The organism is Roseococcus pinisoli, from assembly GCF_018413645.1.
GTDB lineage: Bacteria > Pseudomonadota > Alphaproteobacteria > Acetobacterales > Acetobacteraceae > Roseococcus > Roseococcus pinisoli.
Genome location: NZ_JAHCDA010000002.1, coordinates 1 through 57,671 on the forward strand (window position 1 = coordinate 1; position 57,671 = coordinate 57,671).

The following is a 57,671-nucleotide window of genomic DNA, read 5'->3' on the forward strand; positions in this document are numbered from 1 at the left end:
TTCTTCCACTTGGCCACGGTCTTTTGGTTGATGCCGTAGCGCTTCGCCAGCGCCCTCAGGCTCGCTTGACTATGTTGTATCGCTCGACGGACTGCCTCAGTCGTCGTGGCGCTCCCGTGAAGAACCTGGCCCATAGCGCGTCCCTCGATTCCTGCAGCGAGAGTGCACCATCAAAGCCCGGGATCAAACATCTAGTGCCTCTGAGAAACGGTTTCCTGGATCTGAGCGATGAAATTGCGAACCGCGTTAGCCTTTTCGTCGGCACGAAACACGGCAGCAACCTCGGATTCTATCGGCTTCCCTGCGATGCGCCGGAACACGACGTTCGGGATGCGGACGATGTCGCGCACTAGGCTCGGTACGACGGCTACTCCCGCACCCAGCGAGACCTGGGTGAGCACGGAAAGCAGGCTGCCTGGTCTTGAAACCACGTTCATCTGGAAACGGCCGCGCCGTGCCACTTCGTGGCTCCCGGCTTCCTGCTCTGGAACGATGAAGCTCTCGGCGGCGAGGCTCCTCGACAGAACCATCTCAGGACCCATCGCCGCCGGGTGACGGGCTTCGAGCGCGAGGCAGAAATGATCCCGGAAAAGGATGTGCGCCTGCAGCGAGCGCGGATACGCCATCGGCAGGCGCACAAATCCTATGTCGATTTGTCCCCCCTCGATGAGGGACGGAAGCCCCTCCATCGGAAGCTCGCGAGCCAGGATGTCGACGCGGGGCCAACGGGTTGAGAACCGGTCGATCTGATCCTGGAGCACGCCAGCATAGGCCGCCGAACCGACATATCCGATTTCGATCCTCCCGATCTCACCGCGTCCCGCACGGCGGCCGACGCTTTCGGCGCGGGCATATTGCGCAAGAACGAGCCGGGCCTCCTCCAGGAACAATTTGCCGGCGGAGGTCAGCGAAACGGAACGTTTGGTCCGTTTGAAGAGCTGGACGGAAAGCGCTCGCTCGATCTCCTGGATCTGAACGGTGAGCGTCGGGGGGGAAATGTTCAACAGCTCCGCCGCGCGCGCGAAATGCAGATGCTCCGCCAGCGTCACGAAGTACCGGAAATGCCGGAGCTCCATTCTCTGGTCCTTCGATAATTAGGCACAGCCTAACTGATACCGAAAACATGGCAAATGAAACGAATTATCCCTTGCGGGTATGCCGCTTTGCAGATTCGATGTCAGGGCCTGAAAATTGTCGTTCCCCACTCCTTCTGGACACACCGTCTCGTTGCTTGGCCGTGGCTCATCCGCTGACCGCCGGCAATCCGCCCGCATCATAAGAGTATCGCCAGAGGCGTGGGTCCGCGGGCATCGGACGGGCAGGGGCGGTATCGCCGTATGGGCGCAATGAGCGTGAACATCGCCGCGGCGCCCGCGCGCATCAATCCCACCTTGACCCTGCTTACGGCCTCCATGGGCTGTGCCATGACGGTTCTGGACACCAATGTCGTGGCCGTCGTGTTGCCGACCATTGCCCGGGACTTCGGAGCGACGTTCGCCGACGTCGAATGGGTGATCAGCGCCTACGTGCTGTGCTTCGCCTCGCTGCTCTTGTCGGCAGGGGCCATCGCGGACCGCTTCGGCCGCCGCCGCGTATTCCTGATCGGAATTCTGGCCTTCGCCATTTCGTCCTGGCTGTGCGGCGCTGCCCCTTCTGCCAGGACGCTTTCCCTCGCCCGAGCTTTGCAGGGCGCGAGCGCCGCGTTTCTCCTGGCGCCGGCGCTTGCGATCATCGGCCACACCTTTCATGGCAATGAGGAGCGTAACCGCGCCTGGTCCATCTGGGGCGGAATCATGGGCCTCACGATGGTCTTGTCGCCGATCATCGGAGGGGTGATCGGCCACGAGTGGGGCTGGCGATGGGCTTTCCATGTGAACGTGCCGATCTGCTCCGGCCTGGCATTCGCGGTCCTCCGCTTCGTCGAGGAATCGAAGGACGAGAAGGCACGCCGCCTTGACCCGATCGGCATTGTTTCGTTCGCCTCGTTCATGTTCGGAACGACCTGGGGACTGATCAACGGGCAGGCGCACGGGTGGATGTCTTTGGCCGCCTGGGTGGGCTTCGCGGGCGGGGCCGTCGGCCTGGTGATCTTCATCGTGGCGGAGAACACCCAGCAAAGGCCCATGCTTGACCTCGGCCTGTTCCGCAGCCCTCGCTTCGTCGGTGGCATATGGGCCATGTTCTCCTACGCGGCCTGCGCCCAGGTCATGGCGTCAATGCTGCCGCTCTTCCTCCAGAATGGATTTGGTAAGACGGCGCTGGAGGCAGGGTTCGCCATGCTTCCCTTCGCCTTGGCCATGCTGGCATTTCCCGTTGTCGGAAGGCTGTTAGGAAAACGACTGTCGTCGCGCGAAATTCTCTCGATCGGGCTGCTGGTTGTGGGGCTCGGGAGCCTTGTGACGGCCTGGGGCGCCAACACCGCGAATGGGTTGGTGGTGATGATCGGCATGCTGATCCTGGGGAGCGGCGGTGGATTGCTCAACGGGGAAACCCAGAAAGCCATCATGAGCATCGTTCCTCGGGAGCGGGCCGGCATGGCGTCCGGCATCAGCACGACGGCGCGGTTCTCAGGGATTCTGTTCGGCTTTGCGGTGCTGAGCGGCGTCATGGCCAGCACCGTCAGATCCATACTGATGCGACCGGATTGTGCCGAGGCCATCTGCACCCCTTCCTTCGTGGAAGCGGTTGTTGCCGGCGATATGCCGGGGGCGGTCGCCGGTATCGCGGCGTCCGCCCGCGAAGCCGCCATCGCCGCGGCCCTGGCAGGCTATGCGCATGGTTTTGCCGCGGCGCTGCTGACCTCGGGATGCGTTGCCATCTGCTCGGCGATCCTCGTGCATCGGCTTATGCGGCGCGCGGCGTAGCAAAGTCCGGGCGGCAATCGGCATCTGCGCTTGGGGGCGCAGAGCTTGTCGAACGCAAAGGCAAGGCTCGTGAAAAGAAGGCTACGCCCGTGCAATGCTACCGGTTTCGTACTGGTCTCGCTCGTCAACTTAGTAGCCATCGACATCTCGCCGTATCTCGGTTCCGAAGCACTATCGTCGTCACTAAGCTATCCACTCTCCTGAACGGGCATTCATGCCGTGCGGCGTCGACGACGTGCTGCTGTAGCTCTGGCCCCAGTGCGTTGAGTACGCCCCTATCGGGTGCCGTTTCCTGGCGGCATCAGGGTTCGACTGTATGGCGAGCGCGTCGCGCTGCTGCCGATACTCCAGCTGCCTCGTGGTGCGGAGGGCTCCCATGGGCTGAGACAGTGAAGCAGGGGGGCGGAGAATCTCATTACCTGGAGCAGGTTCAACACGGAGGCCCGGCACAGGACCACTTCCCGTTAAAAGGCGTAAGCGTTGTACAAGCTATCGCTGGCAGCGAGCCTGGATGGGCGTACCGTTGATCATGAATTTGATATCGGGCTCCTGATGTTCTGCCTTCCGATCCTCACCGCCTGGATCGAGCCCTATCTGGGCACCCTCCGGCCGGGCTTGCGACCGAACTTCTGACGGGCCCAGCTCCTCGGCGATCTGATGTTCGTCGCCAGCTTCTTCGTTCTTGGCGGCAATTTCCGGGGCAAGATCCGTGCGCTCTTCGTCCGCACTGCCGTCGTCGTCGATAAGGCTGAGGCCGCTGCTCGTTAATGACCGACCGGAGAGGGAGATCGCCGCATTCTGACGGAAATCAGGTGGCGTTTTCCCGGACCACTTTCACGATCCAGCGTTGAAAGGGGAGAGCCATGAACGAAGCGTACTCGCGCCGTGCCGCGCTCATCTTGGGGGGCGGCAGTCTTTCGGCCTGCGCCTTTCCGGTCCGGGAACCTGCCGTCCCTCGGGCCCTGACCTCCCGCGCCACGGTCCTGAACCTCCCCAATGAGCGCTTCCTCATCGGCAGGGGATATGGGGCGATCACCCGCGAATATTTTGCAGCGGCGGAGCGCCGACGCGTCTTTCTCGGTCTCGCGCCGGGCGCCGTGCTGCCAGCTATCGACCTGCTGGCCGTTTCAGGAGGCGGAGAGGATGGTGCCTTCGGCGCTGGGCTGCTCAACGGCTGGACGCTGGAGGGATCGCGCCCGATCTTCAGCCTCGTCACCGGTGTCAGCACGGGCGCGCTGACCGCGCCCTTCGCGTTCATTGGCCCTTCGGCGGATGCGCCGCTCAAGAACGTCTACACCGGAGTGACGCTCGCCGATATCGCGACCCACCGCGGCATGGCAGCAGCGCTCTTCGACGATGCCATGTCCGATACGAGGCCGCTCTTCGGCACCATCTCGCGCGAGCTGGGCGACAACCTGCTGCTGGCCATCGCCCAGGGATACCGGGAGGGCCGCCTGCTTCTGATCGGCACCACGAACCTGGATACCCAGCTTCCCGTCGTCTGGAACATCGGCGCCATCGCCAATAGCGGCGATCCGCGTGCGCCCAACCTTATCCGTCGCATCCTGCTGGCTTCGGCCGCCATCCCCGGGGTCTTCCCGCCCGTGCTCTTCGACGTGGAGGCCGACGGGCAGAAGTATCAGGAGCTGCATGTGGATGGCGGGGCTGTGGCTCAGGCCTTCCTCTATCCGGCCGCTGTCGCGGAGCAACGCCGCGCCAACATCCGGGCGCGGCGCCCTGTCCCGCCCATCCGTGCCTGGCTTATCCGCAACGCGAGGATGGACGCCGGTTGGGCCTCCACGAACCGACGGACGCTGAGCATCGCCCAACGCGCGATCGCCACGATGACGGCCATGAGCGGCTACAATGATGCGGTGCGGATCTGGTTGAATGCGGAACGTGACGGGGTCGAATTCCGGATGGCCTATATCGGTTCCGATTTCGCCATCGAATACGACAAGCCCTTCGATCAAACCTACATGACGCCGCTGTTCAACTATGGGTTTGAGAGGGCGCGCGCGGGCTATCCTTGGTCGCGTCAGCCGCCTTTCACGTCGTGACCGTGCATAAGTTTCTTCGTGTTCGTCTCGGCTTTATATAAAATATATAAAACGATCTTATTGTAGATATTTCGGCAAGTTTAGTCGACATCAGAACGTCTATACTTTAGATGTAAGCAAGCTGCGGTCGCACGGTGAGCGAGAATGGCGTGGTATTTGTGCCACAGTATAAGGACGTAACCGCCCACGCGCCCAGGTTTTTGCGCCTGCCTTCTTCCAAAAGCCCAGTGAAGTCCCTTTCATCCCGCCGCAAGGACCTGGTGGTTGGGGAGAGCACCTTGGCGGCAAAGTTTGGCTTGGGCGGGGCGCTTCGCGCCTCGACGGCGCTGATTGCAGCGCATCGTCTTTTGCGTGCCGCCCCGATCCTGGTGCCCGCTTCTTTGCTGGCTTTCGGCGCTGGTGGTGCGCCGGCCCTGGCCCAGCCCGTCTGGTCGGGTCCTGGGACGGATTTCAACACGGGCACGAACTGGAGCACGGGAACCGTGCCCACGAGTGCGCAAACACCCATCTTCCAGAACACCGGACCGACGTCGCTGTCCACGAGCGTCGACACCCAGCTCGCCGGCATCACCTTCAATGCGGGCGCGGCGAGCCACAACCTCACCCTCGGTAATAACATGACGCTGTTCGGCAGCGTGGTGAACAATTCCGCCAACGAGCAGACGATCAACGTGGCGAGCGGGTGGACCCTGTTCTTCCTGGGTGCCGCAGCGTCGGGGCAGGGCGTGAACTACATCGGCGACGGCGCCCTGGTGTTCGACGGCGACTCGACGGGCGGCAATTCCGCCTTCACCGTCGGTTCGCAGATGGGCATCCGCGGCAATGCGCGCACCGTCGTCCTGGGCTCGCTGACCGGCGCCTCCGGCACCCTGGTCCGGAACATCACCGCAAACGACATCACGATTCAGGTCGGAAGCCTCGGCACCAGCACGACCTTCGGCGGTGTCTTCGAAAGCGTCGAAGGCGCCGAGGCGCTCACCCTCGACAAGGTCGGCACGGGCACGCTGACGCTGACCGGCGACAATACGCTGGCGGGCACCACGATCACGGCGGGCACGCTCGCGATCGGCAATGGCGGCACGCTGGGCGTCGGTGCCGTGACGAACAACGCGGCGCTGGTATTCGACCGCACCGACGTCTCCACCTTCGCGAATGATATCTCGGGCTCGGGCACGGTGACCCAGGCGGGCTCCGGTACCACGATCCTGACGGGCAACAATACCTACACCGGCGTCACCACGATCAGTGCAGGCACGCTGCAGATCGGCAATGGCAGCACCACCGGCACGCTGGGCACCGGCGCCGTGGTGAACAACGCGTCGCTGGTCTTCAACCGGGACAGCCTGAATGTGACCAACGCGATCAGCGGCAGCGGCTCCGTGACGATCGCGGGAAGCACGTCTCTCTCCGGGGGCAATTCCTATCTCGGCGGCACCATCATCAACAGCTTTCTCTTCGTCGCCGCGGATTCGGCGCTGGGCGCGAGCTCGGGCGGCCTGACGTTCAACAACGGCTTCCTGGATACCACTGCCAGCTTCACCTCCAGCCGCGCGATCACCCTCAATGCCGGCGGCGGGACCTTCGAGCCGAGCGCCGGGACGACACTGACTTTGACCGGACTCATCTCGGGCGCGGGCGGTCTCGGCATGAATGGCCCTGGCACGCTGGTGCTGAGCAGCGGCAACACCTATTTGGGCGACACCGTACTCAACGGCGGCACGGTCGTGATTTCCGCCGACAGCGCCTTCGGCAACGCGGCCGGCCAGCTCTACGTCAATGGCGGCACGCTGCAGACGACGACAAGCTTCACCATGGCACGAAACATCGAGCTGCAAGCCGGTGGCAGCACCTTCGCGCCCGATGCAGACACGGTCCTGACGCTGAGCGGCGTGGTCACAGGTTCGAACCTGACCATGAACGGTGCCGGCACATTGGTCCTGGCCGGCGCCAACACCTATTCCGGCACGACGACGATCAGCGCGGGCACGCTGAGGGTGGGCGATGGCGGCCTGACGGGCTCGCTGGGCACCGGCGCCGTGGTGAACAACGCGGCCCTGGTCTTCGACCGCTCCGGCGCGCTGGTGGTCAGCGGCGGGATCTCGGGCACGGGCACGCTGGGGCAGACGGGCGCGGGCACCACGATCCTGACCGGTGCCAACACCTATTCCGGCACGACGACGATCGACGCCAACGGCACGCTGCAGATCGGCAGCGGCAGCACGGCGGGTTCGCTCGGGACGGGGGGCGTGACGAATAACGGCACGCTCGCCTTCAACCGGTCTGACGACATCACCGTCGGCAACGCCATCACCGGCGCGGGCCGGTTGGTGAAGGGCGGCGCCGGCGTCCTCACGCTCAATGGCACCAATACCTATGCCGACGGCACCGTGATCGGCAACGGCACGGTGGCGATGGGCAATATCGGCGCGATCGGCACCGGCACCGTGACGCTGAGCGACGGCGCGCTGCGCTCCAACGTGACCGGGAGCCTGGCCAACGCCATCGGGGTCGCGGCGAACACGACGGGGACAGTGAGCGCGGCAGCCGCCCAGACCCTGACGCTGACGGGCGCCCTCACCGTGGCCGCCGGCGGCGCGCTCGTCTTCGGTTCCGCGGCCGAAACCGGGATCGTCGCGGCCGGCTTCAACAGCGCAGCGCTGACCTCCACCGGCAGCCTGCGCGTCGCGGGCGGCACACTCCGGGTGGACAGTAATGCCTTTGGCGCTCTGCTGAGCGACTTCTCCAGCACGACGATCGATTCCGGCGCCACGCTGAACCTCAATGGGCGGAGCGGCGGCTCCGGCACGATCGCCAACCTCCAGGGCAGCGGGACCCTGACCAACACGGCGGAAATCACGGTCCTGGCCGGCAGCTTCGCCGGCGCCATCACCGGCAGCGCCGACCTGTTCAAGACATCGGGCGGCACGCTGGTGCTGTCCGGCACCAACACCTATTCCGGCCTGACGACGATCGGCAACGGCACGCTGCGGGTCGGCGCCGGCGGCACCACCGGCACGCTGGGCAGCGGCAACGTCGTGGTCGGCAACACCCTGGCCTTCAATCGCAGCGACGCCGCGCTGGTGGCGGCCAACGCCATCTCCGGGGCGGGGCGCGTCCGCCAGATCGGCTCCGGCACGACCACGCTGACGGGCGCGCTGAGCTACACCGGCGGCACCTTCGTGGATGCGGGCACGCTGATCCTCGGGGACACGACGCACAGCGTCACCCTGCCGGGCAACGCCACCATCGCAGCCGGGGGAATGCTGAGCCTGCAGAATGGTTCGCTGGGCAGCGGCACGATCACCAATGGCGGCAGCCTCGCCATCGGCCTCAATGCCACGGCGGGCAGTGCGACAATCAACAGCGACGCCGCCCCGCTCACCAGCGTCGTCTTCTCCGGAAATGCCACGGCCGGCACGGCCCAGATCAACAATCGCGCCAACCTGGAATTCACCGGCAGCGCCACGGCGGCCAACTCCACCATCACCAATGACTGCTGCCTGCGCTTCAGCGGCTCGGCGACGGCGGGCAGCGCGACCATCGTCAATGCCGCCGCGGGCAATATCGACTTCGACGACACCGCGACGGCTGGCAGTGCCAGCATCAGCAATGCCGGCTTCGTGCGGTTCCTGACCAGCGCCACGGGCGGTACGGCCGCCTATACCGGCCAGGCCGGCAGCACCATGGACTTCTCCTTCAGGACCGGGGCCGGCACGACGCTCGGCTCGCTCGCCGGGACGGGGGCGGTGGACCTGGGCAGCATCACCCTGGCGGTGGGCGGCAACAACACCTCCACCACCTTCGCCGGCGTGATCGCCGATGGCGGCCTCCTCGGCGGATCCGGCGCCGGGCTGACCAAGGTCGGCACCGGCACGCTGACCCTGACCGGCACCAACACCTATACGGGCCTTACCACCGTCTCCGCCGGCACGCTGCGGGTCGGCAATGGCGGCACGACGGGCACGCTGGGCACCGGCGGCGTCGTGAACAACGCAGCGCTGGCATTTGACCGGTCGGATGTGGTGACGCTGTCTCATGCCGTCAGCGGCACGGGCTCGCTGATCCAGGCCGGCACGGGCAACCTGATTGTGGACAATACCCAGGCCTATACGGGCGCGACCTTCGTGAATGCGGGGCGGCTCTCGGTGAACGGCTCGATCGCGAGCTCCTCCGGCGTAACGGTCGCTTCTGGCGGGACGTTGGGCGGCAACGGTCACCTGCCGGGCGTCGTCGTCCAGGCGGGCGGCACGATCGCGCCGGGCAATTCTATCGGTACGCTGAACATCGACGGTAATCTGACGCTGGCCTCCGGCTCGACCACGCAGATCGAGGTGCAGGGCCCGCTGATCGACCGCCTCAACGTCACTGGGGCGGCGACGCTGGGTGGCACGCTGCATCTGCTGGCGCAGGCCGGACCCTACATTTTCAACGCCCCTTACACGATCATCCAGGCCGGCGCCGTCGCAGGCAACTTCGCGGCGGTGAATGCTACGGGCAGCTTCGGCGCGGGCGTGACCAGCAACGTGAGCACCACGGCGACGCAGGCGCAGCTGACCCTGACGCCGGCGCCGCTCGTGCCGATCATCACGCCGCCGGTGGAACCGCCGACGGTGGTGCCGGTCGTGACGCCACCCATCGTCCCACCGCCTGTGGTGAAGAGCGCGCCTGTCCTCGGCCCGCAGGGCACGTCGAACCAGGTCTCCGTGGCGGCTGCCTTCGACCGCGCTGTGGCTGGTGGCGCGGATGTCGCGGCCTTCTTCCCGCTCTACAACCTGTCGGCGGCGGCGCTGCCGCGTGGGCTGGACCAGGTCTCGGGCCAGATCCATGCGGTGGCCTCGGGGATGCACGCGCAGGCCGCGTACCAGTTCCTTGGCGCGATCCTGGATCCGGGGCGAGGCGGCAAGGGCCTGGGCGATACGACGGATGGCATCCCGCGACGCTACGCGGTCTGGGCGAGTGGCTTCGGCGGCGGTGGGCGGATGGGTGCCTCGGGGAACTCCGGGACCTATGCCGCGACCTCCGGCGGCGGGGGCGTGGCCGTGGGCACGGATGTGCGGCTCACCGCTCAGGTGGTCGCGGGCGTGGCCCTGGCGGGATCGGGCGGCATGGTGCGGCTGTCGGACAGTATGGGCCGCGCCGAGGCCAGCCAGATCCAGGGTGCGGTCTATGGCACGGGCACCTTCGGCGCGCTGCGGCTGTCGGCGGCCGTCGCCTATGGCGGCATGGACGTGACGACGCGTCGCACGGTGCCTTTCCTCGGCGTGGGCGATATCCGCGGCCGCTACACGAGCTTGGGCGTGTCGACACGGCTGGAAGCGGGGTGGCGCCTGGAGGGGATCGTGCCGCGCGTGGCGCTGACGCCCTCGGTCGCCTTCCAGGGCAGCTGGTACGAGACGCCGGGCTTCAAGGAGACTGGCGTGGGCGGGCAGGCCGCGGCGGCGCTTGCGGTATCGGGGCGCAACCAGGGCCAGTCGCGAATGGAACTGTCGGTGCGGGCGGATATGGCGCTGACACCTGGGCTGTCGGGCTTCGGGCGACTGGGCTGGGCGGCCTATCTGCAGCGCGATGCGGGGATGAGCGCGGGCTTCATTGGGCTGGCGAATTCCGGTTTCTCACTGAGCGGTGCGCGGCCGGATGCGCATGCGGCGCTGATCTCGGGCGGCGTGGACTGGCAGCTGAATCCGGGCATGACAGTGACGGCGCGGGTGGATGCGGAGCTGGCCTCGAACAGCTATGCGGCCAACGGCACGGTACGGATCCGCTACGAGTTCTGACCGGCTTTCGATCATTCGTGCAGGGATCGCGGCATCTCCTGCACGGTGGTCTGTGGTCGGACAAAACGGCGGCAAGGCGCGAATGTGGACGGCCGGCTGTTCCAAGCAGCATGGAAATTCCAGCACCCGGGCCGGCGGGCTCGCCACATGCCCTGGTCTAACTCGCGAGGGCCGATGCCCTCCGCCGTCCCCATTGGACCTATGAGTGAAAGTCTTTCTGGGACGACGCCAAAGGCGTTGCCAGACGGGATGCCCAGACCTGCGCATGGACATCACCTCTATTAAAGCAAGCGACGTGCTGTTCGCGCTCAAGGCGGCCGCAAAGGGCCTGACAGAGGCCACCCACTGGTGATCATCGAAAGCGTCGGGCGTTAAGTCGTATTTGCGCTCGTCCCGGTCACCCGCGATGAGCACCCGGGTCGAGACGCGGGCGTGCCCACGATCAGCGCTGTCTCCGGGGTTCGAAGGCTTCCTTACCCGTCATTGTGTTGAGATGGGCCGTGTTGTCACAGCCCATTCTCGAGCGGTCTATGGCGCGCCGCACCGCGAGGGCGGATGTGTTGATGCAGGCGCTGTGGCGCCCTTTCCATGAACCGCAAATCGACGACCTCACTTTGTCGATCCAGCTCTACGGCCTCCTCAACCACTTCTTGGCGCTCCGGCAGATCAAGGTGGAGAGCGAGGCTGTGCCCAGCCGTGTGGAAATTCCAACATGAAGAAAAGTGTATTGATATAAAAACCATTTTATGTAGTAATTTGAATGTGCCCACGTTTCAGGCACGGAGCAAGATCACCTGAGATGACGTCATTCCTGCGGCTTTTCGCCTCGGCCCACCGCATCGGTCGTACCGACCGATGTTTCGCGTGCTGAGCCCGACGCCTCTCACTCTTCTCCCATTGTCCCGTCGTTAGAGGTAGTGAGCCCCCAGGCTCAACGGCGAAATCACCTCATGTCGGGACAAATTATTTATATTATTCAAGGAATTATGAGATGACCGATTTAACGGCCATTGGTCGCCGCACCTTGCTGGGTGGCTTGGTGGCAGCCGCTGCGATTCCTGCCCGGGCCGCGAATGGACCACGCCACCTGACGCTGGCCGCCATCGCTGCACCCACGGCTCTCGATCCGCATTTCTACAACTCACCGACGAACAACCAGGCGCTGCGCCAGATCTACGACACCCTCACGGTCGAGGACGTGCACGGCCAGCTGCAGCCCGGCCTCGCGACCTCCTGGCGCAACGTCTCGCCGCTGGTCTGGGAATTCGACCTGCGTTCCGGCGTGCGCTTCCATGACGGGACGCCGCTGGTGCCCGACGATGTCGCCTTCAGCGTCGCGCGTGTGCCGCAGGTGCCGAACAGCGCCGGGCCCTTCCTGTCCTTCATCAACAGCATCGAGCGGGTGGAGGCGACGGGCGACACCAGCCTTCGCGTCGTCACCAACCGCCCCAACCCATTCCTGCTCCGCGACCTGGGATCGATCTTCATCCTCTCACGCCGGCTGCATGAGAACGGGGCGACGGCCGATTTCAACACGGGCCGGCTCGCGGTCGGTACCGGCCCCTATCGCTACACGGGCTTTACGCTGGGCGAGCGGCTGGAGCTGGCTGGGAACGACGCCTATTGGGGCGGCCGGCCGGATTGGGACACGGTCTCCATCCGTTATGTCAGCAACGGTGGCGCGCGCATCGCGGGCCTGCTGGCCGGGGATTTTGATCTGGTGGACGGTATCCCCGCGCAGGACGTCGCCAGGCTGTCGGCGCAGCCAAATCTGTCGGTCGCAGGGCTGAACAGCGCGCACAGCGCCTATCTTTTCCCCGATACCGATCGCGACGAGGCGCCCTTCGTGACTGATCGCGCCGGCCGTCCGCTGGGCCGCAATCCGTTGAAGGATGTGCGCGTTCGGCAGGCGCTTTCCCTGGCCATCCATCGGGCCGGCCTCGTGGATCGGCTGCTGCAGGGGCAGGGCCAGGTGGCCGATCAGTTCGCCCCGCTCGCCGCTCCCGACCGACTGCCGGGACTGCCGCCGCTGCCGACCGATCTTGCCCGGGCCCGCGCGCTGCTATCCGAGGCCGGCTATCCCAACGGCTTCAATCTGACGATCCATGGCCCGAGCGGCTATTTCAACGGCGATGCCGCGGTGCTGGCCGGAATCGCGCAGGGCTTCACCCGCATCGGCGTGCAGACCACCGCCGAAACGCTGCCGCTGTCCGTCTTCTTCACCCGGGCCACCCGACGGGAATTCGCGCTGTTCCTGAGCACCTACGGTTCGACCTCGGGGGTGGACCTGCTGCGGCAGATCGTCGCCACGCGACGGACGGAGGAGCGGACCGGCGCGTTCAACCGCCAGCACTACGCCAACCCCGATGTGGATGTGCCGCTGACCGGGGCGCTGCGCGAAATGGACGACGACCGGCGCCTCGCGCTGTCACGCCAAGCGCAGCAGGCGCTGCTGAACGATCTCGGCGTCCTGCCCCTCTTCTACGTCCGCTACAACTGGGCGGGCCGACGCGACAAGGTGCGCTACGAGCCGGGCAACGCCTACGGCCATACCAATGTGAACTATGCGAGGTCCGCGGCATGACCGGCACTGCCATCGTGGACAGCTATGACAGCTACGATGCGGTCGGGCTGGCGGAGCTGGTGCGACGGCGGGAGGTGAGTCCGGCCGAACTGGTCGACGCGGCCATCGGCCGCATCGAGCGGCTCGATGGTCCCATCAATTCCGTCATTCACCGCCTCTTCGATGAGGCGCGCCGGCAGGCGGCGGAGCCCGCCGGGGAGGGAGCGCTGGCTGGCGTGCCCTTCCTGCTGAAGGACCTTAACATCCAGTATCGCGGCCAGCGCACGGGGAACGGCAGCCGCGCCTGGTCGAGCCATGTCGCGGCACATGATTCGACCATCACGGAGCGCTACCGCGCGGCAGGCCTGATTGTGCTCGGCTTCACCAACACGGCCGAACTGGGCCTCGCCTGCGAGACGGCGCCGGCGGCGCATGGGCCGACCCGAAATCCATGGGACCTGACGCGCAGTGTCGGCGGCTCCACCGGCGGGGCCGCTGCGGCCGTCGCTACACGCCTCGTGCCCGCGGCCCATGGCACCGATGGCGGCGGTTCGATCCGTATCCCCTCGGCCCATTGCGGCGTCTTCGGCCTGAAGCCAACCCGCGGCCGCAATCCATTCGGCCCGGATCTCGGGGAGGGCTGGAATGGCCTGTCCGCGCATCACGCCATCACCCGCACGGTGCGGGACAGCGCGGTGCTGCTGGACGTCAGCCACGGGCCGTCCCCTGGCGATCCCTATGCGGCGCCGGCTTTCACCGGACGTTACGCGGAGGTGATCGAGCGCGACCCCGCGCGGCTGCGCGTCGCCTTCCAGACGGTGCGCCACGATGGCAGCCCCATCGACCCCGCCAATGCCGAAGCCGTGCGGCGTACCGCGGCGCTGCTGGAGCGTCTCGGCCATGAGGTCGAGGAGGCGCGCCCAGAGATCGACGAGGCGCTGCTGAAGCGCAGCACCCGGGTGATCGTCGCCTCCAACCTGGCCCACGCGCTGCACGTCCGTGGCGTGGCGCTCGGCCGGCCGGTGCGGGAGGACGAGGTCGAGCCCATCACCTGGCTCTGGGCGCAGGAGGGCGCGCGCCAGGAGGCGCGGGCGCTGGCCGCTGCCGTCGCTGCCGTCCATGGCTTGGGCCGGAAGCTCGGCGCCTTCTTCCAGAAGCACGACATCCTGCTGACCAGCACGACGGCCCAGCCGCCGCTGCCGCTCGGCACGGTGGACATGCAGTCCCGCGATCTCGATGCCTTCTACGAGGCTTTGCGGGACCACAGCGCCTTCACCTCGATCTACAACAGCACGGGCGTCCCCGCCGCCTCGGTGCCCCTGTGGTGGGGCGAGCAGGGCCTGCCGCTGGGCGTTCAGATCGCAGCTCCCTTGGGCGAGGATGCACGGGTACTGCAGCTTGCGGCGCAGCTCGAGCGTGCGGAGCCGTGGCAGGACCGCAGGCCACCGGGAGTCTAAATAACCGGGTATATGTCCGACCGGTTCGGCTGGAAGGGCCGGGTGCCCGTCCCGAGAACCACGCTTAAGGGGCAGATGGTCGGCACCCTCCTTGTGGCATAACAGCGCGGTAAGAGGGGCCTTCGCGGCCGCTCGTCATTACGTGCCCGGGCGCTTCGCAGCGCCGCCCTGATCGTCGGTCATCGTGGATTATTCTTCGAAGTGTCGACCAGTGATAAGGCTTGCCGCCATTAGCAGGGGTTAGGCTTTATGGGCGGACGCTAGCGATCATTAGTTGTGCGTCTCTTGCCTTCCTCAAGCAGTGCGAGGGCCTCGGTGGCGATGATCCGCTCTTCGTCGGTAGGAATGACCAGGGCCGCCACGCGGCTCACCGGCGTACTGATGGTCTCGGCATTCCCCGCATTGGCGGCGTCGTCGAGGTCCATGCCGAGCCAGGCGAGCCTCTTGCAGATGGCCGCGCGCACGCGCGGCTGATGCTCCCCGATCCCGGCCGTGAAGACCAGGGCATCCAGCCCGCCGAGCGTCGTCGCCAGGCGGGCGACCTCGCCCGCCGTCCGGAACGTGAAGAGCTCGATGGCCTCACGGGCCTCCGGACAGTCGCTTTCCAGCAGTTCTCGGCTGTCGGCGCTAAGGCCGGACACGCCGAGCAGGCCGCTCCGATGGTAGAGCATGTCCTCGACCTCCTCGAGCGGCCGTTTCGCCGTGCCCAGCAGGTGCAGCAGGACGCCCGGATCCAGCGCGCCGCAGCGCGTGGCCATGGGAATGCCGTCCAGAGTCGAAAAGCCCATGCTGCTGTCCTGGCTCAGGCCGTCCCGCAGGCCGCAGAGGCTGGCGCCGCTGCCGAGATGGGCAATGACGACGCGGCCACCTGCGAGCTCCGGCGCTCGCCGCGCCAGTTCGCCCGAGACGAACTTGTAGGACAGTCCGTGAAAGCCGTAGCGCTTCACGCCTTCCTCGTAGAGCCCCCGCGGGAGCGCGAAGCGGCGGACGAGCTCCGGGTTGGTCCGGTGGAAGGCCGTGTCGAAGGAGGCGATTTGCGTCAGCTCGGGCCTCAGCTCCCGGATGGCGCGCACGAGGCGCAGGCTCTGCGGCTGATGGAGCGGCGCCAGCGCCGTCAGCTTCTCCATGGCCTGCATGGCGGCCTCGTCGATGAGCACGGGTCCGGCAAAGTCGTCACCCCCATGCACCACCCGGTGGCCGATCGCCGCGAGGCGCGCGGGGTCTAGCTTGCCCGCCAGGTGGCCGATGGTCTCCCTCAGGGCCGCCTGCATGTCCTTCGCGGCCTCTGGCCCCAGATCTTCCTCGAAGATGCCGGCGCCATCCTGCAGCCGCAGGCGCGGCAGCTTCTTCCGGAAGTCGATCACCCCGCCGGCGATCCGGCGCGGCTCGCCCGAGGCGATCTCGAAGACGCCGATCTTCACGGTGGAGGAACCGGCGTTCAGCGTGAGCAGCAGGTCGGGCTTCATGCCGCCGCCTTCCGCTCGGCGACGAGCTTGGCGAGCGCCGCGGAGGCGATACGCGCCGAGAGCGGGTCCGCGCGGCTGGTCAGCACGATGGGGACGCGCGCGCCCAGCACCAGGCCGGCGGCCTTCGCCGCGCCGAAATAGATCAGCTGCTTCGCCAGCATGTTCCCGGCCTCGAGGTCCGGGACAAGCAGAATATCCGCCCGCCCGGCGACCTTCGAGACGATGCCCTTGGTCTGCGCCGCATTGACGTCGATCGCATTGTCGAAGGCGAGGGGGCCATCGACGATCGCCCCCGTGATCTGGCCGCGGCAGGACATCGCCGTCAGCGCGGCCGCGTCGAGCGTCGAGGGCATCTTGGAATTGACGGTCTCGACCGCGGCAAGGATCGCGACGAGCACCTCCTCCTTGCCGAGCAGGCGCAGCAGGTCGATCGCGTTCTGGCAGATGTCCCGCTTGTGATCGAGCGTCGGCTGGATGTTGATCGCGGCGTCGGTGACGACGAGCGGCTTCGGATAGGCCGGAATGTCCATGACATAGACATGGCTGAGCCGCCGCTCGGTCCGCAGGCCGGAGCCCTGGGCCAGCACGGCCGAGAGCAGCTCGTCGGTGTGCAGGCTGCCCTTCACCAGCGTCGCGACCTCGCCCTTCGCCGCAAGCTCGACGGCGCGCGCGGCCGCGGCGTGGCTGTGCGGCGTGTTCTCGATGATGAGGCTCTCCAGCGAGACCTGCGCGGCTTCCGCTGCCGCCCGGATCCTGGCCTCCGGCCCGATCAGGATGGGTTCCAGAAGCCCTTCGTCCCGCACCTCGATCGCGCCGAGGATGGCGGCGGTCGAGCAGGGATGCACGATGGCGGCGCGGATCGGCGGGCGGCTCCGTGCCTCCTTCACGAAGGCTTCGTAGCGATCGTGTCGCCGCAGCGAGACCTCGGGCAGGGCCGTCGTCGGGCATTCGATGAGGCTGTCCGGCGCCGTCACCGTGGCCGTGCCGGAGAGGACCGTCTCGCCGCGCTGGTTGGTGCAGCGCGTGTCCAGCAGGACGGTGTTCCCGGCCCGCTTCTCCTTCACGGTGACCGTGGCGGTGATGGTGTCGCCCAGGGAGACCGGCTTCAGGAAGCTCAGCTCCTGCCCCAGATAGACGGTGCCGGGGCCGGGCAGCTTGGTGCCCAGCACGCCCGAGATCAGCGTGGCCGGCCACATCCCATGCGCCACGATATGGCCGAAGCAGTGGCTGGCCGCGAAGGTCACGTCCAGATGGGAGGGATTCACGTCGCCGGAGACAGCGGCAAAGAGATCGATGTCGTCCTGGCCGACGCTGCGCACGAGCGACGCACTGTCACCCAATGACAGCTCCGCGAAGGGACGGTTGCGGAGGAAATGATCGTTCATCGGGCGCCTCAACGGTGGAAGATGTAGGTGCCGGGCGCATCGTCGAGCGGCGCGTAGCCCTTTTCGGGGGCGCCCATCGGCGGCGGGGCCACGGGCCCGGGCGAGGAGTGGGCGGCGAGCCAGGGCGTCCATTCCTCCCACCAGGAGCCTTCCTTCCGGGTTGCCGTCGTTGCCCATTCCCCGGCGTCGAGGACCTTGTCGCCCCTCTTGCGGCTGGCCGCGCGGAAGGACCGCCTGGGCCGGCCGGGCTCGCTGACGATGCCGGCATTGTGGCCGCCGCTGGTGAGCACGAAGGTGACCTCTGTGTCGGTCAGGAGGTGGATCTTATAGACAGACCGCCAGGGCGCGATGTGGTCGCGCTCCGTGCCCACGACGAAGAGCGGCACGCGCAGGTTCTGCAGCGCGGCGGGCCGGCCGTCGACGAGGAAGCGCCCGGCCGCGAGCTCGTTGTCGAGGTACAGGCGCTGGAGGTACTCCGCATGCATCCGGTAGGGCATCCGGGTGGAATCGGCGTTCCAGGCCATTAGGTCGATCATCGGTGTGCGCTCGCCCATCAGGTAATCGTGGACGAGGCGCGACCAGACGAGGTCGTTGGTGCGCAGCAGCTGGAAGGCGCCAGCCATCTGTTCAGCCGAGAGATAGCCCTTGTTCCACATGATACTCTCGAGCAGGTGCATCTGGCTGTGGTCCATGAACAGCGCCAGCTCGCCCGGCTCGGTGAAGTCCGTCTGCGCGGCGAGCAGGGTGACGGAGGCGAGGCGGTCGTCATCCGCGCGCGCCATCGCGGCCGCGGCGATGGCCAGGAGCGTGCCGCCCAGGCAGTAGCCGGTGGCGTGGATCTTCCGGTCGGGCAGGATGGCCCGCGCCACGTCGAGCGCGGCCATCACGCCCAATCGCCGATAGTCGTCCATCCTTAGGTCGCGGTCCTGCGCCGTGGGGTTGCGCCAGGAGATGCAGAAGACGGTATGGCCCTTCGAGACGAGGTGCCGCACCAGCGAGTTCTGCGGCGACAGGTCGAGGATGTAGTACTTCATGATCCAGGCCGGCACGATCAGCACCGGCTCCGCCGTCACCTCCTGCGTGGTGGGGCCGTACTGGATTAACTCGATCAGGTGGTTCCGGTAGACCACCTTGCCGGGCGTCACCGCCACGTCGCGGCCGGGCACGAAAGCCTCCGTGCCCAGGGGCGGCTGGCCGGTGGCGGCGCGACCGGCATCCTCGATCCAGTTCCTGGCGCCGAGCATCAGGTTCCCGCCGCCTGTCTGGAAGGTGCGCTCGATGACCTCGGGATTGGCGAAGGGGATGTTGGATGGCGAGAACACATCCAGCCACTGCCGCGCCGCGAAGGAGACGACATCCTCGTGATGCGGCGCGACGCCGGGCACCTCGCGGGTGGCGTTGTGCCACCATTGCTGATTGAGCAGGAAGGCCTGTGCCCAGAAGGCGAAGGGCTGCTTGCGCCAGGTCTCGCCGCGGAAGCGATTGTCGCCGGGCAGGGGCTCGATACAGGCCGGAGGCTCCTGCTGGAGGGCGGAGGTCGCCAGCCAGGCGAGCAGCCGCGCCGCCTTCCTGCCCGCCTTGTCGGCCAGCTCCATCCGCTTGCCCGGCGCCCAGGCGAGGTGAAGGGACCAGTCAAGGAGCGCCAGGGTGAGCGAGGCTGGGGAGATGCCGCCGGTCGTGCGGCCGGTGAGGGCCTCGCGCATCCGGTCGATGGCCCGGAATGCCTCGCTGTTCACGCTGCGGTCGTCCCAGAGGGAAGGCACCGACGCAGACCCGGGTGGGGAAGAAGCCGGGAGACTCATGGGGCCATCCTTCTCTTGGCTGGCGGTATAGGGCGGTTCTCGCGCGATGCGGAACGATCCGTCGAGCGGTTCCGGGCCGCCCCGGCTCCGCTGCCTCATCAGGCCGAACTCATGACCATGGCGGGCTTTGGGGTGCGTTGACCCAGATCAACGCCGATGGTGGCCGGAGCGATCATGAAGCGCGGATACCCGGATCGGCATGACATTCAGAGGAGATTCGAAATGTCCGACGCGAAGATCGAAGGCAAGGCCAAGGCCCTGACAGACGCGGCCCTTCCGGGGAGCGCCTGGCTGAAGACCGTTTCGGAATCCCCTTCGGCGCTCTATTCGAATTTCAACAACATTTACCACGAGGGCTTCGGCATGGTCGCCCGCACTCTCCAGATGCAGGCGGATTTCGCGATGAAACTTGCCGCGTGTAAGGGGCCGGCCGAAGCGCTTGCCTGCCAGATCGATTTCCTGCGGTCTGCCTCGGCCACCTATGCCGAGGAGGCGCGGCGCGGCTTCCAGTCGCTGCGCTCCGCACTGCCGTCCGCCTAGGATCGCCCATGGCCCAGCCGGTCGAACTGAAAGGTGGCCCTGGGCAATCTACCGTCAGCGTCGAGGGGATTTCGTGGCAGTGACAAATTTGCGCAGGCGCCTCCTCCTGTCCGGGGGCCTCGTGGCGTTGGCCGGCGGCGGATATCTTGCCTGGACGAAGTTCGGAGAGGGTGGGCTGCCGGCTGGCATCGCCAGCGGCAATGGCCGCATCGAGGCGGTGGAGATCGACATCTCGACGAAGATCCCGGGCCGGATCCGCGAGATCCTGGTCAACGAGGGGGATTTCGTGGAGGCGGGCCAGGTCCTCGCGCGGATGGATGCGGCTCTCCTCATGGCGCAGCATCGCGAGGCCCAGGCGAAGCTCCAGCGCGCGCAGATCGCGATCGGCACGGCCGGGAGCCTGGTCGCCCAGCGCGAGGCCGAGCATTCGGCCGCCGCCGCGACCGTCGCGCAGCGCGAGGCCGAGCGCGACGCCGCGAATGCGCGCCGCCAGCGCACCGAGCAGCTGGCCCGGACCAACAACGCCTCCCTCCAGCTTCTGGACGATGACCGCGCGCGGGCCCTGGGGGCGGAGGCCGCCCTGGGCGCGTCGCGGGCGCAGCTCGCCGCGACCGAGGCCGCGATCAATGCCGCGCGCTCGCAGGTCGTGGATGCGCGTTCGGCCGTGGAGGCCGCGCGCGCCACCATCGAGCGCATCGAGGTGGATATCGCGGATGGCGAGCTGAAGGCGCCGCGCGACGGCCGCGTGCAGTATCGGGTGGCGCAGCCGGGCGAGGTCCTGGCGGCCGGCGGCCGCGTTCTGAACCTCGTCGATCTGGGCGACGTCTACATGAACTTCTTCCTGCCGGCCGAGCAGGCGGGGCTGCTGGCCTATGGGGCCGAGGTGCGCCTCGTGCTCGATGCGGCGCCGCAATACATCATCCCCGCCACCATCTCCTTCGTGGCGGATGTGGCGCAGTTCACGCCGCGAAGCGTGGAGACGGCGCAGGAGCGGCAGAAGCTCATGTTCCGGGTCAAGGCGCGCATCGCGCCCGAGCTGCTGCGCCGCTACATCCGCCAGGTGAAGGCCGGTATTCCCGGCGTCGCCTATGTCCGCCTCGTGCCCGACGCCCCGTGGCCCGCCAGCCTGACAGGGACGCTGGTGCAGTGAGCGGCCAGCCGGGCGGGGCCTCCCCGGAGCCGCCCTCCATCGTGCGGCTGCGGGAGGTGAGCCTCTCCTACGGCAAGGCGCGCGCCCTCGATGCCGTTACGCTGGAGATCCCGCCGGGGCGCATGGTTGGGCTGCTCGGCCCGGATGGCGTGGGCAAGTCCAGCCTGCTGGCGCTGGTCTCCGGCGCCCAGGCGATCCAGACGGGACGCGTCGAGGTGCTGGGTGGCGACATGGCCAGCGCCGCCCATCGCGCGGCGAGCTGCCCGAGGATCGCCTATATGCCGCAGGGCCTCGGCAAGAACCTGTATCCGACACTCTCCGTCTCGGAGAATGTGGACTTCTTTGGCCGCCTCTTCGGCCAGGGCCGGGAGGAGCGCGAGCGTCGCATCGCCGAGCTGCTGCGCAGCACCGGCCTCGCGCCCTTTGCCGACCGCCCGGCGGGCAAGCTCTCGGGCGGCATGAAGCAGAAGCTCGGCCTCTGCTGCGCGCTGATCCACGACCCGGACCTGTTGATCCTGGACGAGCCGACGACGGGCGTGGATCCGCTCTCCCGCCGCCAGTTCTGGGAGCTGATCGACCGCATCCGCATGAGCCGGACCGGCATGAGCGTCATCGTCGCCACCGCCTATATGGAGGAAGCCGCCCGCTTCGACTGGCTGGTGGCCATGGATTCTGGTCATGTGCTCGCTACCGGCACGCCGGCCGAGCTGCTGGCGCGCACCGGCACGACGACGCTGGACGCCTCCTTCATCGCCCTGCTGCCCGAGGAACGACGGCGTGGGCACGAGCCGCTGGTGATGCCGCCCCGGCCAGCGGGCGCCGAGGGCGAGGTCGCCATCGAGGCCGAGCATCTCTCCATGCGGTTCGGCAGCTTCACCGCGGTGGACGACGTCAGCTTCCGGATCGGCAAGGGCGAGATCTTCGGCTTCCTCGGCTCCAACGGCTGCGGCAAGACGACGACGATGAAGATGCTCACCGGCCTCCTCGCCGCGAGTGAAGGGACGGCCCGGCTCTTCGGACGCGAGGTCGACCCCTCCGACATGGAGGTGCGGCGGCGCGTCGGCTACATGTCCCAGGCCTTCTCGCTCTATTCGGAGCTGACGGTCCGGCAGAACCTGGACCTGCACGCCCGCCTCTTCAGCCTGCCGGCGGAGCGCATCCCCGCCCGCATCGAGGAAATGGCGCGCCGGTTCGATCTCGGCGGGGTGATGGACAGCCTGCCGGAATCGCTGCCGCTCGGCCTGCGCCAGCGCCTCTCCCTCGCGGTGGCGATGATCCATGCGCCCGAGCTGCTGATCCTGGACGAGCCGACTTCGGGCGTGGACCCCATGGCGCGCGATGCCTTCTGGAGGATCCTGGCCGATCTTTCACGCAAGGACGGGGTGACGATCTTCGTCTCCACCCACTTCATGAACGAGGCGGAGCTCTGCGACCGCATCTCGCTGATGCATGCGGGCAAGGTGCTGGTCAGCGACACGCCCGCCGGCATCGTCGCCGGCCGAGGGGCGGCGACGCTGGAGGAGGCCTTCATCGACTACCTCGAGGAGGCGGCGGGCCGGCAGGAGCCGGAAGCGCCGGCCGCGGCCGCCCCCGAGGACGGGAAGGAGAGGGCGGCCAATGCCCGCTTCTTCAGCCCGCGGCGCATGCTCGCCTATGCGACGCGCGAGCAGCTGGAATTGCGGCGCGATCCTATTCGCGCGGCGCTGGCCATGCTGGGCAGCCTGCTGCTGATGTTCGTCATTGGCTATGGCATCAACATGGACGTCGAGAACCTGTCCTTCGCCGTGCTGGACCGGGACGACACGACGGTGAGCCGCGACTACGTGCTGCAGATCTCCGGTTCGCGCTACTTCACCCAGAAGCCGCCCATCACCGATTATGCCGATCTCGATCGCCGCATGCGCAGTGGCGAGCTGAGCCTCGCCATCGAGATCCCCCCCGGCTTCGGCCGGGATGTCGCGCGGGGCCGCCATGTCGAGGTCGGCGCCTGGATCGACGGTGCGATGCCGTCCCGCGCCGAGACGGTGCGCGGCTACGTGCAGGGCATGCACAGCACCTGGCTGGCCCAGAAGGCGCGGGAGCTTTATGGCGATGGCGCAGCGGCCGGCGCGTTCCGGATCGAGATCCGCTACCGCTACAACCCCGACATCCAGAGCCTCGTCGCCATGGTGCCGGCGGTCATGCCGCTGCTGCTCCTGATGATCCCGGCGATGCTCGCGGCCCTCAGCGTGGTGCGCGAGAAGGAGCTCGGCTCCATCATCAACTTCTACGCGACGCCGGTGACGCGGCTGGAATTCCTGCTGGGCAAGCAGCTTCCCTACATCCTGCTCGCGATGATGAACTTCCTGATGCTGACGGCCTTCGCGGTCCTGATCTTCGGCGTGCCGCTCAAGGGCAGCTTCCTCACACTCAGCGTGGCCGCGCTGCTCTACGTCATCTGCACGACGGGCATGGGCCTGCTGATCTCAACCTTCATGGGCAGCCAGATCGCCGCCATCTTCGGAACGGCGCTGCTGACCCTCGTCCCGGCCGTCCAGTATTCCGGCATGACCGACCCGGTCTCGTCGCTGGAGGGGGCGGGCGCGATCTTCGGCCAAATCTACCCGACGACGCATTTCATCACGATCTCGCGCGGGGTCTTCTCGAAGGCGCTCGGCTTCTCCGACCTGACGGGCGCCTTCCTGCCGCTCCTGGTCGCCGTTCCGGTGCTGCTGGGCCTGGCGGCGGTCCTGCTGCGCAAGCAGGCGCGCTGACATGCGGCTGAAGAACATCCTGCAGCTCGGCATCAAGGAGCTCCGCGGCCTGCTGCGGGACCCGATCCTACTGCTGCTGATCGCCTATTCCTTTTCGCTCTCCATCTATACCGGCGCCAGCGCAATGCCGGAGGCGCTGAGCCGCGCGGCCATCGCCATCGTGGACGAGGACCGCTCGCCCGTTTCGGGGCGCATCGCCCTGGCCTTCTACCCGCCCTACTTCGTCGTGCCGCGCCTGATCTCCGCCGCGGAAATGGACAGCCGGATGGATGCCGGGCTCGATACCTTCGCGCTGGACATCCCGCCGAACTTCCAGCGCGACCTGCTGGCCGGGCGCTCTCCCGCGATCCAGCTCAATGTGGATGCCACGCGCATGACGCAGGCCTTCACCGGCGCGGGGCACATTCAGTCGATCGTCACCAGCGAGGTGAACGAGTTTCTGAGCCGCTACCGCTCGGGCGGAACGCTGCCGGTGGACCTCGCCCTGCGCGCGCGCTTCAACCAGCAGCTGAACAAGAGCTGGTTCGGTGCGATCAGCAACGTCATCTCCTCCATCACCATGCTGTCCATCGTGCTCACCGGCGCGGCGCTGATCCGTGAGCGTGAGCACGGCACGATCGAGCATCTGCTGGTCATGCCCGTCGGGCCGGTCGAAATCATGCTGAGTAAGATCTGGTCCATGGCGCTCGTCGTGCTGCTGGCTTCCAGCTTCGCGATCCTGGTGGTGGTGAAGGGGCTGCTGGAGATCCCAATCGAGGGCTCGATCGCGCTCTTCCTCCTGGGGACGGCGCTGCAGCTCTTCGCGACAACCTGCATGGGCATCTTCCTGGCGACGGTCGCGGGCTCGATGCCACAATTCGGCATGCTGCTCATGCTGGTGCTGCTGCCGCTGCAGGTTCTCTCCGGCGGCGTCACGCCGCGCGAGAGCATGCCGGAAATCATCCAGATTATCATGCTGGCGGCGCCCAACACGCATTTCGTGATCCTGGCGCAGGCGGTGCTCTTCCGCGGCGCCGGCCTGTCCATCGTCTGGCCGCAACTTGTGGCACTGCTCGGGATCGGGGCGGTGCTCTTCTATTTCTCGCTTCGGCGCTTCAGGCAATTCCTGAGATGAGACGGGCGCGCGGCTGAGACGGTCAGTAGAGCGCGTCCAACGCGGCATGGGCCCCATCCCAAATGGGCAGTCTCGTTGACGACCGGCGACGATCCGCCTGGCCCGGTTGAATGGCCAAACACCAGCGCTCCTTGCGCGAACGCATCGTAATTGCATGGGCAGCGGCGCTGGACTAAGCAGCCCCGGTACATGCCGCCGGAGCCTTTCGCCGTGTCACGACCCGTGTCGGCCGAGCCGCCGCCCTCCCTCAGCTATGCCGAGATCACCGGAAAATCGCCGGAGGAGTTGGCGCGCCTTCTCGAGGGCGACCCGGCCGAGGCCGCGCGGCTGCTGGGGGCGGCCGCGCGCTATGGCATCGTCGAGGCCCAGGCGGTCTATGCGCAGCTGCTGCTCGACGGGCGTGGGGTGAAGCGCGATCCTGCGGCCGCCTTCCGCTGGTTCGAGATCGCCGCCGGGGCAGGCCTGCTCGACGCGACCAACATGATGGGCCGTTGCTTCGAGCTCGGCTGGGGCGTGCCGGTGGATCGGAGCCGGGCGGCGGAGCTCTACCGCGACGCCGCGGAACGCGGGCTGGACTGGGGCCAGTACAACTACGCGAACCTGCTGGCCCGGGGCGACGGCGTGCCGCTGGACCGCGACGCAGCGCTGATCTGGTACCGCCGGGCGGCTGACCAGGGGCATGTGAAGTCGATGAACCTCGTCGGGCGCTTCACCGAGGAGGGTTGGGGCGGCCTCGCCGCCGATCCCGCGGCTGCCGAGGACTGGTACCGCCGTGCCGCTGAGGGCGGCGATTTCCGGGGACGGTTCAACCATGGTGCCGTCCTCGCCAGACGCGGCGAGGTGGAGGAGGCCGCCGGCTGGTTCCGCAAGGCCGCCGCGACCGGCACGCTCGGTTTCCTGCGCAGCATGGCGGCCTATCTGGAACAGCAGTCCCATGCCGGTCTGCGCCTCATCGGGGTCGAAGTGCTGGCGCGCTGCGCGGAATCCGGTGAGGCCGCGGACCTCTTCACCTATGGCATCGCCCTGGTCGAGCAGGATCCGGACGCGGCGCGGGAGTGGCTCGGCAAGGCCGCCGCGATGGGCCATGCGCAAGCCCGCGAAGCCCTGGCGGAGACGGGCCTGCGAGGGCGATGGACTCTCTTCCGCGCGCATATGCGGAAGGCGGGAATGTAGCGGGGCTGAGTCGGCACTCATTACGGCCGGCTTGCGTATTTTTTACTAATGGAAGCGTTCATTACGAAATTTGAAATTTTTGTAGCGTTCATTGCAATGCGTCACTGGCGCGTAACAATCTGTGTTTGAACGTTTTATAAGCTGGCCTAAAATCTGATCGTTGCAAAAATGCAGCAGACTATTGTTCGCTATCATGCTTGCGGCCAAGTAATTTGAGAATGAGTATTAGTTGCCCTAGCAGCGAGTGCAGCATTATCTCGAAGGGCTGCACATGTCGCTGCGCGAAACTCCCTCCTCCTGGCAGCCAAGCCTCGGCCTGGTCGGCCTAGGCCTTCTGACCTCCTTTCCTGTTGGCGCCCAGACGCCCGCGCCCGACGCTCCCGTCAATCTTCCGGAGCTGAACGTCAGCGGCCCGGCACCGAACCGCTACGTCACGCCCCCGAACGCAACGGCGCCCCGCCTGCCGGTGAGCGTCCAGGACTCGCCGCAGTCCATCAGCGTGGTGCCCCGCACCCTGATCGACGAGCGCGGCGCCGTGTCGCTTCGCGAAGCGCTTCGTAACGTGACGGGCATCAGCCTCGCCGCCGGTGAGGGCGGCCTTTCGGGCGACAACCTCACCCTGCGCGGCTTCAGCGCCACCAACGATTTCTACATCGACGGCATCCGCGACAGCGCGCCCTACACCCGCGATCCCTTCAACGTGGAGTCGATCGAGGTTCTCAAGGGCCCGTCGGCCATCATGTTCGGTCGCGGCTCGACCGGCGGCGTGATCAACCAGACCTCGCGGCAGCCGCAGGCGCGCAATTTCGGCGAGTTCACCATGTCCGGCATGGCGCCCCTGGGCTTCCGCGCCACCGGCGACATCAACGTCAGCGTCGGCGGCGTGGCCATGCGCCTCAACGCCATGGCGATGCACCAGGACGTGGCGCGCCGCGACAATGTCTATAACGAGCGCTGGGGCGTCGCCCCCTCGATCACCTGGGGCCTCGGCGGCGACACGCAGTTGACCTTCAACTACCTGCACCAGACCGAGAACAACATTCCCGACTTCGGCATCCCGATCATCGCGGGCCGCGTCGCGAATGTGCCGCTGCACAACTTCTACGGCCTGCGCAATGTGGACCGGGAGCAGTATGTCACCGACGTGATGACGGCGCGCCTGCAGCACCGCTTCACCGAGGGCGTGACCTTCACCAACACCTCGCGCTTCGGCAATTACTACCGCAACATCGACTCCACCGCGCCGCGCATCATCGGCACGGTGACGGCCCTCACGCCGCTCGCGAACATCATGGTCAACCGCCAGGCGCAGCTCCGCGCCGGCACCAGCAATATCCTCGAGAACCAGTCCGAACTGCGCGTTCAGGCGGTGACGGGGCCGCTGCAGCACAATGTCGTCACCGGCCTCGAGGTCGGCCGTGAATCGGTGCAGCTCCGCCGCTGGACCTCGACGCGCCCGAACGCGTCGCTTCTCTTCCCGGACTACAATCAGGCGCCGGGCTTCGTGGAAGCCCGCACCCTGACCGCCGACACCAAGACCAACGCCAACCGCGTCGCCGTCTACGCGGTCGACCAGATCCGCATCGGGCGGTTCTTCGAAGTGCTGGGCGGCTTCCGCTACGAGAACTTCGACGCGACCTCGACCAACCGCTTCGCCGGCAATACCGAGCTCCGCAGCAACAACAACATGTGGAGCTGGCGCGCGGCCGGCGTGTTCAAGCCGGTCCAGGGCGTGCGCACCTACTTCGCGGCCGGCACCTCGTTCAATCCTTCGGCGGAGAGCATCGCGCTCACGGCCGCCACGACGAACCTCGCCCCGGAATCGAATATTTCCTACGAGGTCGGCGCAAGCTGGGAGGTCACGCCGAACTTCCAGGTCCGCGGTGCCCTCTTCCAGATCACCAAGGAAAACGCCCGCACCGTCGACCCGACGAATTCGACCGTGACCGTGCTGCAGGGTGAGCAGCGCGTCCGTGGCGGCGAGATCTCGGTGAGCGGCGCGCCGATCCCTAGCGTGCCGGGCTGGAACGTGATCGCCGGCTATACCTACCTGAACTCGGAGATCACCAAGTCGCGCAACCCGGCTGAGGTGGGCCGCGAGATGCTCAACACGCCGCGCCATACGGCGAGCTTCTGGACCACCTATGACCTGCCTTACGGCATCACGGTCGGCGGCGGCATCAGCTACGTCGACAGCCGCTACGGCAACACGACCAACACGGTGCGCGTGCCGGCCTATGCCCGCTACGACGCGACGGTCTCCTGGAACATCACCCAGGGCCTGACGGCGCGCCTGAACGGCCTCAACCTGACGGATCGCCGGTTCTACGAGGGCGTCTACCAGGGCAACATCACCCCGGGTGCGGGCCGCACCTTCATCGGCTCGCTCACCGCGAGGTTCTGAACGCGGCGCTGCTGACCATACTGTCGGCGCTCGAAGGGGAGGCGTTGCGCATGGCGCAACGCCTTTTCGCTTTTCCGCCCAGGAGAGACGGGCAATCCGCTGGCCACCCATCCGCGAAGGTCAGGGAAGAGCGCGCGAGCCCGGTCGGAGCGTGCTCGCCGCGTTGAAGCGCAGCCAAGCGTGCCTCGACAGGGATAGATCCCAGCCGGTCACGCGCCCGCCGTGGCGCCCCCATCGATCGGGATGACGGCGCCCGTGATGTAGCTTGAGGCGCTGGAAGCCAGCAGCAGCGCGAGCCCCTTGATTTCCGCAGGCTGCGCGAGCCGTCCGAGGGGCACGGTCGCCGCCGTCGCAGTGGCATTCGCCGCGTCGTGGAAGCGACCGCCGTTGATATTCGTCAGGAACGGTCCCGGGGCGAGGCCGTTCACCTGGATGCCGGCGGGCGCGAGCTCCAGCGCCAGCTCCTTGATCAGGTTCACCAGCGCAGTCTTGGACGCCGTGTAGGCGTAGCCGATGGCCGGGTTCGCCCGCAGCCCCGCGATGGAGGCGGTGACGACGATCTTGCCCGAGCCCTGGCGTCGCAAGGCAGGCAGGCTGGCCTGGAGCGTGTGCAGAACGCCGGTCAGATTGATATCCAGGGTGCTCTGCCACAGCTCGGCGCTGAGGTTCTCGAGTCTGCCCACTTCGGCGGCGCTGGGGCCATAGCCGCCCGTGACGCCGGCATTGGCGAAGAGGATATCCAGGCCGCCGAGGGCGGTGACGGCTTCGCCGATGGTGCGCGTCAGCTCCTCGCGGTCGCGTACATCGGCCTTATGGCCCTGCACCTGCAGTCCACGCGCCCGCAGGGCCTCGACCTGCGTGGCCAGGGCCTGGCCGTTGCTATCGATGATGGCGACGCGTGCCCCGTTCTCGGCCAGGCCTTCGGCGATGGCGAGGCCAATGCCGCTGGCCCCGCCCGTCACGATCGCCGTCTTGTCCTCGACGGAGAAGATGTCCCGGATGGTCATCGGGCGATGACCTGCCGACCAGGCTCTGCCGGGGCGATGAAGATGTGGAGCATGAGGGAATGTCCCGAACGAAGAGGGAAAGGATCAGTCACCGGCGGTGCCGATGGCCCGCCAGCGCGTCAGGCGCCGTTCGATCAGCAGGAAGATGGCGTTCAGCAGGTATCCGACAGCGGCCACCGTCAGCACGCCGGCGAAGAGGGCGCGGACATTCAGCACCTGCTGCGCTTCCAGGATGAAGTATCCGATGCCGCTATTGCCCGCGAGCATGCCCGTGATGACCGCCATGACCAGCGTCATCGCCAGGGCCTGGCGCATGCCGACCAGGATATAGGGCAGGGCCGCCGGCAGGCCGATCTCGACCTGGGTCTGCCACCAGCTCAGGCGGAAGGTCTCGGCCGTCAGGCGCATGGTGCGGGACAGGCTGCGCGCGCCGGCAAAGGAATTGAGGAGGATCGGGAAGCTCGCGACGATCACCACGATGACGATCCGCAGCGCGTCATCCACCCCGAGATACAGGATCAGCAGCGGCAGGATGGCCGAGATCGGGATCTGGCGCAGCAGTTCCACGAAAGGCTCGGCCATGGCCCAGATGATCCGCACGCGCCCCATCAGGAAGCCGACGGTGATGCCCGCGACGGCGGCGATGGCGTAGCCGATGGCCGCCACGCGCAGCGTCTCGAGCAGCGCCGGCGCCAGCTCGCCCTCCCGCATCTGGAGCACCCACTCCGCCCCGATGGCCGAGAGCGACGGCAGCTCCGGCATGAAGATGGCGGAAGCCGTGACCTGCCAGGCCACGAGCATCAGAGCGACCAGGGTCCAGCCGAAGGCGCGGCTGCGCAGGTAGTGGCGTGCCCAGGCGAAGTTCGGGCGGGGAGCGGAGGCCAGCCCCGGCAGGGGAAGGGTGCGTTCTGCGGTCATGCGGGGGCTCCTTCCTGCAGCACGCGGTGCAGGATCTCGCCGCGCAGGTTCAGGTAGGTTTCGTGCGCGCGGGTCTCGATCTGATCGCGCGGGCGGGAGACGGTGACCGGCGCGTCCTCCTCGATGCCCTTGCCGCCTGGCGCGAGCACGATCACGCGGTCGGAGAGGTAGAGCGCCTCGTCGATGTCATGGGTGACGAAGAGGATGGTGAGCCCGTGGCTGCGCCAGACATCCAGCAGCAGATCCTGCAGCTTGGCGCGGCTGAGCGCGTCGACGGCGGAAAAGGGCTCGTCCAGCAGCAGGATGCGCGGGCGGGAGGCCAGGGCGCGCGCGATGGCGACGCGCTGCTGCATGCCGCCCGAGAGCTCGGCGGGGTAGCGGCCGGAAATGCCGTGCAGCCCGACCTCGGCCAGTTTCTCCTCGATCACGGCGTCCCATTGCCGCGGATCGGCCTCGCGGCCTTCCAGCGCATAGGCGTGGCGCAGGCCGAAGCGGATGTTCTCGCGCACCGTTTTCCAGGGCAGCAGCGATTCCGCATAGTTCTGGAAGACGTAGCGCACGCTGTCGGGCGGTGCCGCCACCGGCGCGCCGTCGATCTCGACCGCGCCGGCGGTGGGCTGCTCCAGCCCCGCGACCAGGCGCAGCAGCGTCGATTTGCCGCAGCCCGATCGGCCGACGATCGAGATGAAGCTGCCTGGCTCGATCGAAAGGCTGACGGGCGAAAGGCCGGTCACCGTCTCGCCGGTGGCGGTGGTGTAGCGTTTGCCCACGCCACGGATACGCACCGCGCTCATGCCGTCAGTGCCGGGGCGCGCGCCGCATGCGGGCTGGGCGGCACGGCCAGGCCCAGATGTCCCCGCAGGGTCGAGGTGTCGTAGCTGCGGCGATAGATGCCGAGGCGCTGCAGTTCCGGCACCACGAGGTCGACGAAGGCATCGAGCGGCGTTCGCGCATAGGCGGGGAACAGCTTCACGCCATCGAAGGCGCGGGCCTCGAAATTCTCCGCGATCCAGCGCGCCACGCGAGGCCCGCTGCCGACGACGGGCGGCTGGTTCAGGTGTCCGCGGTTGGAAATGTAATGGAACAGGTCGTGGAGGGTGACGCTCTCGTCGCCGAAGGCCGCGAGCGCCGTGCCCAGCCACGGATGCTGCCGGAACGTCTCCTCCGTGAAGGCGTCGACGATGCGCTCGTCGCGGGGCACGCGGGACAGATCGAGGCCGAGCAGCGCGCCCACCTGCATCGGCGCATATTCGCCAACCACGAGGTCCTGCACTTCCTTGAACTTGCGCCGCGCTTCGGCGTCCGTGCCGGCGACATAGAAGGTGATGCCGGGAATGATGAACTGATCATCCGGGTCGCGGCCGTATTGCGGCAGCAGGCCTTTGATGCGGCGATAGTAGTCGCGATTCCATTCGGTGGAGACGAAGGGGCTGAAGCGGATATCCGCATGGCGCGCGCCGTAATGGAAGGACTTCTCCGACCCGCCCGCATGCACGATGGGGATGCGCCCCTGTGGTGGCCGCGGCAGGTTCAGCGCGCCGCCCACCGAGTAGAACTTGCCTTCGAATTCCAGCGGATGGCTGCGGCTGAGGTCGAACAGCGTGCCCTTCTCGCGGTCGTCCACGAAATACCCGTCCTCCCAGCTTTCGGAGAGGCCGTGGACGATGCCGATGAACTCCTCGGCGCGGCCGTAGCGGTCCTCGCGAACCGCGTGGCGGGCCTGGCCATAGTTGCGGGCGGGGCCGTCCACGCCGTCGGCGCCGGTGACGATGTTCAGCCCCGCTCGGCCCTGGCTCAGATGATCCAGCGAGACGAGGGCGCGCGCGCTGTCATAGGGGCCGGCATAGGTGGTGTTCACCGTCACCACGAGCCCGATGTGACGCGAGATCGCGGCGGCATAGGCGGCGAGGGTGAAGCCCTCGAGCTTGAACACGTCATTGTGCCAATTGCCGACGGCGGTGGGCGTGCTCGAGATGGCGTTGCCCATGAAGTAGTAGTCGAACAGCCCGCGCTCCGCCGTGCGTACGGTATCGGCGAGGTAGACAGGGTCCACGGTGCCGCCGTTGAAGGCTTCCGGAAGGCGCCAGGCGCTGGCGTGCCGGCCGGTGGGCCAGGCGGAATAGGCGAGCTTGACGGTTCGCTGACGGGTACTCATGGCTCAGCTCGTGGCGGTCGGGAAAAGGCGCTGCGCCACGTCGATGTCATTGGGGACGTTGGCGTAGCGGTTGCCCGTGTTGATCCACGCATTCAGCTGGGCCAGCTCCACGGGCCGGCTGAAACCGGCATAGGAGGCGGTGGTGGCGGCCTCCAGCACGCCCGGCGTCTGCTGGTCGAGCGCGATCAGGTCGATGCTCGTTTGTGCCTTGACGTGGGCAGCCTTCTGCTCGGGGCTCAGCGCGCCATACCAGTCGATGGTCTCGCGCAACGCCTTGCTGAAGCGCTCTGCCACCTCCTGGTTGCGGCCGAACCAGCCGCGCGTGGCCCACCAGCCGGCGATCGGGCTGCCATCGGCGAGGTTCAATGCGGAGGTGTCGGGGTTCAGCACCGCGCGGAAACCGTATTGCCGGATCCACTGGTAGGAATTCACGACGCTCGAGCTGAAGGCCACATCGGCCTGGCCGCTCTGCAGGATGGCACCGAAGGTCGTCTGATCCGGCACGATGGAGAAGCGGATGGAGCGCGGATCCACCCCATTGGCCGCCAGCACGGCGGAAGCGATGGCGCGGAACTGCGGCGGCGCGCCGAGGGCGATGCGCGCGCCCGTCAGGTCGCGTGCCTCGCGCCGGGGGCTGTCGCCGCGCACGAGGAAGAACTGGCGGTTGCCGGTGCCGTTATGCGGCGCCACCAGTCCGATATCGAAGCCGTTCTTGATGGCGGAGAGCCCGGCGAAGATATCGGCGAAGCCCAGCCCGGCGCTGCCATTCACGGCGGCAGTGATATTGTTGGGGCCGGTCGCCAGCTCGGTCAGCTTCAGATCGAGCCCCTGGCGGCGGAAGAAACCTTCCTGGATGCCGGCGCGAAAATCCTGCGGCATGACGGAGCCCGAGACGCAGGCGATACGCAGCTCGGTCAAGGCGGCTTCGGCGCGCGCGCCGGGCACCAGGGCGGGGAGGGCGAGCGAGGTCGGGAGTGCCAGGAAGCCACGACGGCGCCAGGAGCTTTGCGGGGGCGTATGAGGCATCGAACACCTTAATGCGTATGTTTGTAGTGAAATCAATAATCAACATAATTATGTGTTGTATATGAAAAACACAATACGAATGCGCATGTCTGCCCGGCGGCGGCGATGCCTTGCGAGACGTGGGGCATGCATGATCCGTTGATCGTTTGGGGGCGGGCGTGAGAGCGGTGATCCCACGCCGGTCGCTGACCTTCGGAACGAAAGCGACTAGACGGAGAAGGCACCCGGGAAATGACAGGCCGCCAGACGGCCTGGGGCGACCTCCGCGAGCGGTGGCCGGACTTCCGCGCAGACGGGCTGGGCCACGGGGCAGCGCGCCCGGAACGCGCATCCCTCGGGCAATGACAGCGTCGAGGGCGGTTCGCCGGCGAGCACCACGCGCTCGCGCCCCGGTTCGGGCACCGCCGAGGTCAGCGCCACCGTGTAGGGATGCAGCGGCCGCGCGAAGAGCTCCTGCGCCGGGCCTTCCTCGACGATGCGGCCGAGATACATCACCGCCACGCGGTCGCAGAAGGCGCGCACCACCGCGAGGTCATGCGCGATGAAGAGGTAGGACAGGCCGAGCCGCTCGCGCAGGTCCAGCATCAGGTTCAGCACCTGCGCCTGCACGTTCACGTCGAGCGCGGAGACCGGCTCGTCCGCCACCACCAGGTCCGGCTCCAGCGCCAGCGAGCGCGCGATGGAGACGCGTTGCCGCTGCCCGCCAGAGAATTCATGCGGGAAGCGCTGCGCCCATTCCGGTTTTAGGCCGACGGTGGCCATGAGCTCCAGCACGCGCCCGCGCGCCTCGGCCCGTGTCGCCGCGCGGCCATGGGCCAGCAGCGGCTCGGCCAGCGCGTCCCCCACCGTCATGCGCGGGTTGAGCGAGGCGTAGGGGTCCTGGAAGACCATGCCCATGCGCGGCCGCAATGGGCGCATCTCGGCGGCGGTGAAGTGGGTGATGTCCTGTCCGTCGAAGCGCAGCGTGCCGGAGGTCGGCGCATGCAGCCGCGTCACCAGCCGTGCTAGGGTGGATTTCCCGCAGCCGCTTTCGCCCACGATGCCCAGCGCCTCGCCCCGGCGCAGCCGCAGGTCGACGCCGTTCACGGCGTGCACGACGGGCCGCTTCCCGAAGAAGCCGAGGCGGCTCAGCGGAAAATGCTTCACGAGATCGTGCCCTTCGAGCAGCGGGCGCTCCTCGGGGGCTGGTGTGCGGAAGGCAGCCTCGGCGGCCACCGGCGGCGGGGGCAGGGGGGTGCCATCCATCGTCACCCAGCAGCGCGCGCGGCGGCCGGGTGCCACTTCCATCAGCGGCGGGTGATCGGTCTCGCAGCGCGCGAGCTTGAAGGGGCAGCGCGCCGCAAAGCGGCAGCCGGGCGGTGGATCCAACGCGCTGGGCGGCCCGCCTTCGATGGAGACCAGCCGCGTGCCGGCCGGGCTGTCCAGCCGGGGCACCGCGTTCACCAGCGCCCAGGCATAGGGGTGGCGCGGATCGGTCAGGACGGCCGCCGTCTCCGCTTCCTCGACGATCTCGCCCGCATACATCACGGCCACGCGGCGACAGACCGTGCCGATGACGCCGAGGTCGTGCGAGATGAGCACGATGGCCGTGCCGAACTCCTGGTTCAACCCGCGCATCAGGTCCAGGATCTGCGCCTGGATGGTCACGTCCAGCGCCGTCGTCGGCTCGTCGGCGATGAGCAGCGCCGGGTCGTTGGCGACGCCGATGGCCAGCATCACCCGCTGCCGCATGCCACCGGAGAACTGGTAGGGGAACGACGCCGCGGCGCGCTCCGGCGCCGCCACGCCCATGCGCCGCAGCAGGTCCACGGCGCGCAGCTTCGCCTTGGCCGGCGTCTGGCGGCCGTGGGAGACCATGTGCTCCGTGACCTGCCGCAGGATGCGGATCACCGGGTTGAGCCCGGTCATCGGGTCCTGGAAGACCATGGCGGCGCGGTCGCCGCGCCAGTCCCGCAGCTCCTCGCCCGACATCTCCAGCACGTCGCACCCCTGGAAGCGCACCGAACCGCCGATGATGCGCGCGGGCTCCTCCAGCAGGCGCATCAGGGACAGCGCCGTAACGCTTTTGCCCGAGCCGCTCTCCCCCACCAGGCCCAGGGTCTCGCCGGGGCCGATGGTGAAGGAAACGCCGTCCACCGCGCGCACGGCGCCCGCATCGGTCAGGAAGACCGTCTGGAGATTCTCGACCTCCAGGACCGGCAGTCCCGAACCCGTCACCGCCCGCGCGTCCGCGGGTCGAGCCAGTCGCGCAGCCCGTCGCCGAGAAAATTGAAGCCCACGACCACGGTCAGGATCGCCAGACCAGGGAAGGTCGCGACCCACCATTGCTCCACCAGCTCGCGCCCCTCGGCGACCATGGAGCCCCATTCCGCCGTCGGCGGCACCACGCCCAGGCCGAGGAAGGAGAGGCCGGCGAAGGTGAGGATGGCGTTGCCGAGGTCGAGCGTGATCAGCACGGCCAGTGGCCCCAGCGTGTTCGGCAGGATGTGCCGGCCGAGGATGCGCACGGGCTTGAGGCCGAGCACCGTCGCCGCCTCGACGTATTCCTGGCTGCGTTGGACGAGGGCCAGCGCGCGGGCGAGCCGCGCGAATTTCGGCCACCAGACGACGAGCATCGCCAGGATGGTGTTGGTGCTGCCGATGCCGAGCGCTGCGGCGATGGCGAGCGCCAGGATGATCGGCGGGAAGCACAGCACGAGGTCGGTGAAGCGCATCAGCGCTTCGTCGACGAAGCCGCGCGCCCAGGCCGCGATGATGCCCACGGTCACGCCGATCGCGGCCCCCAGCAGCACCACCGAAAATCCCGCCAGCAGTGACAGCCTCGCGCCGAAGATGAGCCGCGAGAGCACGTCGCGCCCCAGCACGTCGGTGCCCAGCCAATGATCGGCGGAGGGCGGCGTCAGGCGGTTCACGATGTCCTGCGCCTGGGGCGGATAGGGGGCGATGAGCGGCGCGAAGAGCGCGACGAGGATCCAGGCGAGCACGATCGCGCTCCCCACCCAGGCCGGCCCATAGCGGCGCAGGCGGCGGCGCCAGCGCGGCCTCGTCGCCGGCATGGCCACCATGCTCGTGCTCAACGCCGCACCCTCGGGTCGAGCAGGCCATAGGAGAGATCGACCAGCAGGTTCACCAGCAGATAGGTGGCCGAGACCACCAGCGTGATCCCCATGATGGCCGGGAAATCCAGCGCGGCGGCGGATCGGAAGGTGTAGCGACCGAGGCCGGGCCAGGAGAACACGGTTTCCGTCATCACCGCGCCCGCCAGCAGGTTGGCGTAGGCGAGGCCGCCCAGCGTCACCACCGGCACCAGCGCATTGGGCAGCGCATGGCGCAGCACGATGACCCGCGCCCGCAGCCCCTTGGCGCGGGCCACGCGGACGAAGTCCTGGCCCAGGGCGTCGAGCATCGCGGCACGCGTGGTGCGGGTGATCAGGCCGATGGTGGCGGCGGCCAGGACCACGGCCGGCAGGATGAGATGCGCCGCCGCGTCCCACCAGGCTTCCCAGTCGCCGGCCAGCGCGGCGTCGATCAGGAAGAGGCCGGTCGGCCCCTCTGGTGGGAAGGCGATGGGGTCCATGCGGCCCGGACCCGGCGCCCAGCCGAGCCAGCCGTAGAAGATCGCCAGCATGATGAAGGCGAGCCAGAAGGTGGGTGCCGAGACGCCCAGCAGCGAGATGGCCCGGGCCAGGGAATCCACCCAGCTATCGCGCCAGACGGCGGCGGCGATGCCCAGCGGGATGCCCACGCCGATCGCCAGCAGGAAGGCGATGGTCGCGAGCTCCACCGTCGCCGGCGCGTATTGCACGATGTCGTCCAGCACGGGCCGGCGCGTGGCGATGGAGATGCCGAGGTCACCATGTGCGAGGCCCTTCAGGAAGATGCCGTAGCGTTCCCAGAGCGGCAGATCGAGCCCCCATTTCGCGCGCCATTCCAGCACCGTCTGCGGGTTGGAGGCCTGGATGTCGCCAAGCTGCGCCAGCACCGGATCGCCCGGCACCAGCGCGGAGATGAGGAACACCACGAGGCTGGCGAGCAGCGCCATCGCGACGGCGGACAGCAATCGGGTCGCGATGTAGCGCGGCAACTGGACGTGGCCTCCCAATCAACTGCGATGCGGCAAGGGCCGGGCCCTAGGCCGGCGTGACGTGCGCCATCTCGAGCTGCCATCCGGCGGCGGTCAGCGGAAAGCCGCGAATGTTGTTGCGCACGGCGATCTGGTAGATCGGCTGGAAGAGAATGAAGTGGTGCGCCTCGTCCACCATCTTGCGCTGCCACTCGATCCAGAGGTTCGCGGCGGTGTCGAGGTTCTGTTCCTCCGAGGCGCGCTTCACGAGGGCGGTCATCTCCGGCGGCACCGTCCAGTGGACACGCCGCGCGACGCGTTCGACCACCGCGCTCGCCCAGAGGTCGTTGCAGACGGCGGGTGGGTTCCAGAAGGTCAGGACACCGCCGGCCTCGCGACCCTGGGTATAGACGGTGCGGATATTCACCTGGTCCATCGGGTTCAGCCGCACGCGGATGCCGACGCGGGCCAGATCCGACTGCAGCTTCTGGCCCAGCACCTGGTAGGAGATGCCGGCGACGGCCGCGTTGCCGTAAGCGATCTCCATCTCGAAGCCTTCGGGCACGCCGGCCTGCTGCAGCAGCTGGCGCGAGCGGTCGAGGTTCTGGCTGAAGCCGATCTCGCGCGCGATCTGCTCGGTGCTCCCGTTCACGCCGATCGGCAGGAAATGCGCGGGCCTTAGCGCCACCCCGCCGAGCAGGTTGTTGAGGATGCCTTCGTAATCGATGGCATGGCCGATGGCGTGCCGCGCCTCTTTCTTGGCCAGCACCGGATTGGCGGCCGGGTTCTGCGTGACGGCCATGTAGACGAAGTCGAGGCTCGGCAGCCGCTCCGTCCGTACATTGGGGTCGCCGCGCAGCGTCGCCATCTGCTCGGGGATCAGGTTGAAGGCCGCATGCACGTCGCCGCGCCTGACGGCCAGGAGTTGCGCCGCGCTGTCCGACAGGTGGCGGATGATCACCCGCTCGAAGGCCGGCGCGGTGCCCCAGTAGTTCGGATTGCGCTGGAGTTGGATCTGCGCGTTCCGTTCCCATCGCACGAGCCGATAGGGTCCCGTGCCTGCGGAGTTGCCGTTCAGCCATTCCGTCGCCCGGTCCGTGTCCTTGGCGCCGGGGCCAGCGGTGGCGCCCTGGCGGGTCAGCACCGCCTTCTCGGCGATGCCGCAGCCCGGATTGCAGAAGATCGGCAGGACCGGCGCATTGGGCGAATTGAGGATGAAGTCCACCGTCTGCGCGTCCACGACTTCCACGCGGTCGACGGCCTTGATGTACTGCTGCGTCTGTTCCTGCATGCCGAGGATGCGGTCGAAGGAGAACTTCACGTCCTCCGCCGTCATCGTCGCGCCGCTGGCGAAGCGCACATTGGGTCGCAGGGTGAACCGCCAGCCCTGCCCATCGGGGGTGCGCGTCCAGGAGGTGGCGAGCGAGGGCTTGGGGTTGATGAGGTCGTGTGCCTCGAGCGTCATCAGGCTGTCGTAGCAGGCGGCCAGCGTCATCGGCGGCGTGTACTGCGCCTGTCGCACCGGATCGAAGGTGATGGTGTCCGAGATGTCGAGGCCGATGACGAGCGTACTTCCCCTGGCCTGGGCGAGGGCCCGGCCGGCAGGCAGGAGGGGCAAGGCGGCGGCGCTGGCACCGAGAAGCCGCATAAGGCTTCGGCGCGAGAGTGTCGTGATCGACATGACGGATACCTCCCGGGCCGGCCCTGTGTCCGGGCCGTGCGGCGCGGATGCTAGGTCGTTCCGGGGGTGGCGGGGAAGGAGAAAATACGCGTCTTGGTTGGTCTCTGGCCGGCGCTGTCTAGGGCTTTACCGAAAGCTCACCAGGACTTTTGTTGCGTGGCCGTTCGCCAGGGGGCGGAGTTAAGCTAGTCACGTGGCACCATGATCTTGCTAAGCTAGATCCCGATTGGCAGCGATGGGCCTGTAATAAAGCTTTTCGAGCGCCCTTTCCCGTCACCTGTTTCTCAGTTTCGTTTCCGCCCAACCAAACCTTGGAAAGGTCGGCGATCTTGCCCATTGCTGCAGGCGCGACAGGTAGAGGAAGACGACTGGCGTCGTGTAGAGCGTGAAGGCCTGGCTGAAGGCCAACCCGCCCACCATCGCGTAGCCCAGCGGCTGGCGGATCTCCGACCTCGTGCCGGCCCCGAGCATGAGCGGCACCCCGCCGAGCAGGGCGGCCGCCGTTGTCATCAGGATCGGGCGGAAGCGCAGCAGGCAGCCCTCGCGCATCGCCTCCTCGGGCGATTTTCCTTCGTTGCGCTCGGCATGGATGGCGAAGTCCACGAGCATGATGCCGTTCTTCTTCACGATGCCGATGAGCAGGATCAAGCCGATCATCGCCACGATGCTGAAGTCGAAGCCGAAGACCCAGAGCGTCAGCAGCGCGCCGAAGCCGGCGGAGGGCAGCGTGGAGAGGATCGTCAGGGGATGGACGAAGCTCCCATAGAGCATGCCGAACACGATATAGACGACCGCAAGCGCGGCCAGCACCAGGGTCGAGACGCTGGTGAGCGAGGCCTGGAAGGCCTGCGCATTGCCCTGGAAGCTGGTCACGAGCCCGCCGGGCGTATTGAGGAGGTCCCGCACCGGCGGTGACCGCGTCGCCGAGCGCCACGCCCGGCGCCAGGTTGAAGCTGATCGTGGTCGACGGAAACATGCTCTGGTGATTGATGGCGAGCGGCCGCGTGGGCGCCGTACGCCAATGCGCGAAGGAAGATATCGGCACTTGCTGCCCCGGCCTCATCGTCCAGCTTCGTAAAATCGGCCGGTTCAGTGCCCAGCGACCAAGCTGCGTAAAGGAGCGGCTTGTGAATGCGTTGTGCTGCGTTTCAATACACCACCCTGCGCCACTCGACTGTTCATGGCGATGCGACAGGCGGAAGGATCGAGGGCGAGCAGGCGTCCGGCTCGTGTCACCTTCGCACCCGAACTTTGGGCGCGGCCGACCCTGATAACCGGCCCCAAGCCGTCGATCCGACCTGCTCGTCACCCGCTCAGTTCGCGACACTCACCTGGTCCAATTACCGGCCCACGGTCTTCGAGGCAGGCGCGCCGGGGTATTGCCCCCTGAAATCCGACTGAGGATGGCGGAGATGGCGACCTGGAGAGCCGCGGGTCCTTCCCAGGCATCTTCGCTACCGGGGTACTTCGGGCCCCGCAAGGGCGCGCTCGCTCATAACAAAAACAATGGCTTCTGTTGTTCTTGTTGCTTCTGCTCGCCGTCCCGAGAGAGGCGTCTTGAGAGTCCGCCGAGAGGCCGCGGTATGATCGGGTGGATTGGTCGATGCCGGAATAAATCCGCTGAAAGTAGCGGAAAACTTGGTGAGCCCGGTGGGTCTAGAAATGATAAGTAAAATCAAAAGCTTCCATTCCCTAACCCGGTCAAAAACCCTCATTGTAGATCAAGGGTTACCGGCCGAATTCCCTACCCGCTCCGGCGACAGAACGGCGTTGCCACCATCGCCTTCGGCCATGTGGATGGCATCCAGTGGAACGTTATTGGCCCGCTCGAACACCTGCACGAAGCTTGCGATAAGCATCGTTCTTCTGGCGCTCATCGGCGGCCACCACTTCGCTCGCGTAGGTGATGGAGGGATCGGTGTCGGAAATCGCCCTCTGGCCCCATTGGGCGATGGGCGCTGGGGCGGGCGCGCGTCCGAGAAGAAGTTATGACCATCGCGGATCATCAGATGCTTTTCGAGGTTCAGCGCTACACCGGCAACAAGTCAATTTCTGTTAGTCCAGTCGGCGATGGCGACCATCATCGGGGCTGAATTCCCTACCCAAATTCCCTACCCATCCCGACTTCTCTTAATTTATTTAATAAAAACAATGACTTGTAGTAGTCATTGGTGAGCCCGGTGGGACTCGAACCCACGACCCCATGATTAAAAGTCACGTGCTCTACCGGCTGAGCTACGGGCTCACGGAACATTGCCGCGCTGCGCCTGCTGAAAGGCTGATTCTCGTCCCAGGTCAAGCGACCTGGCAAGATCAGCCTTCAGCAGACGATACGCGGAAGGCGAATCAGCCGTCGGCGAGGACGCGCGCGCGGATCAGACGGTCCGGCGTGCGGACCATGCCGCTGCCACCGGCGCCACGGGCGATCTTGTCGACATGCTCCATGCCCTCGGTCACCTGGCCCCAGATCGTGTACTGGCCGTCCAGGCTGGGGGCGGGGGCGAACATGATGAAGAACTGGCTGTTCGCGCTGTTCGGGTCCTGCGTGCGGGCCATGCCGCAGGTGCCGCGCGCGAAGCGGGCCTTGCCGGGCGCGCTGAACTCGGCCGGGAGATTGGCCATCTCGGAGCCGCCGGTGCCGGTGCCCGTCGGGTCGCCGCCCTGGGCCATGAAGCCCTCGATCACGCGATGGAAGGGCGTACCGTCGTAGAAGCCCTGGCGGACCAGGGCCTTGATCTGCTCGACATGCAGCGGCGCGAGGTCGGGGCGCAGCTGAATGACGACGCGGCCTTCGTCCTTCAGTTCCAGGACGAGGGTGTTCTCGCCATCCGGGGCGCCCTTGGCTTCGGCTTCATTGGTCTCGGACATGGTCGCTCCTGAGGAAATTTCGGGTGAACAGGAAATCCGCGGCGGACGCGCTCCGAGGAGCGGCGCCCGGCCGGTTCAATAGTTGGGAATGCCGGAGGCTCCAAGCCAGCCTTCGCGGGGCGTAAACACGCCGCCGCGGGACGAGCTCAAATGTCGGCGAGGACCCGCATGCGGATCAGCCGGTCCGGATTGCGGACGGTGCCGCTGCCGCCGGCGCCCTTCGTGATGCGGTCCACGTGCTCCATGCCCTCGGTCACCTGGCCCCAGATCGTGTACTGGCCGTCCAGGCTGGGGGCGGGGGCGAACATGATGAAGAACTGGCTGTTCGCGCTGTTGGGGTCCTGGGCGCGGGCCATGCCGCAAGTGCCGCGCAGGAAGCGCGCGCGGCTGGTCGGGCTGAATTCGGCGCGCAGATCCGGAAAGCCGCGATCGCGGAAACCGCCGGTGCCGGTGCCGGTCGGATCGCCGCCCTGGGCCATGAAGCCCTCGATCACGCGATGGAAGGGCGTGCCGTCATACAGGCCACGGCGCGTCAGCGTCTTGATCCGCTCCACATGCTGGGGCGCGAGGTCCGGGCGCAGGCGGATGGTGACGCGGGCATTGTCCTTCAGCTCCATCACCAGCGTGTTCTCGCGGTCAGGAGCGCCCTGGGCCTGGGCCTCGGGCGAAAGGGCAGCGGCGCCACCGGCGGCGATGAGGGAAGTGGTCAGAAGGCTGCGGCGGTTCATGGTCGATCCTCCGTCGGAGAAATGGAACGTGGAGTGAAGGCGGGCCGGCGCGCTATTCGGCGGCGGTCTTGCGGGTCTTCGCGAGCGTGCGCTCCAGCGTGAGCGCCGGCACGAAGGTGGAGATATCGCCGCCGAGCTGCGCGATCTCCTTCACGAAGCGCGAGGAGATGAAATGGTTGCGCTCGCTGGCCATGAGGAAGACCGTCTCGACCTCCTGGTCGAGGCGGGCGTTCATGCCGGCCATCTGGAATTCATAGTCGAAATCCGTCACCGCGCGCAGGCCGCGGAAGATCATCTGCGCGCCGACCTCGCGGGCGAAGCCGATCAGCAATCCCGTGAAGGGGCGGACCTCGATCACGCAGCCCGTCCGGGCGGCGATCTTGTCGGTCTCGGCGCGCACGAGCTCCGCGCGCTCCTCGAGCGGAAACAGCGGTCCCTTGCCGATGTTCATGGCGACGCCGACCACCAGCCTGTCGACGAGGCGAGCCGCGCGGCTGATCACGTCGAGATGCCCGTTGGTCACGGGATCGAAGGTGCCCGGATAGAGGGCGACGCGCTCAACCATCTTGATCAACCACCTTGTCACCCTCCGGGGCGTCGTCGCCCTCGTCGACGATGGGGAAGCAGCTCATCACGCGCTCGGCTTCGTCCATCCGCTGCAGCATCACACCCTGCGACGTGCGGCCCGTCTGACGGACCTGGTCGGCCTCGAAGCGAATCGTCTGGCCGCCATCCGTCATCAGCATGATGTGGTCGCCCTGCGTCACCGTGAAGGTGGCGACCACCGCGGAGCCGGTGCGGCGGCTCAGCGTGATGTTGGCGATGCCCTGTCCGCCACGGCCGCTCACGCGATATTCGTAGGCGCTGGTGCGCTTGCCGAAGCCGCGGTCGGTGACGGTGAGCAGGAACTGCTCGGCCATCTCCATCTGCTCCGCGCGCTCGGGGCTGAGCTCGGCCTCGCCGGCCGGCGCCTCGTCCGCGTCGTCGGCGACGGAGACCTCGTCCTCCTCCTCGCCGGCCGCGCGGCGCTTCTGGGCGGCGAGCTTCAGATAGGCGCTGCGCTCCTCGACGCTCGCGTCGATATGCCCGAGCACGGCGAGCGACATCACGCTGTCGCCCTGGGCGAGCCGGATGCCGCGCACGCCGGTCGAATCACGCCCGGCGAAGACACGCAGCGTATCGGCATCGGCGACGAAGCGGATCGCGCGGCCGCCGCGGGTCGCGAGCATCACGTCGTCGCCCTCGCGGCAGGTGGCGACACCGATCAGCGCATCGCCCTCGTCCAGCTTCATCGCGATGAGGCCCGAGGAACGCACGTTGCGGAAGTCGCTCAGCCGGTTGCGGCGGACATTGCCCTGCAGCGTCGCGAAGACGAGGTGCAGGTGCTCCCAGAGCGTCTCGTCCTGCGGCAGCGGCAGCACCGCCGTGACCGATTCATTCTCGGCGAGCTGCAGCACCTGGCGCAGGGAGCGGCCCTTGCCGCCCGTGCCGCCCTCGGGGAGCTGCCAGACCTTCTCGCGGAAGACGATGCCGCGATTGGTGAAGAACAGCACCCATTGATGCGTGTGCGCGACGAAGCTGCGCACCACCACGTCGTCCGCGCGCGTGGAGGCCGCGCTGCGGCCGCGGCCGCCGCGATGCTGCGTGCGGAACACGTCCAGCGCGGTGCGCTTCACGTAGCCGTCGCGGGTCAGCGTCACGATCATCGAGGCCGGCGCGATCAGGCTCTCGTCGTCGATGTCGCCGTGGCTGTCCTCGATGCGGGTGAGGCGCGGGCTGGCCAGCGTGGCGCGGACGGCCAGAAGCTCGGCGGTCATCACCTCCATGCGGCGGGGACGGCTGCCCAGGATCTCCAGCAGCTCCGAGATGCGGCTGCCGACCTCCTTGAGCTCGGCGTCGATCTTCTCGCGTTCCAGACCGGTCAGGCGCTGCAGCCGCAGCTCCAGGATGCCGCGCGCCTGGGCTTCGGTGAGCCGCATCGTGCCTTCGTCGGAAAGCTCGTTACCCTCGTCCTGCACCAGCGCCACCAGGGGCGCTACATCGGCCGCCGGCCAGTCGCGCGCCATCAGCGCCACGCGGGCGGCGGCGGCGTCCGGGCTTTCACGGATGAGGCGGATCACCTCGTCGATATTCGCCACCGCGATGGCGAGGCCGACGAGGTTGTGCGCCCGCTCACGCGCCTTGGAGAGGCGATGGCGCGAGCGGCGCAGGATCACGTCCTCGCGGAAGGCGATGAAGGCCTGCAGCGCGTCCTTCAGCCCCATCTGCTGCGGCCGGCCGCCGTTCAGCGCGAGGAAGTTCACCGGGAAGCTGATCTGCAGCGAGGTCATCCGGTAGAGCTGATTCAGCACCACCTCTCCCACCGCGTCGCGCTTCAGCTCCATGACGATGCGCAGGCCGGAGCGGTCGCTCTCGTCACGCAGGTCGCTGATGCCCTCGATCTGCTTGGAGCGGACGAGCTCCGCGATGCGCTCGATGAGAACGGACTTGTTGACCTGGTAGGGGATCTCGCTGACCACGATGGCCTGGCGACCGCCCTTGATGTCCTCGATCAGGCAATCGGCGCGCAGCGGGATGGAGCCGCGGCCCGTCTCGAAGGCGGAGCGGATGCCAGCGCGGCCCAGGATGATGCCGCCCGTGGGGAAGTCCGGCCCCGGGATGATCTCCATGAGCTCGGAGAGCGAGGTGTCGGGCTCGGCCACCAGCTTCAGCGCGGCGTCGATCACCTCGGTCGGGTTGTGCGGCGGGATATTGGTCGCCATGCCGACGGCGATGCCGCCGGCGCCGTTCACCAGCAGGTTCGGGAAGGCCGCCGGCAGGACGCGGGGCTCGTTCGCGCTCTCGTCGTAGTTGGGCGAGAAATCGACCGTGTCCTCGTCGATGCCTTCGAGTAGCGCGGCAGCGGATTTGGCGAGGCGGACCTCGGTGTAGCGCATGGCCGCCGGCGGATCGCCGTCCATGGAGCCGAAATTGCCCTGGCCGTCGACGAGCGGCACGCGCATCGAGAAGGGCTGCGCCATGCGGACCATGGCGTCGTAAATCGCGCTGTCGCCATGCGGGTGATACTTACCCATCACGTCGCCGACGACGCGGGCCGATTTGCGGTGGGGCTTGTCGGCCGTGTAGCCGGCCTCGTGCATGGCGAAGAGGATACGCCTGTGCACGGGCTTGAGGCCGTCGCGCACGTCGGGCAGGGCCCGGCTGACGATGACGCTCATCGCATAATCGAGGTAGGAGCGACGCATCTCCTCTTCGAGGGCGACGGGCGCGACGTCCTGGGGCTTGGTATCGTCTTCGGCCAAGGGAAAGTCCTGGTTGGTGGAACCCGGGAGCTTTGCCCCCGCGCCCCGGCAGGAAACGAGTTTCCTGCGTCTTCATCAGTTTAAGAATCCAGGGATCAAAATCCCCGGCATGGGACGTGCGAGGGGGCCGAAGCCCCGCTCACGGGCTCAGAACGGAATATCGTCATCCATATCCGTTTTCTTCCCCGAATCCCATCCGCCGGAGCGGGGGGCGCCACCGCGGGCGGGGGCCGAGCTGCGCTCGCCATAGCCGCCGCTGCTCCGGCCGCCACCACCGCCACCGCCGCCGCCGTACTCACGCTCCTCGCCGGCATCTCCGCCGCCGCCGGAAGCCCGGCCGCCGATGAGCGCCAGCTCGCCACGGAACTGCCGCAGCACAATCTCGGTGGTGTACTTGTCCGCGCCGGACTGGTCCTGCCACTTCCGGGTCTCGAGCTGGCCTTCGATGTAGACCTCGCTGCCCTTCTTCAGGAACCGCTCGGCGATCTCGCCCAGCTTTTCGTTGAAGATGGCCACCGCGTGCCACTCGGTCCGCTCCTGCTGGTTGCCCTCGCGGTCCTTGTAGCGCTCGCTGGTGGCCAGGCGCAGGTTCACGACCTTCCCGCCATTCTGGAAGTTCCGCACCTCCGGGTCCTTGCCGAGGCGCCCGAGGATGATCACCTTATTCACACCGGCCATCCGCCGCGCCTCCTATAAATCGGCCTGGAAACTACCTTTTCCGCGGCCCTGGGGCCAGCCCCGCGAAATTCCGGGGTCTCTGGCCGTTTTCATGCTTTGCGCCGCAGCATATATGGTGCAGACAGCGTGAACACAATACGAACATTCATCCCGTTCGGAGCCCGATTCCCATGCCGCGTGACGCCGCCGATCCCGTCTTGAAGGGGGAGCTCATCCGCATCCGGGGCGCGCGCCAGCACAACCTCAAATCGCTGGACCTGGATCTGCCGCGGGGCAAGCTGGTGGTGCTGACGGGGCTTTCGGGCTCGGGCAAGTCGTCGCTCGCCTTCGATACCATCTATGCCGAGGGCCAGCGCCGCTACGTCGAGAGCCTCAGCGCCTATGCGCGCCAGTTCCTGCAGCTCATGCAGAAGCCGGACGTGGACAGCATCGAGGGCCTCTCGCCCGCGATCTCGATCGAGCAGAAGACGACCTCGCACAATCCGCGCTCCACGGTCGGCACGGTCACCGAGATCCACGACTACATGCGCCTGCTCTGGGCGCGCGTCGGCGTGCCCTATTCGCCGGCGACCGGCCTGCCCATCGAGGCGCAGACGGTCAGCCAGATGGTGGATCGCGTGATGGCCATGCCGGAGGGCACGCGGCTGCTCATCCTGGCGCCCGTCATCCGCGGCAAGAAGGGCGAGTACCGCAAGGAGCTCGCGGAGTTTCAGCGCCGCGGCTTCGAGCGCGTGAAGATCAACGGCACGCTGATGCAGATCGGCGACGCGCCCAAGCTCGACAAGAAGCTGAAGCACGACATCGAGGTGGTGGTGGACCGCGTCGTCGTGCGCGAGGGGCTGGAGCAGCGCCTGGCCGACAGCTTCGAGACCGCGCTCGCCCTGGCCGACGGCATCGCCTATGCCGAGAATGCCGATGGCGAAGAGCGCACGGTGTTCAGCCAGAAATTCGCCTGCCCGGTCTCGGGCTTCTCGATCGAGGAGATCGAGCCGCGGCTCTTCTCCTTCAACTCGCCCCAGGGAGCCTGCCCGACCTGCGACGGGCTCGGCACCGAGAGCTTCTTCGACCCCGCGCTGGTGATCCCCAATCCCGAGCAGAGCCTGAAGAACGGCGCGGTCGTCCCCTGGGCCGGCAATGCCAGCACGCCCTATTACGACCAGACCCTGGCCTCGCTGGCCGCGCATCTGAAGATCAGCCTGACCAAGCCCTGGGAGGAGCTTCCGGAGGAGGCGCGGAACGCCATCCTCTTCGGCACCGGCAAGGAGCCGGTGACGCTGAAGTACAAGGACGGCCTTCGCGCCTATGAGGTGCAGAAGCCCTTCGACGGCGTGATCGCCAATCTCGAGCGACGCTTCCGCGAGAGCGACAACCCCTGGGTGCGCGAGGACATGGCGCGCTACCGGGCGGACAAGCCGTGCCATGTCTGCACCGGCTTCCGGCTCAAGCCGCAGTCGCTCGCGGTGAAGATCGCGGGAACGCATATCGGCGAGGCCTCGGCCCTTTCCATCCGCCGGGCACGCGACTGGTTCTCCGGCGTCATGCCCACGCTCACGCCGCAGCGGCAGGAGATCGCGCGCCGCATCCTGCGCGAGATCGAGGACCGGCTGCAGTTCCTGGTGGATGTGGGCCTCGACTATCTTTCGCTCTCGCGCTCCTCGGCGACGCTGTCGGGCGGCGAGAGCCAGCGCATCCGCCTTGCGAGCCAGATCGGCAGCGGGCTGACGGGCGTGCTCTACGTGCTGGACGAGCCCTCCATCGGCCTGCACCAGCGCGACAACGAGCGCCTGCTGGGCACGCTGCGGCGCCTGCGCGACCTCGGCAATTCGGTGATCGTCGTCGAGCATGACGAGGACGCGATCCGCAGCGCGGACTGGCTGGTCGATATCGGCCCCGGTGCGGGCAAGGCCGGCGGCACGGTCGTCTCCCAGGGCACGCCCGAGGCGGTGGCGGCCGATCCCGAGAGCCTCACCGGCGCCTATCTGTCCGGCCGCCGCGAGATCCCCATGCCGGCCGTGCGCCGGCCCTTCGACCGCAAGCGCATGCTCCGCGTCGTCGGCGCCACGGGCAACAACCTCAAGGACGTGACGGCGGAGTTCCCGCTAGGGACCTTCACGGCGGTCGCCGGCGTCTCGGGCGGCGGCAAGTCGACTTTGGTGATCGAGACGTTGTTCAACGGCCTCTCGCGCAAGCTGATGGGCGCTTCCGTCGTCCCCGCGCCGCACCAGCGGATCGAAGGGCTGGAGCTGATCGACAAGGTCATCGACATCGACCAGTCGCCGATCGGCCGCACGCCGCGCTCCAACCCTGCCACCTATACCGGTCTCTTCGCGCCGATCCGCGACTGGTTCGCCGAGCTGCCGGACAGCCGCTCGCGCGGCTACAAGCCCGGCCGCTTCAGCTTCAACGTGAAGGGCGGCCGCTGCGAGGCCTGCCAGGGCGACGGTCTCATCAAGATCGAGATGCACTTCCTGCCCGACGTCTACGTCACCTGCGATACCTGCAAGGGCAAGCGCTACAACCGCGAGACGCTGGAGGTGAAGTTCCGCGGCAAGTCGATCGCCGACGTGCTGGACATGACGGTGACCGAGGGGCGCGAGTTCTTCTCCGCCGTGCCCTCCATCCACGAGAAGCTGCGCATGCTGGAGGAGGTGGGCCTCGGCTACATCCATCTCGGCCAGCAGGCGACGACGCTTTCGGGCGGCGAGGCGCAGCGCATCAAGCTGGCGAAGGAGCTGTCGCGCCGCGCCACGGGGCGCACGCTCTACATTCTCGACGAGCCCACCACCGGCCTGCATTTCGAGGATGTGCGCAAGCTGCTCGAGGTGCTGCACACGCTGGTGGAGCAGGGGAACACCGTGCTGGTGATCGAGCACAACCTGGAGGTCATCAAGACGGCCGACTGGGTGCTGGATCTGGGCCCGGAAGGCGGCGAGGGCGGCGGGCGCGTGGTCGCCTTCGGCACGCCGGAGGAGATCGTGGAGATCCCCGCCAGCCATACCGGACGCTTCCTCAAGCCGATCCTGGACCGGCACCCCAAGCCCGGCGTGGCGAAGGCGAAGCGGCGGAAATAGGCACCGCTCACCCGAGGCGGGCGAAGAGGGCGGCGCGCCAGTACCAGGTGATCAACGCCGTCGCCGCCAGGCCGAAGAGGGCATAGGCCGTCGCGGTATGGGCGAAGCCGACGCGCTCGATGGCGAAGCCCGCGATCAGAAGGCCGAGCGGCATGCCGTAGATGGCCAGCATCCGTAGTCCCATGACGCGGCCGCGGAAGGCGGCTTCGGTCGAGCGCAGCAGCAGCAGCGCCATCGGGATCATGCAGAAGCTCTGCATGAAGCCCGACAGGAAAAGCATCGCCATGCCGAGGGCCGGCGTACCGGCCTGCGCGAAGAACATCAGCAGGGCGAACCAGGTGCCCGCCGCCGCCAGCATGAGGGGCGCCGGTCGCTCGCTCACGCCGCGCCAGCTCAGGATCATCGAGCCCGCGAGCGCCCCGGCCGCGAAGGAAGCGACGAGAAAGCCGAGGCCGGTGCGGTCCAGCCCGTAGACCTCGCGCGCCACATGCGGCAGCAGCCCACCCGAGAGCGGATAGGCCGCGAAATTGGCGAGCCAGGCCAGCCACAGCGCGGCCAGTAGCACCGGGGTGGTGCGCGCGAGGGCGATGCCCTCCGCCAGCTCCCGCCAGGTGGAGGCCAGCGTGGCCGGCGCCGCCCGCGGCCCGTCGCGCGTCGGCTCCCGCACGGCCAGCGTCAGCAGGGTGGCGATGAGGTAGAGGCCGACGACCACGCCATAGGCGGGCCCGATGCCCAGGGCCGCGATGATGCCCGCACCGGCCAGCGCCCCCGTCACTCGGGCGGCGTCCATGCTGGCGCGGCTGATGCCGATGGCACCGCCCAGCATTTTCGGCGGCAGGATCGCGGCCACCAGCGAGTTGCGCACGCCGATATCCGAGGGTTTGACCAGCCCGATCAGGCCGGCGGCCACGAGCACCGCCAGCGGGCTCAGCGCGCCCAGGACCGCAAGGCCCGCCACACAGCCCGCGATGGCCAGGTAGAAGAGCCGCATCGCGGCCAGCAGGTTCCGGTGCCCGATCCGGTCGCCCGCGACGCCCAGCAGCGGGGCGAGCAGCGTGCCGGTGAATTGAAGGGAGGCGAAGACGGTCAGCCAGATGACCGATTCCGTGGTGACCAGCACGTACCAGCCGAGGATCAGCGTCTCCATCTCGAAGGCGAGCGAGGTCGCGAAATCGGCGGGCCACTGGAAGCGGAAGTCGCGCTGCGTGAAGGGCGAACGACGTCTCTCTTCGGCACCGCTCATGAGCGGGCCTGCTGGGCGGGCATTACGTTTCCTCTCCCGGGCGCCGTCGGGGGCGCCTGCGCGGATGAGTATGGGCGATGGAAAGGAGGCGCGGGAGCCCCCTCAGGCGGCCTGCACCGCCGTTTTTCCGCGGATGGCCGCCGCATAGATCGCCAGCGCCCCCAGCGACAGCGCCAGGAAGGCCGCCGCCGCCAATAGGGGCGCCGCCGGCGCGCCGGTCGCGTCGCGCATCAGCCCGGCGAAGGGCGGCAGCAAAGCGAGGCCGAGGTAGAAGACGGTGTAGTGCACGCCCATGCCAAAGGCGCGGCTCTCCGCCGAAAGCACGCGGCCGGCGAAGGCCATGATCAGGCTCGAGGGCGGTGCTGCCAGAAGGCCGAAGGCGGGCAGGGTCAGCCAGGGCGGTGCCCCCGCCGCGGTGGCCACCAGGGCGCCGACCATGCCGAGGATGCAGAGGATCATGACCAGCATCGGCCGTCCGAGCCGTTCCGCGATCGCGCCGCCGAAGGGCTGGAGCGGCAGGATGGCAAAGCCGATGAGCGAGGTCAGGGCCCCGGCCTCTGCGCGGGTCGCACCACTCGCGACGAGGAAGGCCGGCGTGAAGCCGACCGCCACGGCGAAAGCCGCGTTGTAGCCTGCCCAGACGGTGCCCAGCGCCAGCATCGGCCGCCATTCATGGGGCAGCAGCCAGAGCCGCCGCGGCTCGGCGCTTCCGGCCGTGCCCTCCCGCGCCGTGGCCAGGAGCAGGAGCAGGAGGAAGGCCAGGCTGCAGAAGCCCGCCGAGAGCCAGAGTCCGGCCCGCCAGTTCTCGCCGACCAGCGGGATGACCAGCAGTGCCAACCCGATGCCGAAGGGCCAGGCCATCAGCATGAGGCCCATGGCCAGGGCGACGGAAGGGCCCGAGAAACGGTCCAGCACCATCTTGGCGCCGGCGATGGTCAGCAGCGCGCCGCCGATGCCCGAGACGAGCCGCCCCGCCAGCGCGACGCTGAAGTCCGGTGCCAAGGCCAGCAGGATGCCCCCCGCCGCCATGAGGCCGACGCCGCCCAGCAGCACGACGCGGTCGCCGAGCCGCGCCAGCAGCCATCCCGCCGGCAGCGCCACGAAGACGCCCGCCAGGGAATATGTGCCGATCAGCGTGCCGAGGGCCGCCCAATCCGCGACCAGCGCGCCGATCAGCAACGGCCCGAGCGCGCCGACGACCTGGAGCTGCGCCCCCATGGAGACGCGCGCCAGGCCCAGCACGCCGACCTCCCCCCACCGTCCGAGAAACATCAGGAACGCCCGCTCCGACCCGTCACAGCCAGGAGGTTAGACCGCCGCCGTCCGGAAGGTCATGGGACTTCAGCCCAGCAGGGCCAGGAGCTTGCGCATTGCCGTCGGCAGGCTCCGCGTCGCCTGCTCCATCGTCGCGCGCTCCGCCCAGTTGGGCAGGTCCGGTACCTCCGCCGCCAGCACCCGCATGGAGAGGTCGCGATGGGTGAAGCCATGTGAGGCGATGCCGGGGCGCGGCGTCCAGGAAAGGCCGGGCAGGGGGGCGTGGCCCAGCGCCTCCTCGTCCTTCCAGGGGGTGGCGCGCCACGGCGTCCCCGGCAGGCCGAGCATGCCGCCGAGCAGCCCGCTTTCCGGCCGGCGGACCAGAAGCAGCTGGCCGTTTGCATCGGTCACCGCGAAATGCACGCCATGCAGCGCCGTCCGCGCCGCCTTCGGCGCCTTGCGCGGCAGGGTGGCGGCAATGCCCAGCGCCGCGCCACGGCAATCCGCCCGCCAGGGGCAGAGGACGCAGGTCGGGCTCTTCGGCGTGCAGATGGTGGCGCCGAGGTCGAAAAGCGCCTGCGCGAAATCGCCCGGCCGTTCCCGCACCACCAGCTGCGCCGCGAAGCTCTGGGCCAGGCGGCCCAGCTCCGGCCTGGCGGCGGGCAGGGGCGTCTCGACGGCGAAGAGGCGCGACATCACGCGCTCCACATTGCCGTCCAGCGGCACCACCGGCTCGCCGAGCGCGATCGCGCCGATCGCCGCGGCCGTGTAGGGGCCGATTCCAGGCAGTGCGCGCCACCCGGCCGAATCGGCGGGAAAGCCGCCGGCCGCGATCGCCTTCGCCGCCGCGTGCAGGTTGCGCGCCCGGGCATAGTAGCCGAGGCCCGCCCATTCCTCCGCCAGCTCGCCCCAATCGGCCGCCGCCAGCGCTTCTACATCCGGGAAACGGGCCATGAATCGCGCATAGCGCGGCCCGACGGTCGCGACGGTCGTCTGCTGGAGCATGACCTCGCTGACCCAGATGCGGTATGGATCCGTCTGACCGCGCCAGCCCAGGCGTCTCGCGGAGCGGTCGTACCAGGCGAGCAATTCGGCAGCAGAGGGGTGAGGCATTGGCGAAGAAGGAGACGGTCGCGCCGCCGCTGTCCAGCACCCCCTTCGGGGGGCCGCGGGACCTTGCCGCGCTGATCCCCCGCCTGACCCGCCCGGCCTTCCGCAAGCGGAGCCCGGATTCCGCGCAGATCATGGCGGACTGGCCGATCATCGTCGGTCCCGGCACCGCCGGCATGGCGGAGCCGGTGCGCCTCACCTCCGGAACGCTGACCCTGGCCTGCACGGGTCCGGCCGCCATGGAGCTCGGCATGGCGGCGCCGGCCCTCATGGACCGGATCAATTCACATCTTGGCCGGGTGGCGGTGCGCAAGCTCGCCTTCGTCCAGCGGCCCCGCCCGCCGGAGCCGCCCCGGCCGCCGAAGCCGGTGCCCGGCCCCGTGCCGGACCCGGTCACCAACCGGTTGGAGGGGGTTCCCGGCGAGGAGCTGCGTGCCGCCCTGGAAAGGCTGGCGCGCGGCGTCTTCTCCCGAACCCCCTGAGCCGGGGTTCAACGCCGAAGGGCGGAACCGCTGCCTTCGTCCCAGCGCCAGCAGGGCGGATCGCCCGGGATCTCGACCCCGCCCACCCAGCGCGGCCTCGGCCGCAGCGACAGCCAGTCCACCTCGCCCGCCAGGACCCGGCGCCCCAGGGGCGTGATCGAGAGCCGCGCCCGTGGCCAGTCCTCATCGCCGAGGCCGGTGAAGACAGGCTCCGAGGGGCTTTCGAGCTCCCGCAGCAGCTCGCGGAAGATCAGGTCCGTCATCCAGGGCAGGGGCTCGCGCTCCATCATCAGCCGGCCGAAGACCTGGCCGGCGTTGCCTGCCTCCTCGGCGATGAGCCGAAGGGTCAGCCGGGCCGTCAGCCCCAGCCCGTCCGAGGTCCAGGGCAGTTCCTGGCAATGGCGGCGGATCGCCCGGCCGAGGGAAGGGAGGGCCTCCGTCCCCGATTGCGCCAGCGCCGCCAGCGGCCGCGGATCGGGGGCGCGCAGCGCATCCCAGGCGAGGCGCCCCGCCCCCAGCGCCGCCTCCGGCACCGGCCGGCGCTCCTCCCACAACAGGCGCAGGGCTTCGGGCGGAAGCTGGCCCAGGCCGATGAAGCGCGTGCCGCCCGGGTAATGCCCGGTGGAGACCAGTTCCAGCCGCGCGGGCGGCATCTCCGCGAAATGCGCCAGGCAGCGGGCCAGGATCAGCTGGTCGTAGATATCGTGCTCGAACCAGAGGACGACGCGCTCGTAGCGCGAGGCGGCGGAAGCCAAGCCCTCTTCCGAGCCGCGCAGCTTCGCGGCGACGGCCTCCCGGTCCAGGCCGACTCCCGCGCCATAGGCCTGTGCGATGAAACCCGCCCGGCGATCCAGCCAGTCCGGCGCATTCACGACCGGCCCCTGGCAGAGGGGATCCGAATATTCCAGGAAGGCGCCGCGGAAGCCGGCCTCCTGAAGCCAGGGCCGGATGTCGTGGCCGCAGCGCAGATGCAGGGTGGTCATGTCGCGATCGGGCGCGGCGCCGCCGCGGGCGATCCTCTCCCGGCTCGCCTCCATCCTGTCGATATGAGCCTTGAGGCGCGGCCAACTCGGCAGGCCGAGTTCCCGGGCGATGACGAGCTGGGCGTCGCTCAGCGCCGGCGCGGATAGCGGCTCCCGGGCCCTCGGGTGATGCCGGCCGAAGCGGGCCAGCGCCTCGGCCTCGCCGTCGCGCAGGCCGCGCAGCAGCTCCTTCGCGCGCTTGCGCTGCTGCTCGAGATTCAGGCGGAAGGGAGACCCGGGCGGCGCCACGGAGGCGGATTCAGGTCGTGCGGATTCTGATCGGTCGAACAAAGGAAGCCCCTTCCTCGCGTCTGTGTCCGCCGGCCAGACAGGAAAGGGTGGACGAAGCGTCGGAGCCAATTCCAGCGAGCGTGGGCGCAGCCCTTTCCGCGGACACGGAGGCTCCGATCGAGCCGCCGCCAGAAAATCAGCGGCGCGGCTGGAAGTCAATCAGCGGCGCGGCGGCAGGTACCCAAAACTGGACAAGGCCGCCCCCCTACGCCAGATGATGTCCCGTTATCCAGCCGGAGCCTGGCTCATGCAGCTTACCCGTCGCACCCTCGGCGTTCTCGCCGCCGCCACCCCCAGCCTCGCGCTGGCGCAAAGCGGGGATCCCCGTCTCGGGCCCCGCTCCATGGGCCGTGCCGACGCGCCGGTCACGGTGACCGAGTTCTTCTCGCTGACCTGCGGCCATTGCGCCGCCTTCCACACGACCAACTGGCCGCGCGTGAAGGCCGAGCTGGTGGATACCGGCCGCATCCGCTTCGTCTGGCGCGACTTTCCGCTCGACGGCATCGCGCTCGCCGCCGCCTGCGTGGCCCGGTCCCTGCCGGAGGACCGCTACCCGGCCTTCCTGACGACGCTCTTCCAGACGCAGGACCGCTGGGCCTTCGCCCAGGGCCGCCAGCTGGAGGAGCTCGCTCGCCTCGCCGCGCTGGCGGGCATGGACCGCAAGGGCTTCGACGCCGTGGTGGCCGATGAGGCGCTGCGCCGCGGCATCCTCGAGCAGCGTATGGCCGCGGAGCGCGAGTTCCGGATCACGGCGACGCCGAGCTTCGCCTTCAACGGCCGCGTGCAGTCCGGCAACATTGCGTTCGACCAGTTCGCCCAGCTGGTGCAGCAAGCTCCGAAACCTTGAGCGAAGGGACACCGGCCCCTGCCGGTGAGGAGGAAGCGCCGCCGCTTCCGGAGGCGCGGCGCCTTTCCGCGACCCTGACCGGCCTGCGCATCGCGGGCTTCAAGAGCTTTGCCGAGCCGGTGCAGGTTCCCGTCCTGCCCGGGCTGACGGGGGTCGTCGGCCCCAATGGCTGCGGCAAGTCCAACGTGGTCGAGGCGCTGCGCTGGGCCATGGGCGAAAGCTCGGCCCGGTCGCTGCGCGGCGGCGAGATGGACGACATCATCTTCGCCGGCACCGCGACGCGCCCCGCCCGCAACCTCGCCGAGGTCGTGCTCAGCCTGGAGGAGGCGCAGGGCGTGGCCCCCGCGCCCATGGACCAGGCGACCGAGCTGGAGGTGACCCGGCGCATCGACCGCGGCTCGGGCAGCACCTATCGCATCAATGGCCGCGAGGTCCGCGCGCGCGACGTGCAGACCATGTTCGCCGACCTCGCCAGCGGGCCGCGCGCCTCGGGCATGGTCAGCCAGGGGCGGGTGGCGGCGCTGATCGGCGCCAAGCCCGAGGAGCGCCGCAGCGTGCTGGAGGAGGCCGCCGGCATCGCCGGCCTGCGCGCCCGCCGCCACGAGGCCGAGCTGAAGCTGCGCCAGGCCGAGACCAACCTCTCCCGCAGCGAGGACCTTCTGGGCCAGCTCGGCGTCCAGCAGGAAAGCCTGAAGAAGCAGGCGCGCCAGGCCATCCGCTACCGCAGCATCTCCGGCCTGGTGCGCGAGGCGGAGGGCGAGTGGTTCGCCATCCTCGTCGCCAGGGCCGAAGCCGCGATCGAGGCCGCCCGCGCGGCGCTGGCCGGACGCCAGCAGGCCCTGGCGCTGGCCGAGGCCGCTGCCGAGGAAGGGCGCCGCCTTTCGGAAGCCGCCACCGCCGCCATCGAGGCTCCCCGTGCCGAGGAGGGCGTGACCCGCACCCTGCTGGAGCGCCGGCGCGTGGAGGCCGAGAACCTTGCCGCCGAGGCCGACCGCGCCCGTTCCATTCTGGCGGAGGCCGAGGCGGCGCTGACGCAGCTCCTCGCCGACCTCGAGGATGCCCGCTCGGTTGAGGCCGATGCGCGCGCCGCCGAAACCCGCGCCCAGCGCGAGGCCGCCGGACTCGCCTCGGCCGAGGCGCAGATCCCCGCCCGCATCGAGGCGGCGCAGGCCGAGGCCTCCGGCCTCGACGGCGAGCTCTCCGGCGCCGAGGCCCGGACCGAGGCCGCGACCGAGGCCGCCGCCGCCCTGGCCGCCCGCGCCAATCAGGTCGCCTCCGAGCTCGCCTTCGCCGAGGGGCGCCACCGCCGCGTCCAGGACCAGCATGCCCAGCTCGCCGCCCAGCGCGCCGCGGCGGAGGCCCAATCCGTCCCGGAAGCGGCGCTCGAGGCCGTGGAGGCCCGCCTGCGCGACGCCGAGGC

General features: G+C 68.1%; 40 protein-coding genes, 1 tRNA gene and 1 pseudogene (1 of these 42 running past the window's edge). 16 read left to right on the plus strand and 26 right to left on the minus strand.

The window, feature by feature from the left end; genetic code table 11:
* Positions 1 to 134, minus strand: a pseudogene (locus tag KHU32_RS08695) (IS481 family transposase); the annotation flags it as partial.
* Between the two features lie 57 nt (positions 135 to 191).
* A complete protein-coding gene (locus tag KHU32_RS08700) occupies positions 192 to 1,076 on the minus strand; it encodes a LysR family transcriptional regulator (protein WP_213669726.1) in 885 nt (294 codons plus the stop codon).
* Between the two features lie 270 nt (positions 1,077 to 1,346).
* Here KHU32_RS08700 and KHU32_RS08705 point away from each other — a divergent pair, with 270 nt between their 5' ends.
* The 6 genes from KHU32_RS08705 (at position 1,347) to KHU32_RS08730 (ending at position 14,718) form a co-directional block, all read left to right on the plus strand.
* Positions 1,347 to 2,864, plus strand: coding sequence for an MFS transporter (locus KHU32_RS08705; RefSeq protein ID WP_213669727.1), 1,518 nt, complete (start codon positions 1,347 to 1,349; stop codon positions 2,862 to 2,864).
* Positions 2,865 to 3,727: 863 nt separating this feature from the next.
* On the plus strand, positions 3,728 to 4,924 hold the full coding sequence (locus KHU32_RS08710) for a patatin-like phospholipase family protein (protein ID WP_213669728.1): 1,197 nt from the start codon (positions 3,728 to 3,730) through the stop codon (positions 4,922 to 4,924).
* Between the two features lie 278 nt (positions 4,925 to 5,202).
* Positions 5,203 to 10,698: an autotransporter-associated beta strand repeat-containing protein gene (locus KHU32_RS08715; protein WP_213669729.1), complete on the plus strand. Its 5,496-nt coding sequence runs from the start codon at positions 5,203 to 5,205 to the stop codon at positions 10,696 to 10,698.
* Between the two features lie 530 nt (positions 10,699 to 11,228).
* A complete protein-coding gene (locus KHU32_RS08720) occupies positions 11,229 to 11,414 on the plus strand; it encodes a hypothetical protein (RefSeq protein WP_213669730.1) in 186 nt (61 codons plus the stop codon).
* Positions 11,415 to 11,689: 275 nt separating this feature from the next.
* Positions 11,690 to 13,282, plus strand: a complete 1,593-nt coding sequence (locus KHU32_RS08725; RefSeq protein WP_213669731.1) for an ABC transporter substrate-binding protein — start codon at positions 11,690 to 11,692, stop codon at positions 13,280 to 13,282.
* Positions 13,279 to 14,718, plus strand: a complete 1,440-nt coding sequence (locus KHU32_RS08730) for an amidase (RefSeq protein ID WP_213669732.1) — start codon at positions 13,279 to 13,281, stop codon at positions 14,716 to 14,718. The genes KHU32_RS08725 and KHU32_RS08730 overlap by 4 nt, the downstream gene beginning before the upstream one ends.
* Positions 14,719 to 14,978: 260 nt before the next feature.
* Here KHU32_RS08730 and KHU32_RS08735 read toward each other — a convergent pair whose 3' ends face one another.
* Genes KHU32_RS08735 through KHU32_RS08745 form a run of 3 tightly spaced genes read right to left on the minus strand, consistent with a single transcriptional unit; the run spans position 14,979 to position 19,332 of the window.
* Positions 14,979 to 16,184, minus strand: coding sequence for an acetate/propionate family kinase (locus KHU32_RS08735; RefSeq protein WP_213669733.1), 1,206 nt, complete (start codon positions 16,182 to 16,184; stop codon positions 14,979 to 14,981).
* Positions 16,181 to 17,569 (minus strand): bifunctional enoyl-CoA hydratase/phosphate acetyltransferase, encoded by a 1,389-nt coding sequence (locus KHU32_RS08740; RefSeq protein WP_213669734.1) that lies wholly within the window; start codon positions 17,567 to 17,569, stop codon positions 16,181 to 16,183. Before KHU32_RS08740 ends, KHU32_RS08735 begins: the two co-directional genes overlap by 4 nt.
* A gap of 8 nt (positions 17,570 to 17,577) precedes the next feature.
* Positions 17,578 to 19,332, minus strand: a complete 1,755-nt coding sequence (locus KHU32_RS08745) for a PHA/PHB synthase family protein (protein WP_347265525.1) — start codon at positions 19,330 to 19,332, stop codon at positions 17,578 to 17,580.
* Between the two features lie 261 nt (positions 19,333 to 19,593).
* Here KHU32_RS08745 and KHU32_RS08750 point away from each other — a divergent pair, with 261 nt between their 5' ends.
* The 6 genes from KHU32_RS08750 (at position 19,594) to KHU32_RS08775 (ending at position 28,505) form a co-directional block, all read left to right on the plus strand.
* Positions 19,594 to 19,911 carry a phasin family protein gene (locus KHU32_RS08750; RefSeq protein ID WP_213669736.1) on the plus strand — a complete coding sequence of 106 codons (318 nt, stop codon included), beginning with the start codon at positions 19,594 to 19,596 and terminating at the stop codon, positions 19,909 to 19,911.
* An 88-nt stretch (positions 19,912 to 19,999) separates the two neighbouring features.
* Positions 20,000 to 21,061: an HlyD family secretion protein gene (locus KHU32_RS08755; protein ID WP_249680901.1), complete on the plus strand. Its 1,062-nt coding sequence runs from the start codon at positions 20,000 to 20,002 to the stop codon at positions 21,059 to 21,061.
* Positions 21,058 to 23,814, plus strand: a complete 2,757-nt coding sequence (rbbA, locus tag KHU32_RS08760; protein ID WP_347265527.1) for a ribosome-associated ATPase/putative transporter RbbA — start codon at positions 21,058 to 21,060, stop codon at positions 23,812 to 23,814. The genes KHU32_RS08755 and rbbA overlap by 4 nt, the downstream gene beginning before the upstream one ends.
* 1 nt (position 23,815) lies before the next feature.
* Positions 23,816 to 24,928 (plus strand): ABC transporter permease, encoded by a 1,113-nt coding sequence (locus KHU32_RS08765; RefSeq protein WP_213669739.1) that lies wholly within the window; start codon positions 23,816 to 23,818, stop codon positions 24,926 to 24,928.
* A 210-nt stretch (positions 24,929 to 25,138) separates the two neighbouring features.
* Positions 25,139 to 26,101, plus strand: a complete 963-nt coding sequence (locus KHU32_RS08770; RefSeq protein WP_213669740.1) for a tetratricopeptide repeat protein — start codon at positions 25,139 to 25,141, stop codon at positions 26,099 to 26,101.
* A gap of 244 nt (positions 26,102 to 26,345) precedes the next feature.
* Positions 26,346 to 28,505: a TonB-dependent receptor gene (locus KHU32_RS08775; protein WP_213669741.1), complete on the plus strand. Its 2,160-nt coding sequence runs from the start codon at positions 26,346 to 26,348 to the stop codon at positions 28,503 to 28,505.
* 209 nt (positions 28,506 to 28,714) lie between these two features.
* On the opposite strand, the gene KHU32_RS08780 is transcribed toward KHU32_RS08775, so the two are convergent.
* The 17 genes from KHU32_RS08780 to ssb form a co-directional block, all read right to left on the minus strand.
* Complete coding sequence (locus KHU32_RS08780; protein WP_213669742.1) at positions 28,715 to 29,512, minus strand: SDR family NAD(P)-dependent oxidoreductase; 798 nt, start codon at positions 29,510 to 29,512, stop codon at positions 28,715 to 28,717.
* Positions 29,513 to 29,596: 84 nt separating this feature from the next.
* The gene (locus KHU32_RS08785; protein WP_213669743.1) at positions 29,597 to 30,430 is read right to left on the minus strand and encodes an ABC transporter permease; all 834 of its coding nucleotides are present in this window, start codon (positions 30,428 to 30,430) and stop codon (positions 29,597 to 29,599) included.
* Positions 30,427 to 31,224, minus strand: a complete 798-nt coding sequence (locus KHU32_RS08790; RefSeq protein WP_213669744.1) for an ABC transporter ATP-binding protein — start codon at positions 31,222 to 31,224, stop codon at positions 30,427 to 30,429. Before KHU32_RS08790 ends, KHU32_RS08785 begins: the two co-directional genes overlap by 4 nt.
* Positions 31,221 to 32,585, minus strand: a complete 1,365-nt coding sequence (locus tag KHU32_RS08795) for an NtaA/DmoA family FMN-dependent monooxygenase (protein ID WP_213669745.1) — start codon at positions 32,583 to 32,585, stop codon at positions 31,221 to 31,223. Before KHU32_RS08795 ends, KHU32_RS08790 begins: the two co-directional genes overlap by 4 nt.
* A 3-nt stretch (positions 32,586 to 32,588) precedes the next feature.
* Entirely contained in the window at positions 32,589 to 33,611 is a 1,023-nt protein-coding gene (locus KHU32_RS08800; protein WP_213669746.1) for an ABC transporter substrate-binding protein, read from the minus strand.
* A gap of 207 nt (positions 33,612 to 33,818) precedes the next feature.
* Entirely contained in the window at positions 33,819 to 35,828 is a 2,010-nt protein-coding gene (locus KHU32_RS23295) for an ABC transporter ATP-binding protein (RefSeq protein WP_314073431.1), read from the minus strand.
* Entirely contained in the window at positions 35,825 to 36,688 is an 864-nt protein-coding gene (locus tag KHU32_RS08815; protein ID WP_249680904.1) for an ABC transporter permease, read from the minus strand. Before KHU32_RS08815 ends, KHU32_RS23295 begins: the two co-directional genes overlap by 4 nt.
* The gene (locus KHU32_RS08820) at positions 36,685 to 37,695 is read right to left on the minus strand and encodes an ABC transporter permease (RefSeq protein ID WP_213669747.1); all 1,011 of its coding nucleotides are present in this window, start codon (positions 37,693 to 37,695) and stop codon (positions 36,685 to 36,687) included. The genes KHU32_RS08815 and KHU32_RS08820 overlap by 4 nt, the downstream gene beginning before the upstream one ends.
* A gap of 46 nt (positions 37,696 to 37,741) precedes the next feature.
* On the minus strand, positions 37,742 to 39,355 hold the full coding sequence (locus tag KHU32_RS08825; protein ID WP_213669748.1) for an ABC transporter substrate-binding protein: 1,614 nt from the start codon (positions 39,353 to 39,355) through the stop codon (positions 37,742 to 37,744).
* 273 nt (positions 39,356 to 39,628) lie between these two features.
* Complete coding sequence (locus KHU32_RS08830; protein WP_408887838.1) at positions 39,629 to 40,261, minus strand: efflux RND transporter permease subunit; 633 nt, start codon at positions 40,259 to 40,261, stop codon at positions 39,629 to 39,631.
* Positions 40,262 to 41,076: 815 nt separating this feature from the next.
* The gene (locus KHU32_RS08835) at positions 41,077 to 41,214 is read right to left on the minus strand and encodes a hypothetical protein (RefSeq protein ID WP_213669749.1); all 138 of its coding nucleotides are present in this window, start codon (positions 41,212 to 41,214) and stop codon (positions 41,077 to 41,079) included.
* Between the two features lie 310 nt (positions 41,215 to 41,524).
* Positions 41,525 to 41,600: transfer RNA gene (locus KHU32_RS08840), tRNA-Lys, on the minus strand.
* Between the two features lie 101 nt (positions 41,601 to 41,701).
* On the minus strand, positions 41,702 to 42,223 hold the full coding sequence (locus KHU32_RS08845) for a peptidylprolyl isomerase (RefSeq protein ID WP_213669750.1): 522 nt from the start codon (positions 42,221 to 42,223) through the stop codon (positions 41,702 to 41,704).
* Between the two features lie 146 nt (positions 42,224 to 42,369).
* A complete protein-coding gene (locus KHU32_RS08850) occupies positions 42,370 to 42,840 on the minus strand; it encodes a peptidylprolyl isomerase (RefSeq protein ID WP_456315945.1) in 471 nt (156 codons plus the stop codon).
* Between the two features lie 163 nt (positions 42,841 to 43,003).
* Complete coding sequence (gene coaD, locus KHU32_RS08855; protein WP_213670845.1) at positions 43,004 to 43,516, minus strand: pantetheine-phosphate adenylyltransferase; 513 nt, start codon at positions 43,514 to 43,516, stop codon at positions 43,004 to 43,006.
* The gene (gene gyrA / locus KHU32_RS08860) at positions 43,509 to 46,196 is read right to left on the minus strand and encodes a DNA gyrase subunit A (RefSeq protein WP_213670846.1); all 2,688 of its coding nucleotides are present in this window, start codon (positions 46,194 to 46,196) and stop codon (positions 43,509 to 43,511) included. Before gyrA ends, coaD begins: the two co-directional genes overlap by 8 nt.
* Positions 46,197 to 46,400: 204 nt before the next feature.
* Complete coding sequence (gene ssb, locus KHU32_RS08865; RefSeq protein ID WP_213669752.1) at positions 46,401 to 46,931, minus strand: single-stranded DNA-binding protein; 531 nt, start codon at positions 46,929 to 46,931, stop codon at positions 46,401 to 46,403.
* Between the two features lie 170 nt (positions 46,932 to 47,101).
* Between ssb and uvrA the strand changes: the two genes are divergently transcribed.
* Positions 47,102 to 50,002, plus strand: a complete 2,901-nt coding sequence (uvrA, locus tag KHU32_RS08870; RefSeq protein ID WP_213669753.1) for an excinuclease ABC subunit UvrA — start codon at positions 47,102 to 47,104, stop codon at positions 50,000 to 50,002.
* A gap of 7 nt (positions 50,003 to 50,009) precedes the next feature.
* On the opposite strand, the gene KHU32_RS08875 is transcribed toward uvrA, so the two are convergent.
* From KHU32_RS08875 to KHU32_RS08885, 3 genes are all read right to left on the minus strand, one after another.
* Complete coding sequence (locus KHU32_RS08875; RefSeq protein WP_213669754.1) at positions 50,010 to 51,245, minus strand: MFS transporter; 1,236 nt, start codon at positions 51,243 to 51,245, stop codon at positions 50,010 to 50,012.
* 102 nt (positions 51,246 to 51,347) lie between these two features.
* Positions 51,348 to 52,517, minus strand: a complete 1,170-nt coding sequence (locus KHU32_RS08880) for an MFS transporter (RefSeq protein WP_213669755.1) — start codon at positions 52,515 to 52,517, stop codon at positions 51,348 to 51,350.
* A gap of 69 nt (positions 52,518 to 52,586) precedes the next feature.
* Complete coding sequence (locus KHU32_RS08885; protein ID WP_347265528.1) at positions 52,587 to 53,504, minus strand: A/G-specific adenine glycosylase; 918 nt, start codon at positions 53,502 to 53,504, stop codon at positions 52,587 to 52,589.
* Between the two features lie 107 nt (positions 53,505 to 53,611).
* On the opposite strand from KHU32_RS08885, the gene KHU32_RS08890 reads away from it, so the two are divergent.
* On the plus strand, positions 53,612 to 54,091 hold the full coding sequence (locus KHU32_RS08890) for a DUF721 domain-containing protein (RefSeq protein ID WP_249680907.1): 480 nt from the start codon (positions 53,612 to 53,614) through the stop codon (positions 54,089 to 54,091).
* Between the two features lie 8 nt (positions 54,092 to 54,099).
* Here the strand turns inward: KHU32_RS08890 and KHU32_RS08895 are convergent, their stop codons facing one another.
* Complete coding sequence (locus KHU32_RS08895; RefSeq protein ID WP_347265529.1) at positions 54,100 to 55,362, minus strand: DUF1835 domain-containing protein; 1,263 nt, start codon at positions 55,360 to 55,362, stop codon at positions 54,100 to 54,102.
* Positions 55,363 to 55,651: 289 nt separating this feature from the next.
* Between KHU32_RS08895 and KHU32_RS08900 the strand changes: the two genes are divergently transcribed.
* Complete coding sequence (locus tag KHU32_RS08900; RefSeq protein WP_213669758.1) at positions 55,652 to 56,251, plus strand: DsbA family protein; 600 nt, start codon at positions 55,652 to 55,654, stop codon at positions 56,249 to 56,251.
* Positions 56,248 to 57,671 carry the beginning of an AAA family ATPase gene (locus KHU32_RS08905; protein WP_249680909.1) on the plus strand. It continues 2,593 nt past the right edge of the window, so only the first 1,424 of its 4,017 coding nucleotides appear in the window; its start codon is at positions 56,248 to 56,250; the stop codon falls past the right edge of the window. Before KHU32_RS08900 ends, KHU32_RS08905 begins: the two co-directional genes overlap by 4 nt.

Coding starts and splice junctions, on each gene's coding strand:
- KHU32_RS08700 (WP_213669726.1), bottom strand. CDS start 1,076: ATGGAGCTCCGGCATTTCCGGTACTTCGTGACGCTGGCGGAGCATCTG.
- KHU32_RS08705 (WP_213669727.1), top strand. CDS start 1,347: ATGAGCGTGAACATCGCCGCGGCGCCCGCGCGCATCAATCCCACCTTG.
- KHU32_RS08710 (WP_213669728.1), top strand. CDS start 3,728: ATGAACGAAGCGTACTCGCGCCGTGCCGCGCTCATCTTGGGGGGCGGC.
- KHU32_RS08720 (WP_213669730.1), top strand. CDS start 11,229: ATGGCGCGCCGCACCGCGAGGGCGGATGTGTTGATGCAGGCGCTGTGG.
- KHU32_RS08725 (WP_213669731.1), top strand. CDS start 11,690: ATGACCGATTTAACGGCCATTGGTCGCCGCACCTTGCTGGGTGGCTTG.
- KHU32_RS08730 (WP_213669732.1), top strand. CDS start 13,279: ATGACCGGCACTGCCATCGTGGACAGCTATGACAGCTACGATGCGGTC.
- KHU32_RS08735 (WP_213669733.1), bottom strand. CDS start 16,184: ATGAAGCCCGACCTGCTGCTCACGCTGAACGCCGGTTCCTCCACCGTG.
- KHU32_RS08740 (WP_213669734.1), bottom strand. CDS start 17,569: ATGAACGATCATTTCCTCCGCAACCGTCCCTTCGCGGAGCTGTCATTG.
- KHU32_RS08750 (WP_213669736.1), top strand. CDS start 19,594: ATGTCCGACGCGAAGATCGAAGGCAAGGCCAAGGCCCTGACAGACGCG.
- KHU32_RS08765 (WP_213669739.1), top strand. CDS start 23,816: ATGCGGCTGAAGAACATCCTGCAGCTCGGCATCAAGGAGCTCCGCGGC.
- KHU32_RS08780 (WP_213669742.1), bottom strand. CDS start 29,512: ATGACCATCCGGGACATCTTCTCCGTCGAGGACAAGACGGCGATCGTG.
- KHU32_RS08785 (WP_213669743.1), bottom strand. CDS start 30,430: ATGACCGCAGAACGCACCCTTCCCCTGCCGGGGCTGGCCTCCGCTCCC.
- KHU32_RS08790 (WP_213669744.1), bottom strand. CDS start 31,224: ATGAGCGCGGTGCGTATCCGTGGCGTGGGCAAACGCTACACCACCGCC.
- KHU32_RS08795 (WP_213669745.1), bottom strand. CDS start 32,585: ATGAGTACCCGTCAGCGAACCGTCAAGCTCGCCTATTCCGCCTGGCCC.
- KHU32_RS08800 (WP_213669746.1), bottom strand. CDS start 33,611: ATGCCTCATACGCCCCCGCAAAGCTCCTGGCGCCGTCGTGGCTTCCTG.
- KHU32_RS08825 (WP_213669748.1), bottom strand. CDS start 39,355: ATGTCGATCACGACACTCTCGCGCCGAAGCCTTATGCGGCTTCTCGGT.
- KHU32_RS08835 (WP_213669749.1), bottom strand. CDS start 41,214: ATGCTTATCGCAAGCTTCGTGCAGGTGTTCGAGCGGGCCAATAACGTT.
- KHU32_RS08845 (WP_213669750.1), bottom strand. CDS start 42,223: ATGTCCGAGACCAATGAAGCCGAAGCCAAGGGCGCCCCGGATGGCGAG.
- KHU32_RS08850 (WP_456315945.1), bottom strand. CDS start 42,840: ATGGAGCTGAAGGACAATGCCCGCGTCACCATCCGCCTGCGCCCGGAC.
- coaD (WP_213670845.1), bottom strand. CDS start 43,516: ATGGTTGAGCGCGTCGCCCTCTATCCGGGCACCTTCGATCCCGTGACC.
- gyrA (WP_213670846.1), bottom strand. CDS start 46,196: ATGCGTCGCTCCTACCTCGATTATGCGATGAGCGTCATCGTCAGCCGG.
- ssb (WP_213669752.1), bottom strand. CDS start 46,931: ATGGCCGGTGTGAATAAGGTGATCATCCTCGGGCGCCTCGGCAAGGAC.
- uvrA (WP_213669753.1), top strand. CDS start 47,102: ATGCCGCGTGACGCCGCCGATCCCGTCTTGAAGGGGGAGCTCATCCGC.
- KHU32_RS08875 (WP_213669754.1), bottom strand. CDS start 51,245: ATGAGCGGTGCCGAAGAGAGACGTCGTTCGCCCTTCACGCAGCGCGAC.
- KHU32_RS08880 (WP_213669755.1), bottom strand. CDS start 52,517: ATGTTTCTCGGACGGTGGGGGGAGGTCGGCGTGCTGGGCCTGGCGCGC.
- KHU32_RS08885 (WP_347265528.1), bottom strand. CDS start 53,504: ATGCTCCAGCAGACGACCGTCGCGACCGTCGGGCCGCGCTATGCGCGA.
- KHU32_RS08900 (WP_213669758.1), top strand. CDS start 55,652: ATGCAGCTTACCCGTCGCACCCTCGGCGTTCTCGCCGCCGCCACCCCC.